General features: G+C 41.8%; 55 protein-coding genes and 1 riboswitch (2 of these 56 only partly in view). Of the genes, 17 read left to right on the plus strand and 38 right to left on the minus strand.

Annotation, left to right across the window (positions count from 1 at the left end):
* The 12 genes from DCO56_RS03645 to DCO56_RS03700 all read left to right on the plus strand — a co-directional run.
* Positions 1–439, plus strand: the 3' portion of a protein-coding gene (locus DCO56_RS03645; RefSeq protein ID WP_108632366.1) for a Crp/Fnr family transcriptional regulator. The gene continues 188 nt to the left of window position 1, outside the view; the window shows 439 of its 627 coding nt (coding positions 189–627); its start codon lies off the left edge, out of view; it ends in the stop codon at positions 437–439.
* A 152-nt stretch (positions 440–591) separates the two neighbouring features.
* Positions 592–1,440 carry an NAD(P)-dependent oxidoreductase gene (locus DCO56_RS03650; protein ID WP_108632367.1) on the plus strand — a complete coding sequence of 283 codons (849 nt, stop codon included), beginning with the start codon at positions 592–594 and terminating at the stop codon, positions 1,438–1,440.
* Positions 1,441–1,609: 169 nt separating this feature from the next.
* Positions 1,610–2,353: a dienelactone hydrolase family protein gene (locus DCO56_RS03655; protein WP_108632368.1), complete on the plus strand. Its 744-nt coding sequence runs from the start codon at positions 1,610–1,612 to the stop codon at positions 2,351–2,353.
* A gap of 30 nt (positions 2,354–2,383) precedes the next feature.
* Positions 2,384–3,649: a hypothetical protein gene (locus DCO56_RS03660; protein WP_108632369.1), complete on the plus strand. Its 1,266-nt coding sequence runs from the start codon at positions 2,384–2,386 to the stop codon at positions 3,647–3,649.
* A 53-nt stretch (positions 3,650–3,702) separates the two neighbouring features.
* Complete coding sequence (locus DCO56_RS03665; protein ID WP_108632370.1) at positions 3,703–4,545, plus strand: VanW family protein; 843 nt, start codon at positions 3,703–3,705, stop codon at positions 4,543–4,545.
* 229 nt (positions 4,546–4,774) lie between these two features.
* A riboswitch (TPP riboswitch) is annotated at positions 4,775–4,867 on the plus strand.
* A 78-nt stretch (positions 4,868–4,945) separates the two neighbouring features.
* Positions 4,946–5,749 carry a hydroxyethylthiazole kinase gene (thiM, locus tag DCO56_RS03670; RefSeq protein ID WP_108632371.1) on the plus strand — a complete coding sequence of 268 codons (804 nt, stop codon included), beginning with the start codon at positions 4,946–4,948 and terminating at the stop codon, positions 5,747–5,749.
* Positions 5,739–6,371: a thiamine phosphate synthase gene (gene thiE, locus DCO56_RS03675; RefSeq protein ID WP_108632372.1), complete on the plus strand. Its 633-nt coding sequence runs from the start codon at positions 5,739–5,741 to the stop codon at positions 6,369–6,371. The genes thiM and thiE overlap by 11 nt, the downstream gene beginning before the upstream one ends.
* Positions 6,368–7,210, plus strand: a complete 843-nt coding sequence (gene thiD / locus DCO56_RS03680) for a bifunctional hydroxymethylpyrimidine kinase/phosphomethylpyrimidine kinase (RefSeq protein ID WP_108632373.1) — start codon at positions 6,368–6,370, stop codon at positions 7,208–7,210. The genes thiE and thiD overlap by 4 nt, the downstream gene beginning before the upstream one ends.
* Complete coding sequence (tenA, locus tag DCO56_RS03685; RefSeq protein ID WP_108632374.1) at positions 7,194–7,847, plus strand: thiaminase II; 654 nt, start codon at positions 7,194–7,196, stop codon at positions 7,845–7,847. Before thiD ends, tenA begins: the two co-directional genes overlap by 17 nt.
* A gap of 225 nt (positions 7,848–8,072) precedes the next feature.
* Complete coding sequence (locus tag DCO56_RS03690; RefSeq protein WP_108632375.1) at positions 8,073–8,816, plus strand: GIN domain-containing protein; 744 nt, start codon at positions 8,073–8,075, stop codon at positions 8,814–8,816.
* Positions 8,817–9,042: 226 nt separating this feature from the next.
* Positions 9,043–9,573 (plus strand): DUF1572 family protein, encoded by a 531-nt coding sequence (locus DCO56_RS03695; RefSeq protein ID WP_108632376.1) that lies wholly within the window; start codon positions 9,043–9,045, stop codon positions 9,571–9,573.
* Positions 9,574–9,998: 425 nt separating this feature from the next.
* A complete protein-coding gene (locus DCO56_RS03700) occupies positions 9,999–10,886 on the plus strand; it encodes a helix-turn-helix domain-containing protein (protein WP_108632377.1) in 888 nt (295 codons plus the stop codon).
* Here the strand turns inward: DCO56_RS03700 and DCO56_RS03705 are convergent.
* The 20 genes from DCO56_RS03705 to DCO56_RS03800 form a co-directional block, all read right to left on the minus strand.
* A complete protein-coding gene (locus tag DCO56_RS03705) occupies positions 10,883–11,638 on the minus strand; it encodes a DUF2490 domain-containing protein (protein WP_206531913.1) in 756 nt (251 codons plus the stop codon). The genes DCO56_RS03700 and DCO56_RS03705 overlap by 4 nt on opposite strands.
* 78 nt (positions 11,639–11,716) lie before the next feature.
* Positions 11,717–12,598 carry an urea transporter gene (locus tag DCO56_RS03710; protein WP_108632379.1) on the minus strand — a complete coding sequence of 294 codons (882 nt, stop codon included), beginning with the start codon at positions 12,596–12,598 and terminating at the stop codon, positions 11,717–11,719.
* 42 nt (positions 12,599–12,640) lie between these two features.
* Positions 12,641–13,432: an urease accessory protein UreD gene (locus DCO56_RS03715; RefSeq protein ID WP_108632380.1), complete on the minus strand. Its 792-nt coding sequence runs from the start codon at positions 13,430–13,432 to the stop codon at positions 12,641–12,643.
* 2 nt (positions 13,433–13,434) lie between these two features.
* The gene (gene ureG, locus DCO56_RS03720) at positions 13,435–14,073 is read right to left on the minus strand and encodes an urease accessory protein UreG (RefSeq protein ID WP_108632381.1); all 639 of its coding nucleotides are present in this window, start codon (positions 14,071–14,073) and stop codon (positions 13,435–13,437) included.
* A gap of 11 nt (positions 14,074–14,084) precedes the next feature.
* Positions 14,085–14,774, minus strand: a complete 690-nt coding sequence (locus DCO56_RS03725; protein WP_108632382.1) for an urease accessory protein UreF — start codon at positions 14,772–14,774, stop codon at positions 14,085–14,087.
* 13 nt (positions 14,775–14,787) lie between these two features.
* On the minus strand, positions 14,788–15,333 hold the full coding sequence (locus tag DCO56_RS03730; RefSeq protein WP_108632383.1) for an urease accessory protein UreE: 546 nt from the start codon (positions 15,331–15,333) through the stop codon (positions 14,788–14,790).
* 9 nt (positions 15,334–15,342) lie between these two features.
* Positions 15,343–15,927, minus strand: coding sequence for a hypothetical protein (locus tag DCO56_RS03735; RefSeq protein WP_108632384.1), 585 nt, complete (start codon positions 15,925–15,927; stop codon positions 15,343–15,345).
* A gap of 156 nt (positions 15,928–16,083) precedes the next feature.
* Positions 16,084–17,805, minus strand: a complete 1,722-nt coding sequence (gene ureC / locus DCO56_RS03740; RefSeq protein ID WP_108632385.1) for an urease subunit alpha — start codon at positions 17,803–17,805, stop codon at positions 16,084–16,086.
* A complete protein-coding gene (gene ureB / locus DCO56_RS29690) occupies positions 17,802–18,176 on the minus strand; it encodes an urease subunit beta (RefSeq protein WP_077435610.1) in 375 nt (124 codons plus the stop codon). The genes ureC and ureB overlap by 4 nt, the downstream gene beginning before the upstream one ends.
* Before the next feature lie 18 nt (positions 18,177–18,194).
* Positions 18,195–18,497: an urease subunit gamma gene (ureA, locus tag DCO56_RS29695; RefSeq protein WP_077435612.1), complete on the minus strand. Its 303-nt coding sequence runs from the start codon at positions 18,495–18,497 to the stop codon at positions 18,195–18,197.
* 159 nt (positions 18,498–18,656) lie between these two features.
* Positions 18,657–19,067, minus strand: coding sequence for a hypothetical protein (locus DCO56_RS03755; RefSeq protein WP_146190969.1), 411 nt, complete (start codon positions 19,065–19,067; stop codon positions 18,657–18,659).
* A gap of 114 nt (positions 19,068–19,181) precedes the next feature.
* On the minus strand, positions 19,182–21,620 hold the full coding sequence (locus tag DCO56_RS03760; RefSeq protein WP_219929296.1) for a TonB-dependent receptor: 2,439 nt from the start codon (positions 21,618–21,620) through the stop codon (positions 19,182–19,184).
* 180 nt (positions 21,621–21,800) lie between these two features.
* Positions 21,801–22,382 (minus strand): GNAT family N-acetyltransferase, encoded by a 582-nt coding sequence (locus DCO56_RS03765; protein WP_245935768.1) that lies wholly within the window; start codon positions 22,380–22,382, stop codon positions 21,801–21,803.
* Positions 22,383–22,453: 71 nt separating this feature from the next.
* Positions 22,454–23,281 (minus strand): ABC transporter ATP-binding protein, encoded by an 828-nt coding sequence (locus tag DCO56_RS03770; RefSeq protein ID WP_108632387.1) that lies wholly within the window; start codon positions 23,279–23,281, stop codon positions 22,454–22,456.
* A complete protein-coding gene (locus tag DCO56_RS03775; protein WP_108632388.1) occupies positions 23,278–24,294 on the minus strand; it encodes a FecCD family ABC transporter permease in 1,017 nt (338 codons plus the stop codon). Before DCO56_RS03775 ends, DCO56_RS03770 begins: the two co-directional genes overlap by 4 nt.
* Complete coding sequence (locus DCO56_RS03780) at positions 24,291–25,292, minus strand: ABC transporter substrate-binding protein (RefSeq protein WP_108632389.1); 1,002 nt, start codon at positions 25,290–25,292, stop codon at positions 24,291–24,293. Before DCO56_RS03780 ends, DCO56_RS03775 begins: the two co-directional genes overlap by 4 nt.
* A complete protein-coding gene (locus tag DCO56_RS03785; protein ID WP_108632390.1) occupies positions 25,282–25,761 on the minus strand; it encodes an urease accessory protein UreE in 480 nt (159 codons plus the stop codon). The genes DCO56_RS03780 and DCO56_RS03785 overlap by 11 nt, the downstream gene beginning before the upstream one ends.
* An 82-nt stretch (positions 25,762–25,843) precedes the next feature.
* Positions 25,844–26,572 (minus strand): hydrogenase nickel incorporation protein HypB, encoded by a 729-nt coding sequence (gene hypB, locus DCO56_RS03790; protein WP_108632391.1) that lies wholly within the window; start codon positions 26,570–26,572, stop codon positions 25,844–25,846.
* A 13-nt stretch (positions 26,573–26,585) separates the two neighbouring features.
* Positions 26,586–26,930 carry a hydrogenase maturation nickel metallochaperone HypA/HybF gene (locus DCO56_RS03795; RefSeq protein WP_108632392.1) on the minus strand — a complete coding sequence of 115 codons (345 nt, stop codon included), beginning with the start codon at positions 26,928–26,930 and terminating at the stop codon, positions 26,586–26,588.
* Positions 26,931–27,021: 91 nt separating this feature from the next.
* Positions 27,022–27,420: a hypothetical protein gene (locus tag DCO56_RS03800; protein WP_108632393.1), complete on the minus strand. Its 399-nt coding sequence runs from the start codon at positions 27,418–27,420 to the stop codon at positions 27,022–27,024.
* Positions 27,421–27,624: 204 nt separating this feature from the next.
* Here DCO56_RS03800 and DCO56_RS03805 point away from each other — a divergent pair, with 204 nt between their 5' ends.
* Positions 27,625–28,365 carry a YqjF family protein gene (locus DCO56_RS03805; protein WP_219929297.1) on the plus strand — a complete coding sequence of 247 codons (741 nt, stop codon included), beginning with the start codon at positions 27,625–27,627 and terminating at the stop codon, positions 28,363–28,365.
* A gap of 15 nt (positions 28,366–28,380) precedes the next feature.
* Here the strand turns inward: DCO56_RS03805 and DCO56_RS03810 are convergent, their stop codons facing one another.
* Together DCO56_RS03810 and katG are read right to left on the minus strand one after the other, a co-directional pair.
* A complete protein-coding gene (locus DCO56_RS03810; RefSeq protein WP_108632394.1) occupies positions 28,381–28,938 on the minus strand; it encodes a hypothetical protein in 558 nt (185 codons plus the stop codon).
* A gap of 265 nt (positions 28,939–29,203) precedes the next feature.
* On the minus strand, positions 29,204–31,483 hold the full coding sequence (gene katG / locus DCO56_RS03815; protein ID WP_108632928.1) for a catalase/peroxidase HPI: 2,280 nt from the start codon (positions 31,481–31,483) through the stop codon (positions 29,204–29,206).
* Positions 31,484–31,749: 266 nt separating this feature from the next.
* Here katG and DCO56_RS03820 point away from each other — a divergent pair, with 266 nt between their 5' ends.
* Positions 31,750–32,331: a DUF4126 domain-containing protein gene (locus DCO56_RS03820; RefSeq protein ID WP_108632395.1), complete on the plus strand. Its 582-nt coding sequence runs from the start codon at positions 31,750–31,752 to the stop codon at positions 32,329–32,331.
* Positions 32,332–32,396: 65 nt separating this feature from the next.
* Here DCO56_RS03820 and DCO56_RS03825 read toward each other — a convergent pair whose 3' ends face one another.
* The 8 genes from DCO56_RS03825 to DCO56_RS03860 all read right to left on the minus strand — a co-directional run bounded on the left by DCO56_RS03825 (position 32,397) and on the right by DCO56_RS03860 (position 40,002).
* Positions 32,397–32,849: an Hsp20/alpha crystallin family protein gene (locus DCO56_RS03825; protein ID WP_108632396.1), complete on the minus strand. Its 453-nt coding sequence runs from the start codon at positions 32,847–32,849 to the stop codon at positions 32,397–32,399.
* 105 nt (positions 32,850–32,954) lie between these two features.
* A complete protein-coding gene (locus DCO56_RS03830; RefSeq protein WP_108632397.1) occupies positions 32,955–33,248 on the minus strand; it encodes a hypothetical protein in 294 nt (97 codons plus the stop codon).
* Between the two features lie 254 nt (positions 33,249–33,502).
* Positions 33,503–33,841, minus strand: coding sequence for a hypothetical protein (locus DCO56_RS03835; RefSeq protein ID WP_108632398.1), 339 nt, complete (start codon positions 33,839–33,841; stop codon positions 33,503–33,505).
* A gap of 10 nt (positions 33,842–33,851) precedes the next feature.
* Positions 33,852–34,409, minus strand: coding sequence for an RNA polymerase sigma factor (locus tag DCO56_RS03840; protein ID WP_219929298.1), 558 nt, complete (start codon positions 34,407–34,409; stop codon positions 33,852–33,854).
* 222 nt (positions 34,410–34,631) lie between these two features.
* Positions 34,632–35,618 (minus strand): FAD:protein FMN transferase, encoded by a 987-nt coding sequence (locus DCO56_RS03845; RefSeq protein ID WP_206531908.1) that lies wholly within the window; start codon positions 35,616–35,618, stop codon positions 34,632–34,634.
* A gap of 177 nt (positions 35,619–35,795) precedes the next feature.
* Positions 35,796–37,994 carry a PepSY domain-containing protein gene (locus DCO56_RS03850; protein WP_108632400.1) on the minus strand — a complete coding sequence of 733 codons (2,199 nt, stop codon included), beginning with the start codon at positions 37,992–37,994 and terminating at the stop codon, positions 35,796–35,798.
* Positions 37,995–38,000: 6 nt separating this feature from the next.
* Complete coding sequence (locus tag DCO56_RS03855; protein ID WP_108632401.1) at positions 38,001–38,486, minus strand: DUF2271 domain-containing protein; 486 nt, start codon at positions 38,484–38,486, stop codon at positions 38,001–38,003.
* A 4-nt stretch (positions 38,487–38,490) separates the two neighbouring features.
* Positions 38,491–40,002 carry an ankyrin repeat domain-containing protein gene (locus DCO56_RS03860; protein ID WP_108632402.1) on the minus strand — a complete coding sequence of 504 codons (1,512 nt, stop codon included), beginning with the start codon at positions 40,000–40,002 and terminating at the stop codon, positions 38,491–38,493.
* A 301-nt stretch (positions 40,003–40,303) separates the two neighbouring features.
* On the opposite strand from DCO56_RS03860, the gene DCO56_RS03865 reads away from it, so the two are divergent.
* Positions 40,304–41,251, plus strand: coding sequence for an alpha/beta fold hydrolase (locus tag DCO56_RS03865; RefSeq protein ID WP_108632403.1), 948 nt, complete (start codon positions 40,304–40,306; stop codon positions 41,249–41,251).
* 113 nt (positions 41,252–41,364) lie between these two features.
* On the opposite strand, the gene DCO56_RS03870 is transcribed toward DCO56_RS03865, so the two are convergent.
* From DCO56_RS03870 to DCO56_RS03885, 4 genes are all read right to left on the minus strand, one after another.
* Complete coding sequence (locus DCO56_RS03870; RefSeq protein WP_108632404.1) at positions 41,365–42,459, minus strand: family 43 glycosylhydrolase; 1,095 nt, start codon at positions 42,457–42,459, stop codon at positions 41,365–41,367.
* Positions 42,460–42,557: 98 nt separating this feature from the next.
* On the minus strand, positions 42,558–44,402 hold the full coding sequence (locus DCO56_RS03875; protein WP_241254962.1) for a glycoside hydrolase family 2 protein: 1,845 nt from the start codon (positions 44,400–44,402) through the stop codon (positions 42,558–42,560).
* A gap of 31 nt (positions 44,403–44,433) precedes the next feature.
* Positions 44,434–46,479 carry a beta-L-arabinofuranosidase domain-containing protein gene (locus DCO56_RS03880; RefSeq protein WP_108632406.1) on the minus strand — a complete coding sequence of 682 codons (2,046 nt, stop codon included), beginning with the start codon at positions 46,477–46,479 and terminating at the stop codon, positions 44,434–44,436.
* A 158-nt stretch (positions 46,480–46,637) separates the two neighbouring features.
* Positions 46,638–47,801 (minus strand): aldose epimerase family protein, encoded by a 1,164-nt coding sequence (locus DCO56_RS03885; RefSeq protein WP_245935769.1) that lies wholly within the window; start codon positions 47,799–47,801, stop codon positions 46,638–46,640.
* Positions 47,802–47,973: 172 nt separating this feature from the next.
* Between DCO56_RS03885 and DCO56_RS03890 the strand changes: the two genes are divergently transcribed.
* Positions 47,974–51,123 carry a ligand-binding sensor domain-containing protein gene (locus DCO56_RS03890; protein ID WP_181390440.1) on the plus strand — a complete coding sequence of 1,050 codons (3,150 nt, stop codon included), beginning with the start codon at positions 47,974–47,976 and terminating at the stop codon, positions 51,121–51,123.
* A gap of 2 nt (positions 51,124–51,125) precedes the next feature.
* Complete coding sequence (locus DCO56_RS03895; protein WP_245935770.1) at positions 51,126–51,893, plus strand: response regulator transcription factor; 768 nt, start codon at positions 51,126–51,128, stop codon at positions 51,891–51,893.
* A gap of 262 nt (positions 51,894–52,155) precedes the next feature.
* On the opposite strand, the gene DCO56_RS03900 is transcribed toward DCO56_RS03895, so the two are convergent.
* The 4 genes from DCO56_RS03900 to DCO56_RS03920 all read right to left on the minus strand — a co-directional run.
* Positions 52,156–54,333: a hypothetical protein gene (locus tag DCO56_RS03900; protein ID WP_181390441.1), complete on the minus strand. Its 2,178-nt coding sequence runs from the start codon at positions 54,331–54,333 to the stop codon at positions 52,156–52,158.
* 170 nt (positions 54,334–54,503) lie between these two features.
* Complete coding sequence (locus DCO56_RS03910) at positions 54,504–55,316, minus strand: DUF3823 domain-containing protein (RefSeq protein ID WP_108632409.1); 813 nt, start codon at positions 55,314–55,316, stop codon at positions 54,504–54,506.
* A gap of 91 nt (positions 55,317–55,407) precedes the next feature.
* The gene (locus DCO56_RS03915; RefSeq protein ID WP_108632410.1) at positions 55,408–57,468 is read right to left on the minus strand and encodes a RagB/SusD family nutrient uptake outer membrane protein; all 2,061 of its coding nucleotides are present in this window, start codon (positions 57,466–57,468) and stop codon (positions 55,408–55,410) included.
* A gap of 19 nt (positions 57,469–57,487) precedes the next feature.
* Positions 57,488–57,671, minus strand: the 3' end of a protein-coding gene (locus DCO56_RS03920; RefSeq protein WP_108632411.1) for a SusC/RagA family TonB-linked outer membrane protein. Its footprint extends 2,996 nt past the window's final position; 184 of the gene's 3,180 nt are visible here — the last part of the coding sequence; the start codon falls outside the window, past its right edge — the gene reads right to left on this strand; its stop codon occupies positions 57,488–57,490.

Here is a 57,671-nt window from a genome sequence, read left to right on the forward strand (position 1 = left end):
TGAACTCCTGCTATATTATCTCGAGCAAGGACAGACTTGCACCATGTCTATTGCCTGTTGTATGGGTAATAAAAAAAGTGAAATTCGTGCGTGGGCAGAAAAAGATACTACCGTAGCGATGATCCCTAATGAACAGGTTAATAACTGGATGGGAAAGTATTCTTCATGGCGCAATTTCATTATATCGAGTTATGCGAACCGTATGAATGAAATGCTTCAGGCGGTAGATAATCTTGCCTTTTCCAACATGGAAGAACGCATAGTCAATTACTTGCAAGCGAAAGTAAATCTCAGAAATGACCGGATTCTTACCCTTACTCATCAGGATATCGCATCAGATTTGAACACGTCACGTGTGGTGGTCTCGCGGATCTTGAAGAAATTGGAAAATGAAGATAAAATCGTACTGCTCAGAAATGAAATCAGGGTCTTACTTTAAATCCAAAATAAATTGGTAAGACACGAATATAGCAGCGACTCCTTCGAATCTCGAAATAGCGCGGTCTTAGTGTAGCTTTGCGACTCCCGGATACAAAAACATTTGTACCTTTATTGGTAAGAGAATACTCGATTCACACCATTTAATTTAATATGACAACAGAAAACGTAGGATTTATAGGATTAGGAAATATGGGCCATCCCATGGCAAAAAACCTAGAAAAAGCAGGATTTTCCCTTTCCGTTTATAATAGAAATATCGCTAAGACAGCGGGCTTTGGAGCACAGTCAACTGTTTATAGCGAAATAACGGATTTAATCAAGGACAATGACGTTGTTTTCACGATGCTGACAAATGACGACGCCGTCCAGGAAGTTTATGGAAAAATTCTTGGACTGCCTATCAGCGGAAAATTATTTGTGGACATGAGTACCATTGCACAGGATGTAAGTATTGATCTCGCCCGTAAGCTAAAAGAAAAAGGGGCCACTTTTCTGGATGCACCTGTGGCCGGAAGTACCAAGCCTGCCGCAGAGGGTACACTGATCATTATGGTGGGTGGAGAACAAACAGACCTTGACCGCGCTAGACCTTACCTTGAAAAAATGGGGAAATCCATTAAACATCTCGGTAAAAATGGAAAAGGTCTCGCCGCAAAGCTAGCCATAAATTATTTTCTATCTATTATTTACCAAGGTTTGGCTGAAACAATCTTATTTTCTGATCAATTGGGCATAGAACGTAGCGAAATGCTCGAAATTATTAATGATAGTGCCAGCGGTAGCGGAGCAACAAAAGTAAAGACACCGCTCCTCATCGAACAAAACTATACCGCTGCATTCGCGCTGGACCTGATGTTAAAAGATATCCGATTGGCCCAAAAGGCGGGCGCATCCTATCCATTGCTCGGAACTTTGCTCGATACCTACGAAACGGCACATGAAAAAGGTCTGGGACAATTGGATGTGATCGGAATTATTGAATCTATAAAACAATCCTGAGTTTATAAGGGTTAATAAAACATATTAAGGTCCCGCCCTTACACAAGGCAGTTACCTTAAAGGACGATCATAAACAAATGGTTTAACCAAATCGAATAGCAGATGAATCCGCGGAAGTTAAAACTTCATTTAATCGCGAACAACATCTGTCGGATAAAAAACAGAACAGATGAAAACAGCTTTGACATTATTTCTATTAACTATTGCCACGATGAGCATGAAAGCACAGGAGTTAAAAAAGGTATCCTATAAAGACGGAACACAGCAACTGAATGGACTAATCACATCCAATACGGATAAAAAAGGTCCAGCGGTACTTATTTTGCCCGCATGGAAAGGTATTGACAATGAAGCGACACAAGCAGCCTTGCAATTACAAAAAGAGGGCTACATCGCATTCATTGCCGACATCTATGGTGAAGGTAATATTCCAGCGGACAATACAGCGGCTTCAAAAATCGCAGGTCACTACAAAACTGACTACAAAGCCTATCAGCAACGAATCTCTGCTGCCCTCGACCAATTGAAAAAAGCCGGAGCTGATCCAAAGAAAATTGCAGTAATTGGTTATTGCTTCGGTGGAACGGGAGCTCTCGAAACAGCGCGCGCTGGTTTACCCGTTTCAGCCGTGATCAGTATCCATGGTGGACTCTCCAAATCGCCCGACAGACCCAATACTGCGATCAATGTGAAAGTATTGGTTGAACACCCTGCAGCGGACAAAAGTGTATCAAAGGAAGATTATGATGGATTAGTCAAGGAACTGAACGAAGGAAAGGCTGACTGGCAAATAATTACCTATGCGAATTCCGGGCACACCTTTACCAACCCCGAATCACCGGAATATAACCCTGTTATGGCGAAACGTGCCTGGTCCCATACCTTATTGTTTTTAAAAGAAGTCTTAAACTAAAAAGTCAGCGTAAGCGTCCTCCTTATCCAAATGAACGGTCATCCGAAATCCAGCGTACTGCGTTATGTGATTTTCCAGTTATCGGTATTGCTTTTCTGTGTGGGTGTAGCAAAGTCTCAGGTAAAAAAATCAATTGAAATCGGGGCTCCTAGCCAAGCCATTCTGTTTGTTACCAATGCTTCTGATAAATCAACGGATTTTATGATGCGTCTCCATGATCAAAAGGCAAAAGAAATTATTCGACAGGTTCCTTATAGCACGACTAAGCTCCTAGTGACAAAAACAGATGCCCAGCAACTTACTTTTATCGTCAACAAAAGCAAATGGACATTGGATGTAGCTACCCTCAAACAAAGAAATGCCATGATTCTGTTTGATGGTCAGAGCCGACCAAAAGTGATCTATGAAAGTCAAAGGTATCTCCAGGCCGCAAAGCCAATATTGACAAATAATAAGCAGTCAAGTACGCCTCAAAAAGCGCTTAAATACGATGGGAAACTATTCTTCGATTCCATAGCAGCTATCCCGTTTAAACCATCCAGACAATATGCTGAGGGCATCATTTCCCGATCCAGTCTTCCGATCTACTCCACTCAGAAAAAAGGCAAATATGACGGAACCTATATTTCGCAGACATTTACAGGGGAGAACCTCGAAAAACCCAGCGGTATGATCACAACTGTTTATCAGCAAGGCAAGGAACTCTCCGCAAACAATTTGTCTAATGGAATCAATTTTTACACCAAATATTTTTACAACAAATGGGGATTAATCGATTCGATACAACAGCTTCAAAACAGCAAATGGTCCTCTAGTACAATTTATCAATACTTACCGCATGCTATTCTCATTACCAATCCTGAGCGGCGGTCCGCCTCCATCCATCATTTAAATGATCAATATCAAGTGGTCCGGGAGGAGTCCATCCACTTCGTTTACCAACGGATGCATTGGGTCGACTACCGTTACAATGAAAATGGGCAGCTTATTGAGGAAGTTTCAGGGCTAAATGACGCCATCGAAAACCGTAGACTGTATTATTATGATAACCTAAAAGCAGACAATTTCTCTTCGTGGCAGGTATTTGACGCCACAGGGAAGCTCACTGCCGAATCCAAAATAGCTGTGCAAGGCAACGAAAGCACCTACCTGTTTTATCGTGATGGTACATTGGAATTGAAAATAGTCTCAAAAGAACAGGGCGATTATCAATATGAGAGCACTGTATTTGATAAGCAGAATAAAATCACCTCTAAAACAATACAAACAAAGAAAAGTTCCTCCAATTCTCAATAATTAAAACGCGCAAACTGAAATAGAAGGAAGCAATAAACCATCATTTGTTATTAGTGAAAAAACGGAAATTAATAAGTCAACGTCACCCTTTGCTGTATCTTCTTGCTGTCTGGGCAAGAAGAACACAAAGAAAAGCCATTTGGTTACTGGACAATAAAAAGTATACAAAAACCAAATCTACAACAGTGTTGCAATACCGCATCAAAAAACACCAGTCTGTTTTATTAAAGAAGCTGGGGGAAAACAATATGCAACTGCAGATCAACAAAGTGACGAATCTAAAGATTGCGGCAAAGCAAATCAATGGTATACTGATCCGCCCGGGTGAAACGTTTTCGTTTTGTAAACTGATCGGCCAGCCCACACAAAAGAAAGGCTATCTTCCGGGGATGGAATTGTCTTTCGGTGAAGCACGGGCCGGTATTGGTGGTGGAATCTGCCAGATCTCCAATCTGATCCATTGGCTTGTTATCCATAGTCCGCTGACAGTCACAGAACGTTATCACCATTCTTTTGACCCTTTTCCTGATGATGGGCGTGTGCTACCTTTCGGAAGCGGTGCAACGGTATTTTACAACTATCGGGACTATCAGTTTACCAACAATACAGCCTACACGTTTCAGATCAATCTCTGGTTTACCGAAAAATGTCTTGAAGGTGATCTGAGGATCGATCAGGAACTCGATTTTGCCTATCACGTCATTGAAAAAGAGCATCAATTCCTTAAAATCGGAGATCAATTCTACCGAAAAAATGAAATCTGGCGGGAAAAGTTCCTAAAATTTCAGGGTGGAAAGGTTGTTGATACGGAACTCCTGACAAAAAATTTTGCCCGTGTCACTTATACCCCACTGGACTATTTGGAACTGCCAGCTGAAGACAATATAACGTCTTAAGTGCACCGAATTCATCGTTGAGAGCAATACTGTTCTTGGCAAATAGACTTGCCTGCCATTGCTCATTACTTACCTATCGCTTCCCTCGTATATGCCCAGTCTATTTTCCTCGCTCGAATGCGGCTGAAAATATACGCGCACTCCGGTCTATTGATTAATGTCTAGTTTTACTATTCCGGGACTGAATAAAACACTGGTTATAAAAAGTCCTTTTTTTTGTCTAAGTTTGATATGGCTTTGGGGGTATTCTGTATAGAATTGAGATAGTCCCTTCGAACCTGATTCGGTTTATACCGGCGTAGGGAAAAGCAACCGCTTAGGTATATTGCAATATACCTGACAGCCCATCTGTCTCATTTCTTCCTGACAAAGCCACCTGCAAATATAGATAACAAAAGGAATGGAAGATTTAATTATCGATCTGTTAGCACAGGTCAGAAGACAAAAACCACTTGTACATAATATTACGAATTTGGTGGTGATGAATAGCACCGCCAATGCGCTCCTTGCTCTTGGAGCTTCCCCAGTCATGGTTCACAGTCCATCCGAAGTACGTGAGGTTGTTGATCTTGCACAGTCGTTGGTACTCAACATCGGCACATTGAGTGAACTTACCGCCGAGTCTATGCTTGTAGCAGCAGAACATGCCAATAACATTGGCCGCCCCTGGGTCTTGGATCCTGTTGGAGCGGGAATATCTGCTTTTCGCAATGACTTATTGGCAAATCTACTCGAGTTAAAGCCAACTGTTATCCGGGGAAATGCATCGGAGATCATGAGCCTTTACAATTTCAACCAGGTCAATACCAAAGGCGTGGACAGCACCGCAGACAGCAAGGACGCGATCGGCTTTGGCAAAGCATTACAAGAACAATTGGGTTCTACCATCTGCATCTCCGGAAAGGTAGACTATATCCTATCCGAACAGCATACCGCTGAGGTGCACAATGGGCACCCCTTGATGACCCAGGTTACCGGACTTGGCTGTAGCGCAACTGCACTCATTGGTGCATTTTTAGCGATCACAGACCATCCCTTTGAAGCAGCGACCGCTGGTGTCTCCCTTTTGAGCTTAGCAGGTGAACTGGCAACAGCGCGATCTTCGGGTCCGGGTTCCTTACAGGTGAATCTCTATGATGAGCTCTATCTGCTGAATGAAGAGCGTATCCGGATGCATCTCAACTTGAAACTTTATGGCAATTAATCCCCTATTTCCTTACCCCTTGTATCTGGTTATCTCTGAACAGGACTGCTACCCACAATCTTGGCTCCATGTTGCTGAAGAGGCCATACTCGGCGGTGTAGATATTATTCAGTTACGCGAAAAGAACGAAACCGATACGGGATTTCTGGAAAAGGCAAAGAAGCTAAAGCAGATTACCGATCGCTACGGGATCCCGTTAATCATCAATGATGCCGTGCATATTGCGATTGAAATCGAGGCATGGGGGGTGCATGTCGGACAAAACGACCGTCAACCTTTAGAAATAAGGGAAAAATACGGACAACGTCTTCAAATTGGCTGGTCGCTTGAAGATCGGGCACAACTTGACAGCAAACAGATGGCCGCTGTAGACCACCTTGGTGTCAGCCCAATTTTCCCAACAAAAACAAAAACAGACACCATTACAACCTGGGGAATCAATGGACTGTGCGAGATACGGAATTTAACCGAAAAACCCCTGATCGCCATTGGCGGTATGAACCTGGATACCAGCGCAAGTGCCTGGCTGTCTGGTGCAGATTCCATTGCGGTCGTATCGGCAATTTGCCGAAGTAAAAACCCAAGAGAGCGTAGCGCTCAATTAAAGGAATTATTAACATGAAAATAGTGAAACAATACACAGTGCCCACAGTACTGAGCATAGCGGGGTTTGATGGTAGCGGCGGAGCTGGCATCCAAGCCGATACGAAAACCATATCAGCCCTGGGATGTTATGCAATGAACGTCTTAACGGCATTACCAATACAAAACACACAAGGGGTGCGGAATATTTACGAGATACCGACCCAAGCAGTGCGTGAGCAGCTGGATGCGATCTTCGATGATATTTATCCCGATGCAATCAAAATCGGGATGGTTCATAACATTGAGCTTGTCGAACTGATCAGCAGTTATTTGAAAGATTACCGTGGATCAATCGTATTTGATCCTGTGATGGTATCGACAAGTGGTCACAAATTGATCCATGATGATACAATACAAGCATGCGTGGACTTACTATTCCCGCAAACGACGATTATTACCCCCAATCTGGATGAGGTTAGCGTATTGGTAGGAAGAACGATAGACAATGTCCAAGAGATGGAAAAAGCTGGTGTTACACTGCTTGAAAAAGGCTGTCAATCCGTACTGATTAAAGGTGGACACCTCCAGACAAGCGAACTCACCTCCCTCCTCTTTCAGCAACATGCATCACCATTGGTATTTAAATCACAAAAAATTGACAGCAAAAATACACATGGATCCGGCTGCTCTCTTTCTTCAGCAATAGCAAGCCAGTTGGCGCAGCAATCCCCTCTTGCTGAGGCTGTCGCTACTGCTTTAGATTATGTCCACGAGGCAATCAAAGGCAGCAAGAATCTCGTGATTGGCAAAGGAAATGGGCCACTTAATCATTTCCACAACCCTTCTAAACTTATTATTCATGAAATGGAGCGATAAAGCCTGGGATGCTATAAGACCAATTTATGCTGATATCTTAGCAATGCCCTTTATTTCTGAACTGAGCAATGGCAGTCTACCGCTGGAAAAATTTCAATTCTATATGCGTCAGGATGCGTTCTATCTGGAAGAATTTGGACGTGTATTAGCTTTTATCGGTGCAAAGAGTACTGACAATCAACAAGCCCTGGATTATTTTGAATTTGGACGCAATGCGCTTATCGTCGAAAAAGCGCTCCATGAAAACTATTTTAAAGAATTTGGTCTGGATCCGGAAGACGACAACAAAATAGAACCAGTTTGCCACCATTACGTGCATTTTTTAAAAAGTGTAGCTGCCTTTGAACCTATTGAAGTCGCTATGGCTGCGACTTTACCCTGCTTTTGGATTTATAAAGAAGTTGGCGACCACATCGTTTCGATCGCCAGTGGCGACCAAAACCCCTATTCCAAATGGATCGATACCTATAGTGGTGAGGACTTCGCCGAGGGTGTGAACAAAGCCAAAAACTACGTCGATCAAATTTCTGAACAAACGACTGCAACAAATCGGGAGAAAATGCGACAAGTATTTATAACAGCTTCCCGATTGGAATATCATTTCTGGCAGGCAGCTTACGAAAAGAGCATGTGGTAACCACAAAAACAACTGTTAAATTGTTCGATAGCGAACACCAGTTGTTCAAAAATGGGCAATAGGAGAAAACGTCTAAAAGTAAAAATAGCTATTTATCAGCGATTTACTTGGTTTTTTAAATTCTGGCACCACTATTATATCTGTAAGGGAGGAAATGAGGCTGTTTTTCGAAATTAAAATAAAATTATAATAGCATAAAATTAAAAACTAATAATAGACAAGAGCATGAAAAGAATTTTAACTATCGCCTTTATTTCTTTTTTATACGTTGCCCAGGCCCAAGAACGTGAAACCCGTAAGATTTCCGCTCCGGATGGCATTTCGGCAGCGACATCACTACGTGTTGACTACGTTCACTCCAATCGCAATGAAGTTGTTGTTGAAGCGGACAATGCGGAGCATCTGTCGTTGATAGAGACAAATGTTAAAAATGGCATATTACATGTGCAATATAAACGGAATTCACAGATCAGAAATGCAAGAAACAACCGTGTAACGGTATATTCAAGTAAAATTCCGACAAGTTTTTCCGCTTCTTCCAGTGGATCAATCTACAGCAACGAAACCATCAAGGCAAACAAAATATCCGTCAATGTTTCTTCATCGGCCAGAATTACACTTAAAAAATTAATTGCCGATGATATTTCACTTTCGACAAGTTCCTCGAGTAGGTTAACGGCTGATGTAAGTGCAAAAAATCTAACGGTGAATTCCACAAGTTCGTCAAGACAGGAAATTGCAGGAAGTGCGACGAATCTGGATTTAAATGCCAACTCCTCTACTTCAGTTGACATGGCCGCTTTTACAACTACCAATGCAGAGGTCAATGCCAGCACATCCTCGGGTGTAACCCTAAGTGTTAAGGACAATCTACACGGTAAAGTTTCAACCTCGGCAAAGATCTCCTTAAAAAATCAGCCACGAAATGTCCAAGTTGACAAATCGACAAGTGGCCGAGTCGTTATGTAATTTTAGTTTAGGTCTTTAAAAAAGACTGTTTATTTATGTTTAATGTTTAGTTAGCTAAAGGTGGCGCCTTCCCCAGTGCCACCTTTTTTCCGCCCTTCCCTCATCAGCCAGAAACTGGGCCAGGCTGTTCCTCCAACAACCATTTACTGGAGTCAATTCTCCGGATATCATCTGATATTTTTGTATCTTGTGCTAAGAAACACAAGCACACATAACACTCAATCCAATGGATAATTTTTTAGCAAGTAGCCTCAAGCAATTTCATGAATTCAAATCTTTGGGAGACAAGACCTTCGCTCAATTGAGTGATGAGCACTTGTTCTGGCAATTCAACCCATCCAGCAACAGTATTGCCCTCATTGTGAAACACCTCCATGGGAATATGCTTTCGCGTTGGACAGACTTTCTACATTCGGACGGTGAAAAAGAGGGAAGAGACCGCGATATGGAATTCGAAAATACCGAGATGAGCAGAGCGCAACTGATCACGTTGTGGAACGAAGGTTGGGATTGTTTATTTCAAGCACTTGAATCTTTAAATGAGCAAGACCTGACGAAAACAATCTTTATCCGCGGAGAAGGACATACCGTATTGGCGGCGATCCACCGCCAACTTGCCCACTACCCTTATCACGTCGGTCAGATCGTTTACATCGGAAAAATGTGCCAGGATGAGCAATGGTCCTCTTTATCCATTCCGAAAGGAAAATCTTCGGAATTTAATCAAGAAAAATTTGGTCAAAGCAAAAAAGTATAACTTGGAACTATTGGCTGTAGCTGCCCAATTGTTGATTGGGCACTCATCCGCCTAAATTTTTCAATTGCAATCGTATCCTACAAATCCGTTTAAAACGTTACATGGAAGGTGTTGTTTTGGGTATTCTTTAGCAAAGAATTGATTATATTTGTATGATCTACCATTACTAATTCCTTTACGAGTCAATCCAATGGAAATTAGCTTGTTTAGGGTTGTAAAACAAATAGCAAGCGCGGGGAGCTCATTGACCCACTTGAGCGTAGATAGGTAATTTATAATTATTTACAGATGAAACCATCATGATTTATTTAATCACATTGGGGATTGAATAACCGAGCAAAACGAGCTCATGAATACCGTTTAAAACATATACTCGATGAATAAATCTGATAGCTTCATCACAATTGAAAAACAAATTTATATCGATGAAAAATTCAATTAAGATCATCAACAATTACGAATATAAAAAGTTATTCTTACCTGATGTTTCTGAGCATAATCTATTTAACGAAAGTAAAATTCAGGTTTATCGAATTGAAAATTATCTCCGGAGCATTTTAATGCCCGTCATTCCTTATCGTACTACATTTAATTTTCTAATTTTCGTAACAAAAGGTTCCCTGACACAACACCTGGAATCAGCCTCCTATACACTGACTGAACACCAAGTCATCAATATCAAGCAAGGTAATATCACCGCAACGTTGGCGATCTCCGATGATGTGGAAGGTTTTTTTGTAGTTTACGAAAACGAAATTGTCACTGATATCGAACTTGGGATCAATGACATCAAATTTTTCAATTCACATCCCTTCACGACGTTAAAGCCACATGTCGCCAATTGGATTCAGCAAATGCTGATTCTTTTGGAGGAAGAGCTTTTTACCGAAGGTCGCGTGATGGAGGTATGTATCTCGATGATGCAGTGCATCTTATTGAAGGTCATCAAATCGGATATCGAAACCAAGGCACCGATGAGTAGACAACTAGATATTGCATTTCGCTTTCGTGAATATGTCCAAAAGTTCCATATCGACCATAAAAATGTATTGTTTTACGCCAATCTATTGCATATCTCGGAAAATTACCTAAACAAATGTGTGAAGGAGGCAACCAATAAACCGCCCAAGCAATGGATTACAGAAATCAGTATCCTGCATAGCCAGATCCTTTTGCAGGATGCCACGAGAGATATTGCGGGAATAGCTTTCGAGTTGAAGTTTCAATCGCCCTCCTATTTCACGAGGCTATTTAAAAAAATCACCGGGTATTCACCCAGTGATTATCGAAAACATAAGTTTATGGCAGACTAATGTTTATGGTAAGGCAGGTTCCAAATGAGGTCAACCGCCAGATAATGTACGCCAAAATCCACTTGATCATAGCCCTTGATCAAATCATTCATGTAACCTACATCCAGTCGTAGGGGCGTCTTTGGAATATCTGTCATGTAATAAAAGCCCAAACGTGTCTCCTTGTAACCAAAGCTCGACCAAGTATCCGGTTCATTTAGTTTACTGATCGCAAAAAGCCCCTCGGCACTCAGTGCCAGTTCCTGCTTATTTTTATCGGAGATTTTAAAATTCACCTGCGATTTCAGCCGGGTTCTAAACTGAAAATTCTCTTCAGCTTTGTGAAAGTCTGCTGTAAAAAATTTCCGAAACTCCTGCCGCAGCGTATTTTTCCATTTCCAGCGTTCATTCAATTTAACCGTATATGCATAACGTCCATACAACCTGAACTCTTGCTCAACTCCTTCATTGTGATAGGGTATCTTCTCGTCATATACATTTTGACGTCTATAGCTCAACGCATAACTATACTGCTGATTAGGGGCAAATTTGTGATAAACCTCATGGTTCAACACCCAGATCGCCTGTTTATGGAAAGGATTGGAATCATCGGGCGTACTTTTTGTTCCCAGACCGATATAAGTCAGCGCTTCCTTTGTTCCGGCACTGTCCAGCTTCCGTCTGAGTCCTAACACTGACCAAGAGGCCGTTTTGGCTTTCCCCAGCCCGGGTGGGCTTACCTGCCCATAAACGGTATTAATATGAATTCCCAAAAAAAGCACTATTGGGATTAGTTTTATGAAACGAAATTTCAACATAGATAAAGTTTAAGTAAAAAAAGACCATGCAGTCTAGGCCGTTGCCGAAAACTTGACCACCAGCCAATTGTCAAGCCGCTTAACAGGCTCTATTGCCCACATCGCAACCACAAAAGGAAAAGTTAAGGTAGCCCAACCGTTATGAATCAGGAAATGGTCGAAATAAGTAGCGATAACAACGGCGATCAATACATACACACCGTCTCTGACACGTTGGCCACTCAAAGCAATTCCACATAAAACTGCGTTAAAGCTAAAGATCCCATTATTGGTCATATCGGTTGATTCATGCCCATGATGCGAAATATAAACACTAATAATGACAGCTGCAGAGGCATATAACGCCGCGATTGGCTTACTGATAAAAACACCAATGAAAAAGATTAATCCCGCGACTAAGCTCCCCTGAAAAATAACCTGACCAAAGGCATGTCCCTCGATAAGGAAATCATCCATTTCCTCAATATCTACAAAATGTTCGGGAACCGTGCGTAAGGCCAATTCAGGAATACTCAGTACATATAACGCAATCCAAGTGATCATAATAAAAGGAAACGTAAATACAGGAATATTTTTCTTCAGTGCAAAGCCCATTAAAATCGTCGTCAATGCAGAACCGATGATCAAGGCAGCCCATACCCAGATATTGGCCTGAAAATAAAAGACCAGCGCAATCCCATATAATGTGGCATTAAATCCAAAGAGCCCATCATTGATATGGTCCTCATCAAATTTCATCAATTTCGCTGTTATTACCCCGATCAGATTTGCAAGGATCCCGGCAAATCCCATGAGTGCCGAGTCATAGATGATAGCCCCTATAAACAGTACACCAGTCCAGCTATTACCCTGTAACATAATCTGTCCAAATCCTTTAAAAAAAGCTTTAACAAAAGCTAGGATGTTATTTTTCATTCGAATAATTTGTTATTTAAAAATTGTATTCAGCCCCGTTATTTAATTCAGGAATAATTTTTCCCACAATGCACTTTGCATTTCTTTAAAAAGAAGATAAAGCTGCTCAGCACCATAGCCCAGTACCCGCACCATAAAACCATCATGCTGCAAGGCACTGATGCCAAAGGCAACATCCTTGGTTTCTCCATATTTCTCATAAAATGCTTCGATCCATTCATCCGGACTTAACCCGGCACTATTCAGATAGATCAGCGTTCCCTGATGTGTATATCCTTCCAGAATGCCCAGTCCCTGAATGGGCATACGGTCCGGTTGTAACAGCACATTATCTTTGACAACGAGTCGACCATTCACATAACATTCCGTCAGGTTCTGAAAATGATCGTACTGAAATTCCTCCCCCGACATTTTCCTTCCACAGGTCACGATTTCACTCAGTAGTAGATGGCAATTGGAAGCAAGATGGATAATGTTGTGACTCAAAAAATGAGAGGAATTTTGAGGTACTACGGGGTGAGGAACATAGGAAAACACGGAATCTTCGCCCAAAGTCACCTGCATTTTCTGCGAAGAATGCCCCTTCATGTGAAACAGACGCTGATAAGCCTGCGTCTGCAACTGTAATTTTGCTCCTGGCGCAATATCAATTTTGATCTGATGATCATCACCATCCAATAATCCCGGTGAGGAACTCATGATCATCAAATAAGCCGCATTGTCTTTTTGATATTGACCGACAGGGACAATGCGAAAAGGTTGAGTGACATAAGCATCCTTCATAAAGGATTTCCCTTCACGATGTGCTATTTTGACGGCTAAAGAACAAATCATAATTAACGAAGTAAATTAGGTTCTTCAATATCTTGAAGCAATGCATATTTCTTGATCCAGCCCACAATCTCTTCCAGACCGTCGCCAGTTTTCAAATTGGAGAACAAAAATGGAGCACCTTTGCGCATCATACGGGCATCATGTTCCATGACCTCCAAGCTCGCTCCCACATAAGGCGCCAAGTCTTTTTTATTGATCAATAACAGATCCGAACGTGTAATCGCCGGACCGCCTTTACGCGGCATTTTTTCACCTTCAGCGACATCAATGACGAAAATGGTGATATCTGCCAAATCAGGGCTATAGGTCGAAGTGAGATTGTCGCCCCCGCTTTCAATCAAAATAAGTTCCAGATCGGGAAACCGGCTGGCCAGTTCGTCTACCGCTTCCAGATTCATACTCGCATCTTCACGGATCGCGGTATGTGGGCAACCACCTGTTTCAACACCGATAATACGTTCGCGGGGTAATAAGCTATTTTTTGCCATATACTCTGCATCTTCTTTGGTGTAAATATCATTTGTAATAACCGCCAGATCTAACTCATCCCCCAGACGTCTGCTCAATCTTTCCAATAACGCTGTTTTGCCGGAACCCACAGGACCGCCTACACCGATCTTAACATATTTTCTATTTTCCATTTTATTTGATTTTAAGAGATATAAACCCTAGAATATAATCGTTCGTGTTGCATGCATCGGATATCAAATCCGATATTGCACAGCCCCACTAAATTTCTTTCAACGGCTAAAGTCTCGAGACAGAGCTCAAGTATATCATCGTGCAGCCCAAAAAGAACATCCTGGCCATCGAGTTGCCCGAGCGGCACGAGTTTCACGGCATTCGTCACCATGGTGATAGCTGCATTGTAGTAAAAGCCATGTAAGGCTTCTTCCAATGGAATTTCCAATAAAGAAGCCAGCATACCATACATCAAGCAATAGTGGCTATCGACTTCCTTTTTCTGAATCAATTTGCCCCAGGCAACAACAAAATCCTGTTGTTGATAACGGCTAAATATTTTGTAAATGCGTACGCCCAGTTTTTTACTGGCTTCCCGGATCTCTTTTGGACTCTTCAATGCAGTACACTCCTGATCCAAAGCGATCAATGCATTTAAATCCTCGGATGTGGTGGCCTCGTAAGCCAATTTCATCAGGGCAGCATCGTTATACTTTAGATTGTACCATAAATTATGGCGCACATAGTTGTCCGTAGTTGCTTTATCACAGACTAAACCCTGCTGCACATAGGTTTCCAGCCCATTTGAATGGGTAAATCCACCGATCGGTAGTGTTGGATCTGCAAGATGGAGCAACTTGCCCAGAAAAGTATTTTTCATTGACATAAATTATTTATTCATTATTTGTAGATGCGACCGTCGGCGCTGTCCCAGTATCCTCTTGTTCTTTAATGAACAGGGGAATATTTTTTGTCGAAAATTTCAACTTTTGGTGATGTTTCGGATCTACGTTTGCATGCAGTGGATTCAGCAGCTGATGCATACAGCATATAGGCTCAAATCCATTTTTGGCCAACCACTCATACATGGAGCGTTCGTAGGGCATCAGCAATTCATTTGCCTCTACGAATAGAGGCAAATGTTTGTTTCCGATTTCACTGCTGACAAAAGCAACCTCAAGGAAATCAATTGCCATAACTTTAATGACTTCACAAGGCCTGATGGTAACCACCACTATTTTTTCTTCATCTTCATACAAGATATCGCCGTCCTGCAAGCAGGAAGTATTGCCCAATAATTTTACAGCAATATCCATCCCCTCTGCTGTACGAAGACGTTGAATACGTTTGGTGGATTCATACCATTCAATCGACAGCAGATCATGACGCTTATAGGTCTGCTCGCGATTGATATTCCTTGTGATTTCTGTGATAATCATTTTCGTTCTTTAAAAAAATAGATTTTTTGACAATCCCAATCCCACAGTTGAGCCATTGATTCCTGTAATCACTTCGTGATCATTTGGAATAACAGCATCCTTGCCATGCTTCTTCTTGTAAGAGAGCTCCGCGACTTTTGCTTTCAAAGCCCAGCCTTTTCCCAGGTTAATACCCACCAACGGGTATACTCTGAAAAGGAAACCATTGTAGCTTCCATCCACCATGCCTCCGGATGCATTAACAACATGTTGGTCGCCCCAGATGTAATGTGCATCCACTTGACCGATCAACATAAAATGTTCCCCTAACGGCCAGGTGTTGCTGTAGAATGGACCAACTTCATGGGAATGATCTGTAAAGTCAAGCGCCTTCGTATAGGCGTTGTTGAATCCATAATTTATCCCCACATTCATGTTGTCATTAAAAAAATAGCCTACGCCCACTGGTGCCGCACTAAATTGGTGGCCAGCAGCGGTTTCATGGTAATTGAGCGAACCATATAGCATGATTCCGCCTTTTTGAGCAGAAGCTGATTGTATCGAAAAGCATGCTATTGCCAGACAACATCCCAAAAATGTTTTAAAATTTTTCATTGCTATATCGTTGTTTTTAAAGCCAATAAAACGATCATGAGCCTTACTTTACCCATTGATCATCAGCGCTATGTTTGGCTCATGACCGTTTTATTCATGTGTTTTTCATTTATAATGGCCTGATGCAAGATCAAGCCATCGTAGTCACCATTCAGCTTAAAACAAGAAATACAACTGTCCTAAAGAAACGGTATCAATCGGCTGTGAACGCAAAATTTCTCCATCCAGACTTACTTCATAGTTCTCCGGATTAACGATAATTTCGGGCGTAGCGTCGTTGTGGATCATATCTTTTTTGGAGATATTTCGACAGTTTTCTACAGGAAGTACCCCTTTTGCTAAGCCATATTCCTCTTTAATGCCGTTTTCGAATGAAATTTTGGAAACAAAGTTGAAACAGGTGTTATGAACAGCTTTTCCCAATCCGCCGAACATTGTACGTAAGATAATCGGTTGTGGTGTAGGAATGGATGCATTGGCATCCCCCATTTTGGATGCGATGATCATACCACCTTTGATAATCATTTCCGGTTTAGCACCAAACAAAGCTGGACGCCAGATAACCATATCCGCGATTTTACCCGGCTCGATAGAACCCACGTATTTCGAGATACCATGTGCAATCGCTGGGTTGATTGTATATTTTGCGACATAACGACGTGCGCGGAAGTTATCATTGTTTTTTCCTTCGTCTTCAGGTAGCGGCCCCACTTGTTTTCTCATTTTGTCCGCTGTCTGCCAAGTACGTGTGATAACCTCACCTACACGACCCATTGCCTGCGAATCTGAACTCATGATGCTGAATACACCACGATCTTGCAATACATCTTCAGCAGCGATTGTCTCCGGACGGATACGTGAATCGGCAAAAGCCACATCCTCAGGAATTTCCTTACTCAGGTGGTGACAAACCATCAACATATCCAAGTGCTCATCAATCGTATTTTTTGTAAATGGACGTGTCGGATTTGTGGAAGCTGGCAATACATTTGGATACATTGCCGATTTGATGATATCTGGAGCGTGACCACCACCGGCACCTTCCGTATGGAAGGTATGGATTACGCGACCGTTGATCGCCTGAATGGTATCTTCCAAGAAACCCGCTTCATTTAATGTATCGGTATGAATGGCAACCTGTACATCGTATTTATCAGCTACCGTTAATGCTCTATCAATTGTTGCGGGTGTTGCTCCCCAGTCTTCGTGAATTTTAACCCCCAAAGCTCCTGCTTCAATCTGTTCAACAATGGGTTGTTCAGTTCCCACATTTCCTTTTCCAAAGAAGCCAAAGTTCATCGGCAGATCTTCCACCGCTTGCATCATACGACGGATATTCCACTTTCCTGGTGTTACGGTGGTTGCATTTGTACCATCTGCTGGACCGGTACCACCGCCGATCATGGTGGTAATACCACTGTATAGGGCTGTTTCTACTTGCGTAGGGCTGATATAGTGAATATGGGTATCTATACCACCCGGTGTTAGGATATAGCCAGATCCGCCGTGCACTTCGGTAGATGCACCGATAATCATATTTGGCGTAATGTTATCCATGGTATCCGGATTTCCGGCACGGCCGACGCCGACAATCTTACCATCCTTGATACCGATATCACCTTTCACAATTCCCCAGTGGTCAATCACGATAGCGTCTGTGATCACCATGTCCAAGGTACCTTCATCACGTGTGTGAACCGAAGATTGACACATACCGTCACGGACGGTCTTACCACCGCCAAATTTTGCCTCATCGCCATAATAAGCATAATCCTTTTCGACTTCGATTATGATGTCTGTATCGCCTAAACGGATTTTATCGCCACTTGTCGGACCAAAGATGGCACTATAATTTACTTTGCTAACTTTTAAACTCATGATACTTTGTTTTTAAAGCCTTGTTCTTTCACTTTTTTCATTGCATTTTCTTTCGCGACTTCGGTTTCGGTATCACCGTTGACCAAGTCGTTGTGTCCGTAGATTCTTCTGGCACCTGCATAAGGAACCAATTCTACATCTTTGGATTCTCCCGGCTCAAAACGCACCGCTGTACTTGCAATAATATTCAATCGCTTGCCAAAAGCTTTTGCACGGTCAAATTCCATCATCTTGTTCACTTCAAAGAAGTGAAAATGTGAACCCACCTGAATTGGTCTATCTCCTGTGTTTGTTACGGTAATCGTCGTAACCTCTCTACCTTCATTACAGATGACATGGCCATCCGCTATAAAAAATTCTCCTGGAATCATAAATTCTATTTTTAACAATTATCGAATCGGATTATGAACGGTAACCAACTTGGTACCATCCGGAAAAGTCGCCTCAATCTGCACATCGTGAATCATTTCGGGTACACCTTCCATGACATCCTCTCGTGTCAATAATGTCGCGCCATACTGCATTAAATCAGCCACAGTACGGCCATCACGTGCAGCTTCCAGAAGCTCACTGCTGATCAATGCAATAGACTCCGGATAATTAAGTTTAAGTCCTCTAGCTCTACGTTTTTTCGCTAGTTCACCGGCAAGATGAAGCAATAGCTTCTCTGTCTCTCTAGGTAATAAATGCATATAAAATATTATTTAAATTGTTGTTATTTCAGTCGAAAACAAGTCAGTACAAGCCCTGACGATTTAAAAAAATCGTTCAAAAAAGCTGATAGACGAAGTCCATAGCAAATGTTTACGGCATAGCGTATCAGTTCTCAGCGTTGTAAGAAAAGGAAAGGATTATCCCTGAAATGGGATCTTTAAACTTTGGAAAAGAATGTATTTTGGTGGTAGGATCAATCGATCCATGTAAGGTGTTCTGTTATTCTGCATGTTGAGACATACAGGATAGCAAAATATAAAAAGACAAATGTACAATACGGTCCAACCGAGGAGCTTACTCCATTCATCTTTTAAGTCGACCTGTTCACTGACATCATAAAGGTCATGATCGTGTACAGCGGCAACTATATTCTCCCGTTCAGGTTGATCAGCACCTTTGTCAATTTGTTTATAGGTGCTGGACAAATCCAGATAGATACCCGAGGAATTATGAATTTTAAGCTGTTCAGAAATAGTCATTCCTTTCAGGAGCAGGACGCTCAAAAGAAAAACTATAAAAACTAAACTATGCCTAATCATTGTATTCACAATCCTATTATTTGTTGTCCAAATTTACAACCAAAGCAGGCCACTTCACTAGTACAAATCTTGAATTAAATAGTCTAAATTTGTCGAAAAACCTGCTTTGATTGCTTTTTTTAGCTAAAAGGAATAACCAATTGAAACCATAATGTTTCTTGGCGCCCCGGCGAAGGCACGTGTATAGTCAAATCCCCCTAAAAAATAGTATTTATCAAATACATTATTTAGGTTAAGCGCCATTTTCATGGCACCGATATGATAATAAGCGGCCGCATTAACTGTCGTATAAGAGGGCCATTGTCCCCAAAGGGCATTTCCTTCGCTATCCTTCCCAATGCTATTGTCCATGCGTTTGCTATCAACATAATAAACACCGGTACCAAAGCCAAGTCCTTTTAAGGAAGTATTGGAGAAGACATATTTTAACCAGGCACTGGCCATATTTTTAGGTGCTCCCGGTAGCGCCTGCCCGACTTCAGAAGCAACAGAAGAGGCCTTCACTTCGGTATGGTTAAACGTATAATTTGCCATCACCTGGAATTCTTTGGTCAGCTGTCCACGAACATCCAACTCAACTCCCCGCGACAATGCTTTGCCAGATTGTCTATACTCTGGTAATCCCGAGTCATTGATTGTCCCTGTCGCGATAAGCATATTTCTACGCTCGATCTGAAACAAGGAAAGATCCATTTGCAGCTGGTCCTTAAAAAAGCCCATTTTCAGCCCTGTTTCAATTTGAAAACTGCGTTCAGCCTCAAAAGCTTTGTCCGCACCATAGTCTTTATAGTTCTGGATAAAATTAGCGCCTACCGGTACAAAACCCCGCGAGTAGCTTGCGAAGTAATTAATCTGCTTGTTGATTCCATAAGTCAGACCAAAACGGGGCAACAAAGCATTTTGTGTAGCATGGAAGCGATTCTGTCCATCAATAGTTTCCGAAGAATAATGTTCATGCCTCAACCCCACAATTAATTTCAGACGATCCGCAATGCTGATCTGATCCTGTATGTATTTACCGGTCGTTTTATAGGGACTCAAAAAAGGATAAGCGACCTGTGTACGCCAGACATAGTTGGTCAGATCATGTGTGGTATAGGTCGGGTTGTTCATGTCAAAAGTCAATGGCACCACCTTGCCATCCACAGTTTGCTGTCTGGCTTCCCGTAACTGATTTTCTTTGTCACCACGATACTGTGCGAAGTCGATCCCCGCAACGATATGGTGGTCAATTTTATCCCCTAGCAGATCCCATTTAATATATCCAACGACGTTGTCGGTATAATCACGACCATGGCGGTCAAAGAAACGCATATTCATAATGGTATTATGGGGGGCATCCGCAAAAGTATTTAGCGTACGGTGCTCGTTGACATCTTCCTGATAGATGGATTTCATATAGCTCAAGTTCAGGCTCACATTTTCTGCCAGTCTTTGCGCCAATCGTCCACTAAATGAAAAAGTCTTCGAGTTATAGAAATCAGACGGCTGACTTAAAGTAAACGAACGTGGCAGGGCATAAAAGTTATTTTCCTTTATTCCCATTCCCCGATCCAGATAACCGTTGAATTGATTATAGACCATATCGATGTCTACGGTCGTCCCCGCAGCGGGCTTAAATGTAAATGAAGGCGCCAGCATCAACCGTTTTTGACGGTTCACATCACGAAAGGTTTTGGTATCTTCATAGCCTGCATTGAAACGATAGAGAATTCGTTTTGCACTATCCAAGGGACCGCCGAGATCTACTGTTGTGCGCATCGTTTCAAAACTTCCAGCAGCAAAACTGACATGACCTTTAAAATCTTCCAAAGGCTTTTTCGTCGTCATATTGATGGTACCACCGGGTACAATGTCGCCAAATAGCGAAGCTCCAGGGCCTTTCAGCACCTCAAGGTTTTCGAGATTGATGGTTAATGGGGAATTATAATAACTATTGCCGTAACCATAGCCCGAACGTAGACCGTTCACCAAACGGACTCCGGTTTCATAACCGCTTTTAAAACCACGGATCACCACATCATCATAAGATGAAGCCTCAGTGACACCCGCAAGGTCCTGCACCAGTGCTCCCGTTGTAAATGCTTGCTTATCTTCAATAAACTCCTTACTCAGTACAGCCACAGATTGTGGTAGATCTTTCAGCTTTCCAGCGAACTTACCACCCAACTCCATGTTGTTGGTCAAATAGGAATTATTACGACGGCCGGTAACCAATACTTCATCCAGGGTCCTCTTACCCTCTTCCATTATGAGTCGAATTCCTTTTTTCGGATTCCAGGTAGTCTCATCAATACGAAGAAGCTGTGATTTATAGCCGATCGCTTCGGCACGCAATTGTACCGGAAAGGTTGTCGCTGTAGCAAAAGCAAATTCGCCATTCGTGGCAGTACTTATCTTTTGTCCCTGGTTTTCAAGTGTCAAAGTCACTCCTGGAATTGGATTTCCGTTTTCATCCTGGATCTTCCCAAAAATCATAAAGCTCTGTTGGGCGTAAACAGCCACCGGTGTGACAGCACCTGCCAATAATGCGAAAGCGAGTGCTTTCATTGTGTTTTTCATCTGTATAAATTGTTCATTAGCTAGATGGCACATACCCTGTTTAAAACTCACCTACGATGATCTTATTGAAATAAGATGCTAAACAGGGACAGTTGCTCTGGAATTATTTTTTATCTTCTATTGCTGATTTATTTTATTTCTTGCATTCAGCGCGAATTCACTTCACAAAACTGAATAGCCTTATTTTGACAATTCCAGTTCCGCTGAACATATCAGTTTACTAGGCTGCCCCAGCAGTAGCTCCATGTGAATTGTCGGAAAGCCCGATTCATCGCAGAAATCTTTGAGATAGAATCCTTGTTTTAACCAGAATTCATGGGCTCCCGCTAAAAAAGGATGGGTGTGTAAGTACAATCTTTCGACCGCTTTTTCCTTGGCCACCTTTGTTAATTGGCGAAAAAGTGCTGTTCCAAGTCCGGAACGACGGTAATCGGGGTCGACAAAAAGCCGCGCGACCTCGACAGTCTTCCGGGCGTCCAAATCTAGATGCGGAAAACGATAGTCATAAGCGAGCATACCGATCACACCAACCAGTTTTCCGCTCTTGTCCCTTGCCTGTAGAAATGTTCCAGTTTGTCCATCCAGATACAGCTGTTTAAAGTCCTGCAAATCCCTGGGAATCTTTTGCGGGTCAAGCATGGGAAACAGCTGTTTCCGAAATTCAATAACATAAGGTAACACAGTTTCCATATCCTGAACAGTGACTGTACTTATCACGATATTTCTGTTTGAATCTGTCCTTTGCATGCCTATTTTATTCATACTATTTTCATTTTTAGCGTCTAAACTGTCAAATGGATCTGTAACCTTTTTGGCCGATTGCTTACAATAGGTTAGAGCTTATTATGTATTCCATCCAGTTCAAGGGATTTTAGCGAAGCCCAGTCATGTGTATAAAGCATGGGTGCAAACATCCATTTCCCTTGGTTTTCCAAACTGATCAATGGCAACTCATAGGTCTGTTCCAATACTTTCCGAACCTGCTCCCTGTCCATTCCTTGTAGATCCACCAGTGTATTGTCCTGCATCAAATAAAAGTGGTCGCCAAAAAGATAGGCCATATTGGGGTCGTGCATAACACAGAGCACCGTTGTTCCCTCCTTGACCAGTTCTTTAGCGGTCTGCAAAACGGCAACCTGATAGTTCAGGTCAAGATGGTTTGTCGGTTCATCCAAAAGCAACAGATCAGGCTGTTGCACCAATACCCGACAAAGCAAGACCAGCTGCCGCTCCCCTCCCGAAAGAGAGGTATAAGATTTATGTTTTAAATGTGCGAGATTAAATTTCTCCAGGATTGCATCTACAGCCTCAAAATCTTCGCGGTGCGGCGAAAATCGGGAGAACGATGCACGCCCTGTTAAAATAACATCTGCCACCTTAAAAGGGAAAGTTGTCTGATGAAACTGGTTTAAGAAACCCAGTTTAAGCGCATTTGATTTACCAACCTTCCAGTTTCTACGTTCCGTTTTACCGATTAATACCAATCCCTGATAGTGTTTCTCCAATCCGGCAATAACATTGAACAAGGTCGACTTACCGCTACCGTTCCGGCCCAGAATAACCGAAAGCTTTCCTTCTGGGAAGGACACATTGACGTCCCGCAAAATAGTATCCTTACCATAGGCAAAAGATAGGTTTTTGATATGGATGGATTTGCTCATGAGTTCCAGTTAATTTCGTTCCGGCGCATCAGGTAGATAAAGAGTGGAGCGCCAATAATCATTGTAAATACCCCTATCGGAATTTCGAAAGGCATGACTGCACGGGAAAAATCGTCAATCAATAACAGGAATGTCCCACCGATACTGATATTCGCCCATACGACAATATTATTGTTGGGGCCAAAAATCATGCGGCTGATATGTGGAACAATGAGTCCAAATAAGCTGATCACGCCTACCGCAGCAACAGCTGATGCGGTGATCATGGTCGCAACCCCGATCATTACCAATTTCAAGAGTTTTGGATTCACCCCCACAGCAATTGCTTCCTGATCTCCCAATGCTAACAAATTCAATTTCCAACGCAATAAGATCAATATGATCAATCCGATCACTATCGGTAAAAAGGCGTTCTGCACTTTTGACCAGGAGGCGGTATGGAGATTTCCCATCGTCCACTGCACAATAGCCTGCAATTTATAAGGATCACTGATATATTGTAATAGGGTAAGCATCGCTGTAAATACCCCTGAAATAACCATTCCTGCCAAAACCATCCCAATGATGGATGTTTTTAAACCGGCATTGGATACAAAGTAAGTCAAGGCCACAGCACAGACACCAAAAAGAAATGCCGAAACATTGACGGACAAAAGTGGAAACAGCATGGCTAAGGCGGCACCGAAAGCAGCACCGGAAGATATTCCCAACGTAAATGGGTCTACTATAGGGTTTCGAAAAATAGCTTGTAAGGTCCCTCCAGATGAGGCAAGAGCGGCACCGACCATAAAGGTCAATAAAATCCGTGGCAAACGTACTTGCCACAAAATGGTATCCATGCTGCCCATCAATACCGTCGTATCATTTCCTTTATAAAGCCCTAATTCCAACCCTATACGTTGGCAGAGTTCAATAAAACCAATATGCTGACTTGAGCCGATCAATAATGAAAGCAGGAGCAGCACTAATGGCAATATCACCAACAATAAAAGCTTTTTTAATTGAAGTATCATTGCAGAAGCCCCGCTTTACCGTATAATTTGTCAAAAGCCATTGTCATATCCTGATCGAGTTGTTCCTTGGTATAACTCGGGAAACACCAATGCCGCACCTGTTTGGCAAAGAGCATAAATTTCACTGTATGTGGATCAAAAGGAAAGGACGGTGACATCACAAATACCTGTTTATTTTTTACGGCAGGCAGTGCGGCTAATTCTTTCAAATTGTAAACATCAGAACTTTTGGAATTCCATAGAATCATGAGATCGGGATTCCACTTGTAGATCGTTTCAGCCCCTACATTTGGTGCTTCCATTTCCAAGGGACAGGCATTTGCCGCCCCCGATAGACGAATAGCCATATCGATGAGGCTACCCTTCCCCGAGGTCGAAAGTACCCGTCCTTTTGACCAGGCGTAATACACTTTCTTTTGCGGCTGATCTAACGGAGTTGCCATTTTTTCAACCTCATCCCTGACAAATTTGACAATTTCCTCAGCCCGTGCTTTCTTGTCCAAAAGCGTTCCCATTCCGATTAATTCGTTAAAGATACTGGTTTCATCTTTCGATGAAAAAGTGAAGACGGGAATACCCAAATTTTCGAGTTGCGCAATATTATCCTGATCGGTATTAAATGTCAGGACAAGATCGGGATTCAGGCTTACGATGCTTTCCACATTGTTGGCCTGGCCTCCAAATGTTGGTGTAGCGATACTTTTCTGAACGATACGTGGGTCTAATTTCGATAAAAAAGCATAGGTATCTTCCATTTGATAGACTTGTTCTGGAATACCGACCAGCCGGTCACTGGCCTGTAGCATATACACCTCATCCACAAGGGAGGGATACAGGACAACAACACGTTTTGCAGGTTGCGCTAACGTAATTTCCTTGCCGCGGCTATCTAGGGCCTTCACTCCATTTTTATTTGCTTTGGACTGTTGGTTTTGGCAGCCTTGTAAACAGACCAACAAAACCAGGGACAATAGCAATGTATAGATACTAATTTTCATTGTTTCTCCTGTTCTTTAGCTGTTGGTGAATCCGATTTTCAGACAGCAATATCGCTTCTTCCAATTGGACAGACGCACCATATTTCGCCGCAATTTGTTCATAGAGTCGACCATCGTAGGGCAAACGGAGAGATTTGAGCTGACCGACCTGGAATATCGGTAGATGTCGATTACCGACAAAATAACCGAAATCTGCCAGCTGGACAAAATCCGAGGGGTTAAACCTGATCGCCAGAGTCGGTTTGACCGTAACGATTGCCTGCAGTTCCCCATTGTGATACAGCGCATCTCCATGATGCCACTCCTGTCCCCGCTCCAGTTCCATCAGGATCGTATTGCCAGACAAGGTATTTCTGGTCAAACGGCGTTTATTAATTTCAAACCATTCGATGTATACCCGATCTACCTGATCAGTGATGGTTTGATACTGGGGCATAATGGTATCTATCGTTACAGGCAATCTATTCATTGTTATATTGGGTATGTCATTCGTGCTTTGCGCTGTGATCAACTATCGTGCTATCTGAGTGTTAATCACTTTCGCGCATTTACTATTTCGCCGCAGCTACTTTCTGTTGTTCTTTTTTCAGTTGGACTTTCTCTTTCAACCAGTCACACCAGTTATCTAGGCCATCTCCATTCAAGGTACTGATCGTGATCACTTCCAGGTTTGGATTCACTTCACGTGCATCTTTTGTCACGGCTTCTACGGAGAAAGGTACATACGGTAACAAGTCTGCTTTTGAAACAAGCATTAATTCACTGGTCAGAAACATACGTGGGTATTTTTTGGGCTTATCATCACCTTCGGTTGTCGCCAATAAGGTGACCCGATAGTCTTCCCCTAAATCAAAAGCCGAAGGGCAAAGTAAGTTTCCGACATTTTCGATAAATAACAAATCGATGCCTTCGATATCGATGTGATCGAGTGCCTGCAAAATCATTTGCGCCTCGATATGGCACATACCGCCGGTAACAATCTGCAAAGCATTGATGCCAACATCACGCATGCGGATGGCATCACGTTCCGTTTCAGGGTCTCCCACTAACACGGCAATGTTTAGATCTTTGGAAAGACGCTTTCCAGTCTCTTGCATCAAGGTTGTTTTACCAGAACCCGGAGAAGAACATACATTAACCACACATACATCTTTCAGTCTTTCGCGGATACTTTTGGCGACAAAATCATTTGCTTTTAATAAATGTAGGGTTGTATTTTCACATTGAACCGAACCGACGCGGTTACCTAAGCTCTTAGGATTTTGAGTATTGTCTGACATGATAATTGATTTTTTAATCGTGTTTAAAAATTACTTTGGAAATATAGAGTTCATCTCCTTGAACAATTGTACTCGAAGGCTGCCCACAATCGCAGACAAATCGGTGAAAATGAACAGGAAAATTCTTCTGGCAGTGTTCACAATAGGCAATGATATCATTTACCACAACCTCCATTTCCATATTCCGGTAATGGGTGTTTTCAGTGATAAAAGCGTCAAAAGCATTTTGGATCAGCACAGGCTGCACATTGGACAATAGTCCTGCTGTCACCTGAATTTTCTGGATATCATCCACCCTACTCTCGTAATGCGAGGTCAGGGTATCGAAGATATCCTTTACTATACTTAGCTCGTGCATGGGTATATTTTAAGAAATCAATAAAATAAATTTAGAAAAGAAATTACTACTTTTTCGTTCAGCTTCCGTCAAAACCGAAAGCCCAAAATTGTTAAAATGGGATTTTTATTTGCTCAAAAAGCAGGAACCGTGCGATGGGAATCGGTTCAATATCCAAAACATGTAGATAACGGTAGTCGTTTTGCAGCGTCGAAGGCAGTAATTCATGCCATAGTAAATCGACCATAGCCACCCAGCGATCCGTTAACCAATCCTGATTATTCTCAACATCCAGTTCTGCGATAGATTGCAGCGATGGATATAAAGGATCTAAATCTGGATTGTCTATTTTTTGAGGGGTCGAGGGTAGAAAGTTATCCTTATTCGATTCAGTTTTTAGGGAAGAAATGTTATGGTGAGAACTATCACTTTTCAGTACAACACTGTTTGCATTTAAACTTTTAAATGAAACAAACAGAACTGTAATTAGAAAAATAAAGTGCTTCCACATAGCTGTAAACTAACAAAGTAACAAGTTTCCCTTTGAAAACAACACAAAGTTACTACCGATCAAACAACAAAAAGTAGCACAAATCTTGAATTTTATTTCACAAAATAGGAAAAGTCCAAAGAAAATTCCATAATTCTTCATATATTAAATTAAAATTTGGTTAAAGCGAGATTAAAATGATCTTAGAGGCATAAATTGACGATTTTGGCACAAAAAATTAAAACAGTTTTAAGCGATTATAACCATCGTCCCTGGCCTATACCAACTAGCCCCTGGCGTTACTATCAGGAATGGCTTGATTTACTTTTTTTACATTTTCAAGTCGATTATGAGCTACTCCGGCCATTAGTTCCTGCCGAATTGCAAATCGATCAGCACGAAAGTCTATGTTATGTATCTTTGGTTGCTTTCAAAATGAAAAATATCCGTCCCAGAAATTTGCCTGCATTCCCACCCATTTCGGATTTTTATGAGATCAATTTACGTACCTATATCGATCAGGATGGTAAAAAGGGTGTTTATTTTATCAATATTGAAGCAAGCAAATACTTATCCGCATTGGTCGCAAAAAAGTTATCCGGTCTGCCTTACGAAAAGTCCACTATGTTGCGGGATACGCAAGGGTATCATAATCTTAACCAAGAAAGGGGCTTTAGGTTAAAAACGATCTTTGCCGTGACCGATAAGATTAAAATAAAATCCAGCCTTGATACCTGGCTTACCGAACGCTATTGCCTTTACCTGGACAAACCCGATGGAATATATTGTTTCGACATCCATCATTTGGAGTGGCCGTTGTTTTCAGTGCAATTGCAAGAATGTCAGTTGGACTATAAAACAGGAGGTATTCATCTCCATAATGAAAATATTGGACTTATACACTACTCCCCTGGCGTACAAGTACTGGCCTGGGACGCTGTAACGATCAAGCCCCACCAACCATAACAATAATACCTACATTCACGTTTTCTCGGCAAATTCATCTGCCAAAATGCAAAACCCCAGGAGAAAACTATACTTTCCCTTGGGAGAATCTTCCGCCCTCCGAGGAGAATTTGTTTTTTCCTTAAGGGAATCTTCCGTCCTCCGGGGGTGATTTGTTTTTTTCTTAAGGGAATCTTCCGTCCCCCGAGGGGAATTTGTTTTTTCCTTAAGGGAATCTTCCGTCCCCCGAGGGGAATTTGTTTTTTCCTTAGGGGAATCTTCCGTCCCCCGAGGGGAATTTGTCTTTTCCTTAAGGGAATCTTCTGTCCCCCGAGGGGAATTTGTCTTTTCCTTAAGGGAATCTTCCGTCCCCGGAGGGGAATTTGTCTTTTCCTTAAGGGAATCTTCCGTCCCCCGAGGGGAATTTGTCTTTTCCTTAAGGGAATCTTCCGTTCCCCGAGGGGAATTTGTTTTTTCCTTAAGGGAATCTTCCGTCCCCGGAGGGGAATTTGTTTTTTCCTTAAGGGAATCTTCCGTCCCCCGAGGGGAATTTGTTTTTACCCGAAATCTAGGACAGAGAAATCTGAGTAACAAACTATGGGATTAAAGACGATAGATCAAGTTTTTAGCAAAAAACAAATTGAAATTCAATAAAAAAATAGGGTAAAATTCCGCCAAAAAGTTTTTCGTGCCTCCTGAATTTTGGCGGAATTTTACCCCTACTATTATCCTTTAATTTTGTATACAACGCAAAAAAGGCCTGTACGACTGATCATGTACAGGCCTTCATATTATTAATCGCTTGTCAGGCGTCGCTACTGTGCTTTGAGATTACATTAGCAAGCAGTGCTTCGTCCAGTTATCTGTGTAAATCAAAACGATCCAACTCCATCACTTTATTCCAGGCAGCGACAAAATCCTTAGCGAATTTTTCTTTCGCATCAGCACTACCATAGATTTCAGCAACAGCTCTTAATTCAGCGTTAGAACCAAATACCAGGTCCGCGCGTCCAGCAATCCATTTCTTTGCGCCCGTTTTACGGTCTGTTCCTTCAAAGAGTTCCCTATCCTGCGAAACGGCTGTCCAGGCTGTTCCCATATCCAATAGATTCACAAAAAAATCATTGGTCAACTGTCCGGGGCGCTCGGTCATAACACCTGTTTGAGAACCATCAAAATTAGCCTGCAATACACGCATTCCACCGATTAAAACGGTTAATTCTGGAACGGATAAGGTCAGTAATTGCGCTTTATCAATCAATAATGACTCTGTCGAAACCGTGTAGGCACCCTTTCGATAGTTTCTAAATCCGTCAGCAATAGGCTCTAGATAACCCATCGATTCTACATCAGTCTGCTCTTGGGAAGCATCCATGCGTCCAGGATTAAACGGAACTTTGAGGTCATGGCCGCCAGCTCTGGCTGCCTGTTCGATCGCTGCCACACCGGCAAGAACAATTAAATCAGCCAACGATACTTTTTTCCCTCCTTGTTGTTTACCATTAAAATCCTGTTGGACCTGCTCCAGCACTGTAAGTACCTTTTGCAATTGCGTCGGGTTATTAACCTGCCAGTATCGTTGTGGCGCCAAACGAATTCGAGCTCCATTTGCGCCACCGCGCATATCCGAACCGCGGAATGTAGATGCCGAAGCCCATGCTGTGGTCACGAGCTCCGCTGTGCTAAGACCTGACGCCAAAATAGCTGCTTTTAAATCCTCAATATCATTTGCGTCAACCAAGACATGGTCTACGGCAGGAATAGGGTCTTGCCATAGCAATTCTTCACTCGGCACTTCCGCCCCCAAATAACGTTCTCGTGGGCCTAAATCACGGTGCGTTAATTTAAACCATGCACGCGAGAAAGCATCCGCAAAAGCATCCTGATCTTCATAGAATTTACGGGAAATCTTTTCGTAAACGGGATCAAAGCGCAAAGACAAATCCGTTGTCAACATCGTCGGCCTACGTTTTTGATTCGGATCAAAAGGATCAGGAACATTAGCTTCCACTCCCTTGGCTACCCATTGATGAGCGCCTGCAGGACTTTTTGTAAGCTCCCATTCATTTTCAAAAAGGTTTTTAAAAAAGAGGTTTGTCCATTCTGTGGGTTTTTGGGTCCAGATCACTTCCAGGCCACTGGTAATCGCATCAGTACCTACTCCGGTACCATAGCTGCTTTTCCATCCGAGCCCCTGTTGTTCGATACCAGCAGCCTCTGGTTCCTTGCCGACATTGTCTGCAGGTCCGGCACCATGCGTCTTCCCAAAAGTATGCCCTCCGGCAATTAGGGCAACAGTTTCCTCATCATTCATTGCCATACGCCCGAAAGTATCTCTGATATCCTTTGCAGCTGCAATTGGGTCTGGATTTCCATCCGGCCCTTCCGGATTGACATAAATCAGCCCCATCTGTACCGCTGCCAAAGGTTTCTCAAGATTGCGGGAATGTTGTTTGCCATCTGCATCGTCGTCCGCTGATAAAACACCATGCGACTCAACCACACCTTCAGAGCCATGCGCATAACGGACATCACCACCTAACCAGGTCTTTTCAGATCCCCAGTACACATCCTGTTCCGGTTCAAAAGCATCCACACGACCTCCTGAAAAGCCAAAGGTTTTAAATCCCATTGATTCCAACGCAACATTTCCCGTTAAGATCAATAAATCTGCCCACGAAATATGCTTACCATATTTTTGTTTGATCGGCCACAACAGTCGACGGGCCTTATCCAAGCTAACATTGTCCGGCCAACTATTTAAAGGAGCAAAGCGCTGCTGTCCGGATCCTGCACCGCCGCGGCCATCACTTACACGATAGGTTCCTGCACTATGCCAGGCCATCCGAATAAATAAGGGACCATAATGTCCAAAATCTGCTGGCCACCAATCCTGTGAATCTGTCATTAATGCATGTAAATCTCTTTTAACGGCCTCCAGATCCAACTGTTTGAAAGCTTCAGCATAATCATAGCCTTCGTCCATAGGATTTGATTTTGTCGCATGCTGTCTCAAGAGATCAACACGAAGTCTATTTGGCCACCAATCTTGATTCTGAGTTCCCCCTCCCGCAACGGCGTTGCGCATCGTTCCATTGTGAAATGGGCATTTGCTAATGTCTTTTTCGTTGTTGTCCATATTAAAAGAAAGTTTAATTATATAATATCCTAAATGATCAAATTGTTTGACTTTTACTTTCATAAAATTAAACATATATGCGATCCCGAGCTCATCGAATGATTCGATATAATATAATCAAAATCTATAAATAGGACTACACACTATAAACAATCCCCAGTACAACTACCTTGATGTAATATTTACCTCCATCGTTCGCAACAATTAAAAAACAAAAAACACTCTTTTTTTATTCTATGAATAGAAAGAACTAATATTCATTTGTCATGGGGGAGTTATCCACATACCTAATCAGTGCATTTATCGGTATAAGTCTGGCCGCAGCAACCGGCTTCCGAATTTTTATGCCACTATTTTTATTAAGTTTAGGCTGTCGTCTCGAATTGTTTCAGGTGGGCAATGAATGGGCTTGGGCGGGTTCTAATTTGGTCCTGATTACGACAAGTATAGCAATGATTGTTGAAATTGCTGCTTACTACATCCCAGGTGTGGACAATATCCTGGACACAATTTCTATTCCCTTGGCAACGATTGCGGGAACATTACTATTTGCGGTCCAGTTTACCGATATTTCTCCGTTTTTCCGCTGGTCAACGGCCATTATTGCTGGCGGGGGAACTGCTGCAACAATTAGTACAGTACTGGCTGGTACTAGAGCCGCATCTTCCATCGGTACCGCGGGTCTTGGCAATTTTATTATTTCGACCATGGAGACCATTGGTTCCTCCGTCTTGACCATTCTGGCCATATTCGTTCCTTTTATGGCTATTTTGGTCGTTCTAGCACTATTTTATTTCTTCGGAAAATTTGGAAAAAAACAGCTACAAAAAAAACTCAAAAAAACATAAAAGAGGTCAATGCGCCCGCATCGACCTCTTTTGGAGTTGCTGTTTAGCTACTTGTTGCCGATTATTTAGTCAATAATGACTTCTTGTGGTCTTTTCACCTTGTCAAGATCCTTAGGGAGAATGACTGTTAGTACACCATCTTCAAAACTGGCATGTACATTATCTGTAAGCACCTGTTCATTTAATTGAAATTCACGTTCAAACGCAGTGCCCAAATGCTCTTTATAGATATAAGCTACCGCATCGTTGGCATTTTCTGTACAAGAAATCGTTAAGATCCCTTCATTTATACTGACCTGAAATTGCTCTTTCTTTCGGCCGGCGGCAAACACCTGCACTTCGTAGAACTCGGAATTTTCGGAAATATTCACAGGAACAAATTGCTGTCCTTCTCCGCGCTGCCCTGCTTCGCCTTCAAAAAAATGCTGTTGAAATTTTTCAAAACGGTCTTTGAAATGCTGACCGCAAAATCTATTTTGATTTGAATATCCGCTGGAATAATGATCTCTTTTAAACATGTCTTTATTTTTTTAGTAATGAATATTGTGTATTGAGTAATGAGCAGCCCAAAGGACTTCGCTATTGCCGCTATTTATGTTATTTGGTTTTCTACCAGGTCCTGATTAATACACCGGGACGATTGTCGCATTCTTATTCCGTTGTTGTTTGTATAAAGGAACGATTACACTATTCGTCCTCGACGCACTGTACATTCCGGGGTGGATCGGAGCCTTGTCCATTTTAAATGAACGCATTTCTCTCCTACGCATTTTGGCCATTGCAAAGCTTCCTATTCCGAATAAAATCGTTGCAACCAACAACAGCTTAAAGATCGCTCCCATAATCAAGCTGGCTAAACCCACTATTACCGTCAATGCAATCAAGCGGGGTAATATAAATCGAATTTTATTTTTCATTTTTTCTTTAATTTAATTGTTCTTTAAACCCGAAATCTGTCAATCCACTTCTTGGTAATCCTATTCGTTATCCGATATACTTCTTACGTTGTCAATTTCTCAACCTGTATCATTGCTTTATATCGTTAGTAACAGATCATCGCGTTCTGCCATTACCTTTAAAGTGTTTCTTCAGCTTTTGGCATAAAAAAAGGCGCCTTTATAGAAGAAGACGCCTGTACCAGGTTTTTACTTTAAAAAATTCTATTTTTTTTTCAGAATCCACATCGTCCATTGAAACGACGTTTCCATTCCTCCCGCAAGCGCTCCCTTTCCTCTTCTGAAAGATCTCCATGGAGGCCCATATCAGGGGGGAAATTTTTACGGAACCCGCCCCTTCCCGGCTTACCAAATCCACGTCCAAATAGAATACGTGATAGCACAAACAGACCAAATGCCTGCCAATAACTAATAGCTTTCAAATTGAAAATATCACACATCAATGTATTCCACAAATATTGTAATAAGGCTACCAGCAAGAAAACTCCAATGATAATGGCAACAAATACAAAAGCAAATTTGCCTTTTCCCTGTCTTCTCATTCTTCTATTCATAGCTATATTGTTAAAATTTTAATTCTTCGTATAAGTTCCGCAAACGTAAACGCAGATGTTTTACAGCATAACCCTTTCTGCTTATTATCGTTTTTAGATTTTCATTCTCCATCTCGGCAATCTCCTGCAATGTTTTATCTTCAATTTCATTGAGCATAAAAACCCGACGTTGCTTTTCTGGCAATTCTTCCAGCGCTTTCATCAATTCATCCCAGAAAATATCTTTGAATAATTTGAGCTCCGGGTTGTTCGAATCATCGGCCAGCAGAAACTGACGTATCGGAAAGGCCGTATCCACTTCCTCTCCATCCCCCACTAAATCATCAAGTGACTCATCTTTCTTCTTTCGATAACTATCTGTAATCTTGTTTCGCGTTACAGCGTACAACCATGCCCCAGCATTTTCCAGTTCGTCTATATTGGTCAAACGACTGAATTGATACCAGACCTCCTGCAAGATATCCTCGGCATCTTCCGTTTTTTTGACCTTTCCTTTTACAAAACGCAGCAATTGACTCCCATAAGTCTTGACGATGTCTGTAAATGATCTGGAGTTTTTTTCTGCCATATGATTTTGGTATGCAATGTCCATAGCCACATAGACGAACCAACAACGCTTTTACTCTAAATTATTTGCATCTGTATATTTTTTTTTCTGTGATGCAGCTATCAGATTTATTAATCGAGTGGATGTTTTAAGCGGCATTCATAAACTAGCTTCGCTCGGTTATTCACTCTCTCTGTGATTATTCATTCACAATTTGTTTTTTAGCGGTGTTCATGAACTCATTTACTCATGCTTCCGCTTATCCCGGACAACCTTTCCTTTGTCTGTAATAAAGATAAAACGATAATTTGGAAAATTTTGGATTAATTTTTTTCCTTCTTTTTCACCAAGTACCATAATGGAAGTGCTCAGCGCATTGGCTATTTCTGCCGACGGGCCATAGATTGTCACCGAAGTCAGTCCCGTAGCTGGGTATCCGCTGATGGGATTAATAATATGGGAATAACGTTTTCCATTGATTTCGGCATATTTTTCATAGCTGCCTGAGGTAGCGACTGCCATTTCATTTAGACGAAGAACCTGGACCATCTGATGCGATTTGAAGGGGTTGTTCACCCCAATCTTCCAGGGCTCACCATTTGGTTGGCTACCCCAGGTAGATAGATCCCCGGAAGCATTGACGATTCCGGCAGTGATTCCACGGGCTTTCATGATCTCCCGTCCCCGATCGGCGGCATAGCCCTTCCCGATCGAGCCAAAGCCAATCTTCATGCCCGGAAGTGCCAAGAAAATAGTCGAAGCAGCACTATCCAAAACAATATGTTTATAGCCAACTTTGGCAACCGAATTTCTGATCGCATCCTCAGAAGGCATTGTATCCATGCTGCCATCAAACTTCCATATTTTATCTAAAGCGACAATGCTAATATCAAAGGCTCCTTGTGAATTCCAGCTGTATTGAATTGCCCTTTTAGTCAGGTCAAATACTTCCCGATCAACTTTAACAGGTTTAATCCCGGCATTGCGGTTGACCTCCGAAATCTGCGTATATGGACGCCACTCCGAAATCAGGTTTTCGATACGTTCAATCTCTGCGATGACTTCGACAATATGCTGGTTGGCCTTTACGCTATCCTGATCAACTAGGGTGATCTCAAAAACAGAGCCCATAAGGGTCACCTGTTTTTTGAGCAATACCTGTGAAAAACCGTTAACGGCGGCTATCAACCAAAATACTGAAATCAGTAGATACTGCTTATAATAATCCATTACAAATTGTTATAACAAATAAAAATATAAGATTGTGAACCTTTTCAGGCAAAGTTCAAAATCAAAACCAAATAACGACTATGCTCTTCCAAGTGTCCAACAACATAACGGTTACAGGCGATTCTGCAGCTTATCCTCATGCGATTACACACCATATAATTTGTTCCATACCCGAATCTAGTAACAATCTGTCAGGACCTGACCATTTTCTTTGTAGATGTTGATCGATTTGCCTGTACTTACCAGCAGTATCTCGTTTAAAGTTGCTTCGACATCCTGTTGCATACGAAGTGAACCACACAATAGGATACAGCCCTGCTGTTCGAGCAATTCGATAAAGTACTTACCGTCCTGACGGATCAGATCCATCACATACTGCCCCTGCTGTTCCCGTGAAAAAGCCAGCTGTACATCGTTCAGCTGTCCCAGTTTTTTTTGTACGTCGGTAAATTCCAGATATTGTGCTGTGATCTCATTGTTCTTGCGGAAGCCTGCATAGAGTTTGACGGGTATTTTATGCTGATTTTCCGCAATCATACCCAAAAACGGTGCAATACCGGTTCCATTTGCAATCAACGCCACAGCAGGTGCTGTCTTGGGAAAATGAAAACTTGGATTGGCCATGACACGCGCTTCCAGAACCTGATCAGCTTTTAGTTGGTATAGAAAACCCGAACCAAAGCCATCAGGAAATAGCTTGACGACCAATTGAACCATTCCATCCTTGCATCCAATGGAATAGAAACGTTCCCGTTGATCCTGTGCTGGATAGATGGCCAACAAATCTCCGGACTGTACTTTCATTTTTCCAAGTGGCTTTAATAAAAGTGTAAAGGTACTGTTGCTCTCCGAAACAGTTGATCGGGCAATCACTTTAAATTTCTTCAATCCAACCACTTTGGAGCTGTATATCGCTGGAGCAGAAGCTAAGGCAATATTGCTTTGTTCACTCCAATGATGTACCCATGAAATCAGTTCATCAACACTTTTGTCATTGACCGTATGTAGGTCTATCAGTCGGGAGGCCCATACTTGCTGACTGAGCAACTTGTCTATCGCATACGCATAGGCACAAAAATCAGGGTACGCTTTCGATCCAAAACCGAGAACAGAGAAATTAATCGACTGCTGCTGTGGATAGGCCAATAGCTTTTTCTCAAACTGAGTCGCATTGGAAGGCGCTGTTCCTAGACCGTAGGTGGACGTAAACAGCAAAAGATGTTTTGCTTTTGGAAAATACTGATAGTGGTTCATCCCGAGCAAAAGTGATTTTTTACCATCAGCCAATAGCTGTTTGTGAATCTGATTGGCAAAAAACAAAGTACTCCCATTTTCAGTACCTACCAGAATAACAATTTCGGCGTCAGCTGCCTTATACTTATTCTTAATCTTTGTTCGCGTACGTTTGAAGGTAATGACAAAACCCGTATAAATAAAAAACACAATATTCAGTGATGCAAGCCCCAAAATGATGGCCCATATCATATTGGTTTTACCGGTGTGAAGATCGAGCGAAAATTGTTCTGCAAGTGCAGTAAAGGGATACTTGACTTCTTTATGTACGGCACCATTCAATTGATTTACTGTCAACTCCCGGTCTTTCAGTTTGAGGACATAATATTCGTCAGGATCTCCTTCCATAAAAGGGAACTCCACCTTCACGACATCGTTAAGTTTCGTTTTTTTAAAGATCGAAAAATCTGCTATCGCCAGCTCCTCGGTCTCATTTTCCTTCACCGGATATTCAACCGTTTGATTTGTCTTCTTTAACAGTTCGATTCGGACCATAAATAAATAGGTCCCTGTCAAAGCCAAAATTAAAATGGGTATCAGAAACAACCGCCCTGAAACAACATGAAAATACTGTGCGAAGAAATCCCGATTGATCTTAGCAAAGAAATGTCGAACGCCCTGTTGACGTTTGATAATCAACACCAAACCTGAGATAGTAATCAAAAATAGTAGAAAAGAAGCGATGCCGATAATGATTCGGCCTGTTACCTTTAAGAATAAGGAACGATGCAGTGCTGTAGTCCATTGAACAAACTGTGTTTTGTTCTTTTGTGCACCCAGATATTTGCCGGTTTGCGGGTCAATATACCCTTTTACAGTATTTCCCTCAGCATCTATGGCGTCAATGCTCACAAATTGATTGTGGTCGACCGAAATTTCAATAATTTCAGGATAAACCTTTCGCAGACCGGTAATGGTCTGCGAAAGATCCAAAGAACCTATATTTTCTATTCGATAGGGTGGCATTTTTTCATTGACGGCGTCAATAGCCAAAATTACTCCCGTGACCGATAATAATAGTAAAAAAACAGAAGAAACAAGAGCTAAGGCTAAATGTGCATACCTCCAGACAGATACCAACATTTTTTCTTATTGTACTTTATTTAATTTGACAAGCTTAATGTATCCCTTACCATTTGCTTTTTCAGTAATAGCCTCTTTTGTTAATGGGATCTCTACATCTGAAGTATGATATTTTTGCTCTTCGACAGCGGATTCAAAGCGAAGTTTATACCCTTTGTTGAATTTAGACTCATCAATTTCCAAAGTACGCATCGCACGGTCACCGCCACCAACAGAAGCACCGGTCACTGCGCTCAGTTTTTCTTTGGTTTTAGCCTGAAATTTATACCACTCTTTCAATGTATTATACCATTGTTTATCTGGCCCCAATACAGCAAGTGTTTTTTCGTATGCTCCCTTCGGGTTTATGAGTGAAATAACGACATAAGCTCCTTCTCCTTGATAGGCGTTCATTTGGATCATACATTTATACTTACCCGTTTGGGCAAATGTGCTGACAGAAACTGCAGAAAACAAAAGTGTGATTAGCGCGATTTTAATTATAGTATTCATCTTATTATTTTAAAAAGTCCAACTGTACATTTCCTTTTGACAAAAAGTCATTTTCTTTAGCCAAATCGTATGCGGTTTCATCAAATTCGGTTTTCAGTTCTTTATTTGCTCCTAAAGCGACCAATCTCTTCAATAATGAATCGTCTTTCGCAATCAAAGCAGCTTTATGTAGTGCGGTGGTTCCGTCTTTATCCTGTGCATTGATATCTACCCCCAATTCGCTTGCTTTCTGAATGAGGTTTGTGCTTTCCTTAGCGACAGCAAGATGATAAAGTGTACTACCATTTTTCTGGGGTGCGACAACATCCAATCCACCAGCTTTAAGCACAGCTAATTTTTCTTTAAAATCATCTATGTACGAGCTATTGGATTGCGCTCCTTGTTGCGGACGTCCATCTTGTGGGGCTTCCTTAAAAGAATTAAACCAGTAAACGGCTAAGTTATTACCGTCTTTATCCAACAATTTGGTATCAGCACCGTTTTTAATTAAGAGTGCTGCGACCTCAGCTGTACCATTACCCACTGCCTTGGTCAATGCGGATTCACCTTTCTCATTCACCGCATTCACATTTTTCGCTTTGGAGAGTAGCAGTTCCACTAATTTTGCGTCCTTGCCATTTGCCGCAACCATAAGGGCTGTATTGCCCTCGTTATCTGCTTTTGCAACATCAACCCCTTTTTCTAAAAAGTAATTGATCACCGCCATATCCGGGCGACGCACCAAGGCATGCAATAAAGTCGCACCGTCTTTATTAATGGCTTTAGGATCCAATTTTAGTTTCTCTACCAAATAGGTATACGTGTCCAAGCCATTTGAAACCTGTCTTGATCCTTGAGTAGCAAAAAATAATGCATTGTTTGTCGGTTTTACACCACGGGCAATAAACTTTTCGACCAAGGCCATGTTACCCAATTTTGCCGCATAATCTGTTACGGTACGCCCGTACTCATCTTTGTCTTGTATAGAAAGCCCCTTCTTGATAAAGTAATCTGTCAATGCAAGATCTTTATCAGCAGAAGCCGCCAACATCATTAACGTAGCTCCACCTTCATATTTTTGTTTAGGATCTACTCCAGCTTTAAATAAAGCCTCATAAACAGCGGTATTGGTATTTCCTGTCGACGCTGCATAGGCTACGATCGGGTAGCCATGGCTATCCTGATAGTTCACATCGGAACCTTTTGCAATGAGATAGTCCACCAATTCAGCATTACCACTTGAAGCCGCCCAATGCAGATAACTCCGGCTATGGTGTGTTTTCTTAGTGACACTATTTCCTTCTTGTTCGATCATGAATTTGACAACATCAGTCGGGGCTCCATTTAGGATTGCCATCGTTACAGGATCGAAAGATGCCGCATTTGGTTGTGAAGGACTATTTCCTTTTGTAATCTCTTCCTTAACGGTAGCCAAAGTAGGTTTACCTTTCCAAAACTCACCATTCATCAATGAATTTGTCTGTGCCTGGGCATAAGATGCCGCTAAAAGTAAAGCTGCTAAAAGTGTCTTTTTCATTAGAACGTATTTTTATTAATAATGAAGTCATCATGAACAATCGCTATCCCCTACCTTTTTGTGAATATCGTATGGCTCTTGCCAACCTCAGCTGGATTTAAATATTAAACCGAAGAACTAATATCTTATTTAAATTAATTCTAAATTACTGCAAATCTAAAAAATATTCTGATACTAAAAAATTAATACGGGCGAAATTTGCTTGGTATGCGTCACTTTGCTTTTTTATCCAAACGATAAACTCCACTTGCAAATCCAACAAAATTGTCTTAGTTTACGCTAACACTAAGGAAGCAACATCATGAATATGGTATCGTCCAATCTTTTTTCAATACGTTCTTTTGAAGGTAAACCAGCCCATAAACTCTTCTATACTATATTTAAACCTGAGAACCAAAAGGTACTAGGAACAATATTGATTGTTCATGGCATGCAGGAACATAGTGGGCGCTATCAAATGCTTACCGATCATCTGGCTAACCGTGGTTTTGCTGTACTCCTTTATGATCAGTTGGGGCATGGGAAAACGGCCGTGAATGCGGAAGGGTTGGGGTATTTTCAACAATCTGATCCAGCGGAACAACTTGTGCAGGACGCGTTAACAATGAGTACTGTATTACAGCAAAGCTACCCCAATCAACCGCATTTTATCTTGGGCCATTCCATGGGATCTTTTGTGACCCGATGTGCCTTACAACAAGCGGGAGATCGTTTTAAAGGGGCCATAATCGTGGGGACGGGCGGAAGACAAAAGGGATCCACAGCTTTTCGTACGCTATTGGCTGTACTGAATTCCCTTGCCCCCAAAAAACGCAGTAAATTAATCAACGGTATATTTGACAGGCGTAATAATTCCGGATTTAAGAATGAACCCAACCAAAACAATAGCAATTGGCTAAGTGTCAACAAAGCGAATCGCATGGCTTTTATTGAAGATCCACTATGCGGTGGTTTGTTTACCAACAATGGTTTTTATACGGTATTGAGTCTATCGCTACGAGCGACAGACAAAGAGCTGACAAAACGCATCCCAAAGGGTTTACCCCTATTGTTTATTAGCGGACAAGATGACCCTATTGGTGATTTCGGGAAGGGAGTGGAAGATACTGTCGCCCAATTGCGTACGCAGGGTCAGGCCGATATTACTTTAAAACTATATAAAGGCATGCGTCACGAAATACTCAACGAAGACTGCAGGGAAGATGTCTTTCAATTCATTGATCAATGGCTAGAGCAGCATCTAAGCTAATTGTAGCCAAGTAGTTGGGCTAAACAATTGCTGTGACTCTAGCATCTCATCTAGTAGAGATAAAATAGCCCTTAGCAGTAGTAATCCAATTTCCGTCAAAATGTTAATCAAAACTATTTAAAGACAGGTGCGACCTTTTCCACAACGCTACTTGTCTCCCACTCAATCGTAGGCCAATCTTCTTTCCAGATTACCCTATCCAGCAATAGCATGCGGCGATTTCCCCCGGTAGAAACACGTGGCCTTTTGGGGTCTATGGCATGATAAAGCAACCAATCGTTGCCTTGATCATCGGTTATAATCCGGGAAGTATGCCCTGTGCCCACAAATTTATCATTTCCTTTCAGTAATAATGTTCCGCTTCCTCTTTGTGTCAAATCACGGCCTTCCTGATCCAGATAAGGGCCCTGCAATTTTTTTGATCGGCCAACGAGGACATGATAAGTACTTTTTTCGCCTTCGCAACACGATCCTTTTGAACCGATAAAGTAATAATAGCCTTTTCTCTTATGGATGACCACAGCTTCAAAATCACCAGCTGCAACCTTAAATTTCTTTTTAAGATCGGGGATTTGCGTTCCATCATTATTTAAAGGAATACCAAAAGTCCCCTGCGTAGTGGCATCGCTAAAACTTCCCCAGAAGAGGTAGTTCCGGTTATTTTCCCTGAAAAAATAGGGGTCTATCGAATTGGGTACATCGATCGATTTACTATCGAACAGTTTGCCCTGATCCACGAATGGCCCCTCAGGTTTGTCCGCTAGGGCCACCCCAATACCGGGATTAGGATCGCCCCAAGTGGAGTAAGCATAGTACATTATATATTTCCCATTCAATAACACCACATCTGGCGCCCAAATCCCACCTTCCGGCTTCCAGTTGGGCTTGGCTGAAAATGCCGTTCCGATCCAGGTCCAATGTACTAGATCTTTTGACTGCAAAATAGAAACTAAACGCTGTCCCTTGCCATCGCCCCAATTATCAGCTGTTCCATAAGCATAAAATAATTTATTCTTTGGATTACGTACCACTGTAGGGTCTGCGAGTATCGGTTCAAAGACAGGATTTATATACGTTGTGTTTTTTACGGAAGACCGCGTGGTCTGAACAGGTTGTGTAACTGAACCTGAAGAACTTCTACAGGAGTTCAACAGGCTCAGGATTACCACTACGCCACTCCAATATTTTAACGAGTTCGACTGCAGCATTTTATCAATTTTATGTTATCCAGATGCTTTCCTATCCTTGTATCCGAAAAAATTATATGAAAGCCGTCACAATTTCCATTCATGATGTTCCTTTAAGACTATTTCGTTGGCGCATGATAGAGGGCCTGGTGGGCAGCGTTTAATTCTGTTTCAGGCATTTTAATGACTTTACGATCATACGTCATCAAACCATTGGTTTCCACCTCCACATCTGTCGTCTGTGTATAAACGCCTGCCGACAGCCCCATAGGAATCAGTCTTGTCAAATCACGGATCAATTGTTTATACCGTTCGAGCAGTTCGGTTTTATTTTTGAAACTCTGGTAGCCCCAGTTGTCTTTTTGTTGCCAGGAATGACCATCTACGGGAAGTCCCAAGCCTCCAAATTCACCTAATGCCAATACCTGATTTGCGCCAAACAATTTTGGATCCGGCATTGCCGCATCTGGGTAGTTGTGTATATCCAGTATATGGCCGGTTTCCATAAAATTACCGCCGCTGGCACTGTTTACCAAACGGGATGGATCATTGGCCATCGTCCATTCGGTGATTTCTTTTGTCTTAAATTGTCCCCAGGCTTCATTAAAAGGCACCCAAATCACAATGCTCGGGTAATTATGCAAAACCTCCATGATGGTTTTCCATTCCTTTCTATAATATCCTTCAGACTCTGCTGAACGCACCTTATCCCGATTTCCGCCAGATATTTTCCCAGGTTGCATGTCCCAATGATTTCCCCCGAGATCGCCGCTTGGCATATCTTGCCAGACAAGCATACCAATGCTATCACAGTAGCGATACCACCGTGCGGGTTCAACTTTAATGTGCTTACGGATCATATTGAAACCCATTTCCTTTGTCTTGATTACATCAAACTTTAGGGCTTCATCCGTAGGTGCTGTATGCAAGCCATCGGGCCACCAGCCTTGATCAAGTGGTCCATACTGAAATGTAAACTTATTGTTCAATAGGAGTCTTTGTATCCCGTTTTCATCTTTTCCCATTGAAATTTTACGCATCGCGAAATAGCTTTTTGCTTGGTCAATGACCTTCCCTTTGCGGACTAACTGAATTTCCAAATCGTAAAGCTTCGGATTATTGGGCGACCAGGCTTCCAAATTCGGAACGGAAAGCTCGAAAGCTGCATTTGGTTGTCCCACCTGTTCTTTAATGACTTGAGTTCCGTTTAGTGCCCGCACTTTAATTTCATCACCGGCCTGACTACCTGCCACTGTCGCCTGGAAGGCAAGTATCCCTTCATCCAAACGCGGTGTCTGTTTTGTTGTCACGATATAAGATGATGGCACACTTTCCAGCCACACCGTTTGCCATATGCCGGTAACCGGCGTATACCAAATGCCATTCGGACGATTGACCTGCTTACCTCTTGGTTGTGGCCCCTCATCTGTCGGATCCCATACACGTATCGCGATTTCCTGTTTAGTTCCTTTTCTGAGAAAACGGGTCACGTCCATCGAAAAAGGGTCAAAACCGCCTTCATGTCTACCGACCAATTGATTATTTACATATACATCGCATTGCCAGTCCACAGCGCCAAAATGGAGCAAAACATTATTTTTGTTGACCGACTTATCCAAGGTAATCGTGTTGGTATACCATAATGCTTTATCTTTACCAACTTCCTTACCAACCCCTGAAAGTGCAGATTCTACCGCAAAAGGCACTAGGATATTTCCGTCCCACTGTTGGGGAATTTCTTTTGCATTTACTGGAGTAATGGCATATTTCCATAAGCCGTTTAAATTTTGCCAGTTATTTGTCCGCACCAGTTGTGGTCTCGGATATTCTGGATGTGGTTTCTGTGCAGTCACTTTTTCACCCCAGGAGGTCAATATGTGATCGCCTACCGGCTTCCATTCCTGCGCAAGATTCAATTGTGCAGCCATCATCAGACTGGCAAAAAATAAGGTTTTCTTCATCATAAAAAAATCGTTATATCATTTATATCTTTAATTACTTTACTGTCGGAAATGCTGCTATACGCAAACGGGCAGCCCCCATTGGAATCAATTCGACTTGTTGAACTGCTGCCTGACTTTCCACTGGGCTCAATGGCAATACACCGGTCAATCCATTTTCATCTATTTTCCAGCCATCAATTCGTTTCGCTTTTACCAAAATGGAAATAGGTACCGCATCCGCTTCAAATGGAAAGGCATCTTTTGGCCACGCCCGTTTGACAACTTTCAATTGATCTGGAGCAAGCAATTCATTTTGGACAAGGCCATAATTCCAATCACTTGCCGGGAGGATCTCATACGAAGGCCATTTGGTCGGGTCAGCGGTTTCCTGCCATTTTGAATCACCAATAGCCGAAGCTTTACTATCCTTTTTCACGTAATTCTCCTTAATCTTCAAGGCATAAGTCAATGGCCCCCGTTGGATGCTAACCGCATTTTTATTTGCCGTCCAGGTATTCAACTCAATGGACATCGGCAACAATAGTTCCACCTGATCTCCATCTTTCCATTTTCGGTCAATCCGGATGTACTTTGCACCTGGCTCAACGGTCTGTGCCTTTCCATTAATTTTGACCTGTGCCTGTTTTGCCCAGGCAGGAATCCGCAAGTAGAACGGAAAATCAGCTGCCTTTCCATTCGTTCCTATTGTAAAGCGAATAGATTCTTCGAATGGATAATTGGAGGCTTGTTTAATCTGAATCTTTTGATTGTCCCCGACCTTGATATCTGCATGGGATGCAGCATAAAGTACTGCGGCAACGCCATTATCGTTTGTTGCCATATACAGATGCTCTGCATAATATGGCCATCCTTGACTATGATTATGTTGGCAACAGCGTGAACTAAAAGGGTTCATCATCAAAAATGGACCGTTGTTATCAATGCCCGGAGCATGATTATGACTATCGCTAATGCTCATATTTGGGCTAGTGATATAACGTAGCGCTTTGAAATCAGCTGTTACCGCTGCCGGATACGTATTGAAGGCCACCTCTTCCGCGTGATCTGCCCAAAATGGATCTCCGGTTATTCCAAGGAGAATTTCATTTGAGGCCATCTGTTCGACCATGCCACAAGTTTCGACTCCTTGCCGCGGGTCGGTATACCCCGGACGGGCATTTTCATCGGCGCCGAACATTCCGCCCGGCACTTGACCAAATACTTGTCTGACAAAATGAAAATTATTGTAAGTCGCCTTCAGATCTTCAGCAGACTGACTTTTGAGATAATAAGTCGCCGGCTCCCTGAAACATTGTGCAACATTGACATTGTGCCAGTTGGGCAAGTCATCTTTTTGCCGCCAGTTGGCTGTGTTACGATGGATTTTATCTGCAAGGCCCATCAACCATTCGTTCCCTTGGGTCCGATTATAAAGCCAATAGACTGATAATAAATTATCCCCACCACGACTATTCTCCCAATAGTCTTTTAGAAAAAAGCTATCCGGTAAATTTGACTGCCATTTAAAGTAGTTGGTCATTAGGGTTAGCACACGTTGATCAGAGCTATATTCATAATAGGATTGTAAGCACCATAACATAATCATATTACCCCATAGGTCAGGTTTATTGTTGCGCAAGATCAGGGGACCAAAGTAGCCATCAGGCCGTTGGCTCTTGATTGCTGCTTCCAACCATATTTTTGATTCGGCTATTATTTTAGGGTCTTTCAGAATATACCCCAGATTTGCATAACCTTTCAGCCAATAGGGGACTTCCTCCCAACCGTAATCACCTTTCCCATTGGAGCTCAACCATGCATTATTTTTCTTTGATAACCAGGCACTAATTTCACCAAGATGCCCCGTAAGACCATCTTTCTGCAGCTCCAGGTATTTGCCTAACCAGCCTTCCGGAACAATACTTCCTACAGGTAGCTTCAGCAGGGCGTTCTGTTTTAACGGCAGGCGGTTGTTAATATAGTTTAGATTTTTACCCTCAACCGGTAGTTGATCAACGGCGACTACTGCATTGCTCTGCGCAGAACTTAAAAAACAAATTCCAATGAAATAAGATAATAGACCTATTTTTTTTGTCATTATTGGCTTGATTAGTTTTATAACTGATTATCCAAAAATAAGATTTAATCAATGAGTTGGACGATTGATTTTTCTCAAAAGACTGCCTATTTGTATCAAAAGAAGAAAGCACATCCCCATAGGGATGTACTTCCAAAACCAATCATTATTAATCTATACTATTTTATTGAAAAACGATACAGGGATTTCGTTTGATAGACCTGCCCAGGACTTACAATTGTTGTTGGAAAGTTGGGTTGATTTGGCGCATCCGGAAAATGCTGTGGTTCTAAACAGAACGCTGTCCGAAAAGAATCTTTTTTTCCATTTTTTAACTGCACTTGCTCATTCATAAAGTTGCCGCTGTAGAATTGAATCCCCGGTTCGGTGGTCAAAATATCCATGATAATACCAGACTTATCTCCCACGACCTGTGCGGCTTTATACCACTCGCCTTCTTTCTCCTTGCTCAACACAAAATTATGGTCATATCCTTTTCCATAGGTAAGCTGCCTATCTGTGGCATTGATATCTTTTCCAATAGTCTTGGGAGAGGTAAAGTCAAACGCTGTTCCTTTTACTTCGGCCAATTGTCCTGTAGGTATCAAGGTACTGTCGACGGGGGTATATTGATTGGCAAACAATTGAAGCTGGTGGTCCAGAATCGTTCCGCTGCCCTCGCCATTCAAGTTAAAATAAGCATGATTTGTTAAATTAATCACTGTCTTTTTATCAGTTTCAGCTCGGTAAGCGATCATCAATTCATTCTTGTCATTGAGCGTATAAGTAACTTCCATCTGAATGTTGCCCGGAAATCCTTCCTGTCCATCCGGCAAGGTATACGCAAAAGTAAGGGACGACCGATCAGCTTTCTTTAAGGTCCAATGCGCAAAATGTACGCCTTTGAAACCACCGTGTAATGTATTCGGTCCATTATTGACAGCCAGCGTATAGTTCTTGTCATCCAGCTTAAATTGCCCTTTTGCAATACGATTGCCGAAAGGTCCCACGATTGTTCCAAAAAATGGTTCTTTGGGATTATTATAATCACTGGCCTTAGAAAATCCCAAGACAACATCACACAATTTACCTTCCTTATCCGGTACCCATAAACCAACAACGCGGGCTCCAAAATTAGTAAAATAGGCCTGTACACCGTTTTTGTTAGTCAATTCATATAGATGGACTTTTTTTGTATCGATTGTCGCGCTGAATGATGAAGTGTCCATTAAGGCTGCTACCGTGTCTTTTGAAGCCGTTTTTGAACTATTCATTTGTTGACAGGACAGACAACAATAGGTAAGTAAACCGGAAATACCCAGCACCATCAATTTTCCTTTCATTTCTTATGATTTAAACAGTTTATAATCTTTGTTGAATAACAAATGCGTTGTTATCCATATTTTTTATAATTTTATTGGTTGCAATACAGATACTAAAATCTTATTTTTTTTTATTCTTTTGGGATTAAATTGTTTCAATTTTAAGCTATTTTGTATCAATAACCAAATGATCATGATCAACCTTAAGCCGCTACATTTTTTATTTTTCTTGCTGCTGTCTCCTTTGCTTATCCACGCACAACCCTATTATTTTAACCATTATCAAATAAATGAGGGGCTTTCAAACAATGCGGTGATCTGCAGCATGCAAGATAGCTACGGATTTCTCTGGTTCGGCACTAAAGATGGTCTCAACCGATTCGACGGAAATAGCTTCAAACATTTTGATGCTTCCGACAAAAACAGCTTAGGGGGCAATAATATTATCTCCCTGAAAGAAGATTTCAAGAGAAGGATATGGATTGGTACGGATCAGGGAATCTACTGTTACAATCCCATCGATGAACAGTTTAGATTATTAAGTAAACAGTTTGAAAATTCGGATGTCCCAGTTATCATTACAGATCAAAAAAAAAGGATCTGGTTTATATCGAATGGTATGCTCTATTACCATCATTTGATCAACAACGAAATTAAGCAAATCACCAAATCGGATCTTTATATTACGGCAGTCGGTTGCACGAAAAATGGAACTATTTTCTTTGGCACTCCGGAAGGAAAAATTTTCCAGATCAATAATGTCGACAAAGCCGTTCTCTTGCTGGACTTTCAACTAAAATATGGTACAAAAGACTGGTTCAGTATCGAAAAAATAACGGAGAACCGCAAGGGGGAATTATTGATCGGCACCTCCAAATCTGGCGTCTATGTTTACAATTTACAAGCCAAGACTCTGAAATCCATCTTAGGGCCAGATCGCCTAAAGCAATTTCTCTATGTTCGAGACATCTTACAGCCCAATGATACCGAATATTGGTTTGCGACCGAGTCAGGGCTCTTTATTTATCAAATTGCAGATCAAAGCTTTATCAATATTCAAAAAGAACAGGAAAATCCATGGGGCATTTCTGATAATGCCGTTTATAATATCTTACAGGATAAGGATCAAGGAATTTGGATAGGTACCTATTTTGGTGGCATCAATTATTATCATAAAAACAACAGCATTATCGAAAAATTTTTACCAAAAGATAAACCTGGTAGCCTAAAAGGTTCTGTTGTACGGATCATTACCAAAGATCCAACAGGCAATGTATGGATCGGCACTGAAAATGGCGGTCTATCCAAACTAGATCCTATATCAGGCAAAATCAAAAATTTCTCTGAAAAACAAGGAAATCTGGCGAACAATAATATTCATGGAATTCTTCCATTTGACAATAAAATATTGGTCGGTACTTTTGTCAACGGGCTGGATATTTTTGATCCCAAACAAGAAAAGGTTGTTTACCATATTGATAGAAATAGTTATTCCAACCCAGATCTACAGAGTAATTTCCTGTTTTATCTCTATAAAACAAAGAAAGGAAACATCTTAGCAGCTTCCACCCGCGGTTTGTATCGTTTTGATTTCGCCAATAAATCTTTTCATATACTGCGAAACGTTCCCGAGTATATGTTTTATACGACTGTGCTTGAAGATAAACAGGGAAATATCTGGCTGGGCACCTGGAGGGATGGCTTATTCTGCTATACGCCTGCTACCGGAGCACTCAAACATTATACTCACCAAAAGGACGACCCAACATCGCTACCAAACAACCGTATCAATAGCCTATTTGAAGACTCAAAAAAACAGATTTGGGTGGCCACGGAAGGTGGTATGGCAAAGAAACTGCCTACTGGAAATGGTTTTGACAAAATTGGCATCAAAGAAGGTATGCCCAGCAATGTGATCCTGGCCATTCTTGAAGACGCGCAAAATAATCTTTGGGTGAGCACCTCCAAAGGACTGGTTCGTTACCATCTATCGAACGGGAAAAAACGCGTTTTTAACCTGGAATCAGGCTTGCCATCCATTCAGTTCAATTACAATTCCTCATTTAATGACGGTCAGGGAAATTTTTATTTTGGCACGATCAACGGCTTAATCCGTTTTGATCCAAAAAAACTCAATCAGATCAATTACAATACCCGAATTCCGATCTATATCACCAATCTCTATATCAATAACAAAGCGATCAACCAGTATACAGATGGCAATATACTTTCCAAATCCATCCTATTTACGGATAAGATTCAATTGAAACACGATGAATCATCCTTTAGTCTTGATTTTGCTGCACTTCATTACCAAGCCCCCCACTCCATCCATTACAGTTACAAGATGGAGGGCCTAGATAATAACTGGGTAGATATCACCAGCAATCAACGGGTTTATTTCACTAAGCTTGCACCGGGAAACTATATTTTTACAGTCAAAGCGGAAGATCCCAACGGAAATGTCATTCCTACTGCTGCAAGTCTTAGAATTGTCATCCTTCCCCCCATCTGGGCAAGTACGCCAGCATATATCTGTTACGCCCTTATCCTTATTGCGCTAATTATATTTATTATTTATCATTTTAATGAAAAGGCAAAACAACGAAACCGCCAACATTTACTGACTGTTCAAAATCTTCGCGAACAAGAGCTTTATCGCTCAAAAATCAATTTTTATACAGATGTGGTCCATGAAATTCGTACGCCTTTAACATTGATTATGGCACCATTGGAAAAACTCATGGACAAAGTCGAACACAATCCAGTAACGAATAAACTATTGACGACCATGCAGAACAATACCGAAAAATTGATTGCGCTCAGTAATCAGTTGCTGGATTTTCGGCAAGTCGAAACAGAAGGGTTTAAATTACACTTTGAGCTGGAAAACATTAGTCAGGCAGCACAAAAAATCAGCAATGATTTCAGTGTCACTGTTCAGGCCATGGGCAGGAACATGACAGTGACCATAGCTCCCGATATCATGGGGTACATTGACATAGATGCTTTTGATAAAATCTGTTATAACTTATTCAATAATGCCTTAAAATACTCATCACAGGATATTGAAGTGAATTTAGCGGCGGATAAACAGAAAAATATTGCTATATTGACCGTGAAAAACGACGGTGCTTTAATTCCTTCAGAAGAAAGGGAAAGAATTTTTGAACCATTCAATCGCTTAAAACAAAATAAGAACATTCCTGGAAGTGGTCTAGGCTTAGCATTGACAAGATCCTTGGCATTAAAACATCAGGGCAGTCTAGTATATGAAGTCGAAAATTCACGCTGGAATGTATTCCGTTTGACGTTACCGCTAAATCACAGTTCAAACCAATGATTATGAATGCAAAAGCCAATTTATTAATAGTAGATGATCATGCTGAATTACTTGAATTTATTGCAGACGACCTCAATGAAGATTACCATATCACCACCAGCACCAATGGAAATGAGGCCTTAAATTTACTCGCGTCCGAATATTTCGACTTAATCATCAGTGACGTGATGATGCCCGAAATGGATGGCTACGAGCTTTGCCAAAAAATTAAGGAAGATATCGCTTATGCACATATTCCCGTCATCTTATTGACTGCAAAAAATAGCATAGAATCGAAGATCCAAGGTTTGGAATATGGTGCCGATGCGTATATTGAAAAACCTTTTTCGCCCGCATTTTTAAAAGCTCAAATTGTGAGTCTGTTAAAAAACAGGACTAAAGTCAAGGAATTTTTTATCAAAAATCCGATGTACCAGATACAACAAATCGGTCAGAATCAAAGTGATCAGGATTTCTTGCTCAAGATCGACGAAATCATAATGGAACATTTGGATGACCCTCAATTTAATGTGGACCGAATGGCAGACATACTCTGCATGAGTAGACCCACATTGTATCGAAAAATAAATCTGGTATCGAGCCTGTCACCAAATGAACTGATTAACCTGACCAGGCTTCGAAAAGCAGCTGAATTGCTTAGTTTAAGACAATACAAAGTATATGAAATTTCAAATTTATTAGGTTATAGTTCGGCCACACATTTCTCCCGAAATTTCCAAAAACAGTTTGGACTCAGTCCGACGGAATTCCAGGATGCCCAATCGAAATAATTGAACAGCGACTTTTCATTAGAGACAGATCAAATTTGTGCTCGGAAATTTAAATCAAATCATTGGCCGAATAATAACTACGGTCACAAACTTAGCCCGGATTCAATTGAGATTGCTATTAATGCAGCTATAAAAAAGAACCATATTTCATGGAAAATATGGTTCTTTTTTGGGATATGGCAACTAACGTATAATTAGTCTCAAGTTCACAAAATCAGAATTGCTATATCTCCTTTATCTGAAAATCGAGAGGTCTCACCTATTACCATTTGATAGCTACATGTACACCGTCGGGGCTATTTTCAAATCCTAACAGATACGTTTTTGTTTTTGTATCCCAATTTTCCTCCGAAAAGACTTCTTTTTTATCCACCAGCACGCTCTTTGGTTTATTAGGTAATAATATCCGCGAAATATTTGTGGTATTAATCGGGCTTTTTGCCGTAAATGAATAGTGATGATTAGCCGATGTTTCGTTGTAGATACGGCTTGCTGAAGCTAACACTTGCGGTTGTTGTTTGTTTTTTATATGATCTAAATTCACAAACAAACATTGCTCATTCGGTTGGATATTTTTGGAAGTAACAATGGGCAAAGCCGGATCATAAAGATCAATTAGATTTCCTTTAACATGATATGGCTGATTACTCACATTCTCATCCAATACGGCGATCAGATCGTAATTACCGCGCGTCAACGTAAAATAGTTTTTAAATTGTAGCTTTTCAGATTTGCCGTTGTTTTCATAAAGATTTTTCGTCACGTCCAGCAGTTTCTGACTGTTATCCGGTTTGACCACAAATTCTTTGGGATCTGATCTTAACACATAAAAAGTACCTTTCCCATACGTATATTTCCCCTCCTTTGTCATACCGTCCTTCAGCCCCATTTTCTCAAATAGATGATCCGATGGCCGTTGGTAATTTTTACCGTTCGTGTTCCACCATTCCTGTACCGATTGAAAGGGATCGAGATCTGTACCACAATAAATTAGGATGCCGCCATTCTTTACCCAATCTGCAAGGTACTGATGCGCCTCAGCTGACAGGGGCTTCATATTGGAATAGGACATGAGGAGTACCTTCGTCTCCGCCAGGGCGTCCTTAACCGCCAAATTCTCCAGGTGAACTGTTTTTATGGGCACCCCACGTTTTAGGAAAGGAAGAGCGAGACCGTAAAAGTTCGCCAGTTGTGGATCGTCATATCCGGCATGCGTCGGAAAACGTTGAAACATCAAGGAATTTGCCAACAGGACACTGATCCCTGTCGATCCAGAAACTTTACTGGCCGTTTTTGGCATACTATTCAGGCTATTGATCATCACCTGCATCTGCGTCGAATAATGCCGTGGTATTTTTTCCTTTTGGTCACTATTGGGGCTTGTCTTATACAGTCCCTCATAGATCCGTTCAGGCCAGGGCATCACCTCATAGTCAGCAATATTGGGATACAAAAGTTGTGCGGTGAAAGTAGCCTGATAATTTTTCTTATAGTCTGCCCAATCCCGTGGCCAATCTTCGATCGGATCCGTCAGGAAAAACATCTTTCGTCCAGTAGGTGCGGTCATGGATTCCATTGCCCCATACTCCAAAAATGCGGTTTCGAAAACACGTTCTTTCGCTACACCATTAAAATAGTTAGGTTCACGCGAAGTCCCCGTCCATACCTGCGCGATATAACCATCCACACAGGGAAGCGAAGCTAAACTCGCTTCAGGACTCACGATCATCCACTGCGAATAGTTGATCAAGGAATGCGTGGGCACATAACATTTCACATCCATCCCTTTGGTTTTTCCATAAGATTTCGCGTACGTAAAGACCTCATTCAGTGCATTGAGGTATAAAGCGTACTTTAATTTATTGGATAAGTATGTGTTCTCAGGCGATTCATGCTGTGGTCGCCAATCAAAACCATAGTATTTTTTCCATTCTTTCTTAAATGATTCACTGTAACCTGCACGTGCCCAGAATTCGGGTTCCTCCATAAATATGGCGTCAATCCCGGCATCAATAACCCGCTTGACATGCATCTCTTTGATGTATTTTAAATAATTTTCAGTAGGAACAATATAGGGAACCATATGACCATGCCAGATGGTATCCCCTTTTACGTCAACCTGTCCCTCATCCAAATGCATCTTTCCATCCCATTTTCCTGTAAAGTAATCCTGGTACTCGCCCCAGGCAATCCCGGTCATAAAATGGGTAATATATCCTTTATCACGCCAGGATTTCACGCGCTCTTCAAATGGAATCTTTCGAGACTTGTCGGATGGATTCCCTCCTGTTCCATAGATCATCACCGCATCCGCCCGGTTGTCAATTGTCGGGCGCCATTCTCTGGAACTCTGAAATGTCGTCTTTACAGGATCTTTTTTTTGAGCGATCGCGGTAAGCGTCGGCAGCATCAATAAAGCGAGTATGTTCGTTTTTATCATAATCTGTTGTCTATTTCCATTGCTATTACCTATGGTTTACTTCTGCATTTTTCATACTATGAAATATGATTAGCTTGTTTATTGGTCAACAAGCTGAACCAGTCTTATTCAAAATCCAACTGCAACATTGATATTTTAAACTGACCGGTTCAGCCCGGTAGCGAATTTCCTTATGGAATATTTACTCTTTTGGCTTCATTGTAATTCCACCGCAGAATTCCTGTACCGCGGGGGGTATCATAGTTAATTCTGGACGCCGCCCGAACAAAAACGGTACGACCAGCCGGAATTTCATTTGCGGACTCGATCTCAATAACCTGTCCCAACTTTGTATCAAAACTATTTCCACTATAGTCTATTTTGGTTGACCATCGCTCATCCCGTGCCCTATAACCTACCGTGGAGGAATAGCTAACAAATAACTGAATATCCTTAACATTTAGAAAATCTGGACTAAAATTTCCCATCGGTTCTATTTTTTCGCGAAAAAACTGTTCGCTTACCGCACGGGTGACCTTTACCTTAGCTTTTATCTTGCCGTTTTCGACAGTAGGGTCGCCAACCCATTCCACTTTAAGAAAAGGGTGCACCTCCATTTTTATTTCGTGCGAACCATTCAGCTCCATCGTTTTACTATCGTCTGACAATACTTTACCATCAACATCTGTACGCACCAATGGGATAAAAGGCCCGTCTACCGTGATATGATAATTACCTTTAAATAATTTGGTATGCTGAAAAGTTCCATCTGGCATGCAATAAAAGTCAGGGTTGTGCTCCACATTATCTCCCCAACTAAGCTCTGTCAATCGGACACGGATACCTTCACTCCCCTGATCGGTCAATACCGGTTCACCCGTCTGTGCATCAACGACAACTCCTTTTAATGCCACAGAAGGGGCTTCATAATTATCTGCCTCAAAGAGGCTACACGAACTCAGCATACATAATATGCCAATCGCGCCAAAAATGCTATTTTTCATCTCTTGTAATTCATTATACGTTAATAGTAGAAATTCACTCCTCCAATTAAAACTGCCCTGTTCAATTACGTTCGCAGCACAGCATACTTATCTATCGGTTGGGTTGCTGGTCGATCACTGGGCTTTTCGCCACCTCTCCACCGGGAATTTCAAAATAATAGTCTACAGGTGTGTACCGGAATGTTTTGGTACTTACCCATTGAAATCGTGCATCAAAGAAGTATTTACCTGTTGCGGTGGAAAAAAACGGATACAATCCTCTGAACCTGAAGTTCTCGTTATTGCTGTATAAATTTTTATCCTTTTGTGTCCCCCAGAAACCATCCCGACCTTCAAAATGCAATACCCGCCAGCGACGTAAGTCCCATTTTGCCTTATGTTCAAATGCTAGTTCTTTACGACGCTCTCTTCGAACAATGTCTCTTCCGGTATTATCACCGGTTATTGTACCTGTAAGTAGATCTGCTCCTGCCCGCGAGCGAATCTCATTGACGGCGGTAGTTGCTGTCTGTAGCAGGTCGCTTCCATCGGTGGGGTTCGCTCCCAGCATTTTCAGCTCAACAGCTGCTTCGGCAGCATTCAACAAGACTTCCGCATAGCGCATCAAAATAAAGGGCTGATCGGATTTCCCTTCGCCAACTTCTTTTGCTGGATTTGTATTGAGCCATTTACGTACATAAAACCCTGTTAGTGTCGCTTCACCATTATCAAAGAATGGTCCTTCGTTTCCAGCGGCATTCATTTTTTGCCCATTGTAATCCACCGTTTGCTGTCCATTCCCATCTCTTGGACTCAGATATAAAGTCTTTGGTGAGCCCGAATAAGCACCCAGCTGTTGATAACGCGTATCCGCTGTAGCATAAGAATAATCTGAGAACAACGGTTTTATAGGAGTCTGACCGGTATAAACCCCTGCCCGTATATCCATTTTTCTTTCCTTGAAGATATCATCAGGAAAAATAACATAAGCACGCAAGCGAGGTTCCGCGTTTTTAAAGAAGTCCATCGGTTTGTCGTACAGTTTATACTCACCCTCCTTGTTGCTTTGTCCGGTAGTCACTTTGACTGTTCCGTCAGGGTACTTGTCAAATCCATCAAACAACTCCATAAAATCCACCGTAGGACAGGTGCCGGCAGAAAGTGGTGACCGAAAGGTGAAAGGCGAACTAAATGCATCAAAACTATGTGTCAACGTCGGATAAACATATTCTTTGACGTAGATATTTTCCGGGCTACTGAGGTCACTAAACATATCCACCATATTTTGATATTGCGCATCTTTATCGTTCGCTGCCCATTTCTTTTTATACAGAGAATAGCCTCCCGCCGTTATTACTTGTCGGGCAGCAGCATAGGCTTCTGCAAAGTACTTTTGTGAAGCGGTTTTTGCTGTAGTGGGGTCAAAACCGATAACCCGTACACCAGTTTTCCTTCCGAGTCCTGTCAAGCGACCGGAAACAGTTTCATTGTATTTGGCCACACTTCCCGCATAGAGCATGGCTTCGGATTTAAAAGAAAGGGCGACAAATTTATTAGAATAACCAGTTTTAGGACCTTTTGGAAGCATTAATTTGATTGCTTCATCATAATCCTTCAGGATCTGGTTCCAGGTATCTTCTTCCGATGCACGGGGGACTTCTAAGTTTTCCGAAGTGTTTGGATACTGCAAAACCTTCGTCACTAATGGAATCCCTCCAAACCGTCGGGCCATAGCGTAAAATACCGTTGCCCGAACATAATATCCTTCACCTAAATAATGGTTGTAAAGATCTTCAGAAAACTTGTCCTTGTAATTGGGTAAATTCTCGATCAAATGGTTTGCATCCCGAAGTAATTCGAATGCTCTCTCCCAATAGGCTGTCCTTTCACCGGTAAAGGAAGTACTAATGCCATCCCTGGTCACAGCTTCCCCAGTTCCTTCAATGCCGATGGCAGCCAACCAGCCATTGAATTCTATTCCCCATTGTGCCATATATTTGAAATCTTCAAAAGGCATTAGGCTATACATCCTGGCCATGTAAATATCCATGCCAGCGGGACTGTTCAACAGATCTTGATCTGTCACCACATTTTTGGGCGTAATATCGAGATCGGCGCAACCGGTAAATCCGATTGAGCCAGCTAATGATAATATAATGAGTAGTTTTTTCATTGGAATATTTTTTTGCGTGCTAAAAAGTAAGCGATAAGCCTAATGAGTAGGTCTTATTCAATGGATACATCCGACCTAAGTCATTATCCGGATGTTCGGGATCCACAAATCGTACGCCTGTTATTGTAAATAAATTATAGGCATTCGCATACACGCGTAAACGCATCGTCGACGAAGGCTTTAGATTTGAGAAAGTATATCCT

This window comes from Sphingobacterium athyrii, from assembly GCF_003071065.1.
In the GTDB taxonomy this organism is placed as follows: domain Bacteria; phylum Bacteroidota; class Bacteroidia; order Sphingobacteriales; family Sphingobacteriaceae; genus Sphingobacterium; species Sphingobacterium athyrii.

Coding starts and splice junctions, on each gene's coding strand:
- DCO56_RS03650 (WP_108632367.1), top strand. CDS start 592: ATGACAACAGAAAACGTAGGATTTATAGGATTAGGAAATATGGGCCAT.
- DCO56_RS03655 (WP_108632368.1), top strand. CDS start 1,610: ATGAAAACAGCTTTGACATTATTTCTATTAACTATTGCCACGATGAGC.
- DCO56_RS03660 (WP_108632369.1), top strand. CDS start 2,384: ATGAACGGTCATCCGAAATCCAGCGTACTGCGTTATGTGATTTTCCAG.
- thiM (WP_108632371.1), top strand. CDS start 4,946: ATGGAAGATTTAATTATCGATCTGTTAGCACAGGTCAGAAGACAAAAA.
- thiE (WP_108632372.1), top strand. CDS start 5,739: ATGGCAATTAATCCCCTATTTCCTTACCCCTTGTATCTGGTTATCTCT.
- thiD (WP_108632373.1), top strand. CDS start 6,368: ATGAAAATAGTGAAACAATACACAGTGCCCACAGTACTGAGCATAGCG.
- tenA (WP_108632374.1), top strand. CDS start 7,194: ATGAAATGGAGCGATAAAGCCTGGGATGCTATAAGACCAATTTATGCT.
- DCO56_RS03690 (WP_108632375.1), top strand. CDS start 8,073: ATGAAAAGAATTTTAACTATCGCCTTTATTTCTTTTTTATACGTTGCC.
- DCO56_RS03695 (WP_108632376.1), top strand. CDS start 9,043: ATGGATAATTTTTTAGCAAGTAGCCTCAAGCAATTTCATGAATTCAAA.
- DCO56_RS03700 (WP_108632377.1), top strand. CDS start 9,999: ATGAAAAATTCAATTAAGATCATCAACAATTACGAATATAAAAAGTTA.
- DCO56_RS03710 (WP_108632379.1), bottom strand. CDS start 12,598: ATGAAAAATAACATCCTAGCTTTTGTTAAAGCTTTTTTTAAAGGATTT.
- DCO56_RS03715 (WP_108632380.1), bottom strand. CDS start 13,432: ATGATTTGTTCTTTAGCCGTCAAAATAGCACATCGTGAAGGGAAATCC.
- ureG (WP_108632381.1), bottom strand. CDS start 14,073: ATGGAAAATAGAAAATATGTTAAGATCGGTGTAGGCGGTCCTGTGGGT.
- DCO56_RS03725 (WP_108632382.1), bottom strand. CDS start 14,774: ATGAAAAATACTTTTCTGGGCAAGTTGCTCCATCTTGCAGATCCAACA.
- DCO56_RS03730 (WP_108632383.1), bottom strand. CDS start 15,333: ATGATTATCACAGAAATCACAAGGAATATCAATCGCGAGCAGACCTAT.
- DCO56_RS03735 (WP_108632384.1), bottom strand. CDS start 15,927: ATGAAAAATTTTAAAACATTTTTGGGATGTTGTCTGGCAATAGCATGC.
- ureC (WP_108632385.1), bottom strand. CDS start 17,805: ATGAGTTTAAAAGTTAGCAAAGTAAATTATAGTGCCATCTTTGGTCCG.
- ureB (WP_077435610.1), bottom strand. CDS start 18,176: ATGATTCCAGGAGAATTTTTTATAGCGGATGGCCATGTCATCTGTAAT.
- ureA (WP_077435612.1), bottom strand. CDS start 18,497: ATGCATTTATTACCTAGAGAGACAGAGAAGCTATTGCTTCATCTTGCC.
- DCO56_RS03760 (WP_219929296.1), bottom strand. CDS start 21,620: ATGAAAAACACAATGAAAGCACTCGCTTTCGCATTATTGGCAGGTGCT.
- DCO56_RS03765 (WP_245935768.1), bottom strand. CDS start 22,382: ATGAATAAAATAGGCATGCAAAGGACAGATTCAAACAGAAATATCGTG.
- DCO56_RS03770 (WP_108632387.1), bottom strand. CDS start 23,281: ATGAGCAAATCCATCCATATCAAAAACCTATCTTTTGCCTATGGTAAG.
- DCO56_RS03775 (WP_108632388.1), bottom strand. CDS start 24,294: ATGATACTTCAATTAAAAAAGCTTTTATTGTTGGTGATATTGCCATTA.
- DCO56_RS03780 (WP_108632389.1), bottom strand. CDS start 25,292: ATGAAAATTAGTATCTATACATTGCTATTGTCCCTGGTTTTGTTGGTC.
- DCO56_RS03785 (WP_108632390.1), bottom strand. CDS start 25,761: ATGAATAGATTGCCTGTAACGATAGATACCATTATGCCCCAGTATCAA.
- hypB (WP_108632391.1), bottom strand. CDS start 26,572: ATGTCAGACAATACTCAAAATCCTAAGAGCTTAGGTAACCGCGTCGGT.
- DCO56_RS03795 (WP_108632392.1), bottom strand. CDS start 26,930: ATGCACGAGCTAAGTATAGTAAAGGATATCTTCGATACCCTGACCTCG.
- DCO56_RS03800 (WP_108632393.1), bottom strand. CDS start 27,420: ATGTGGAAGCACTTTATTTTTCTAATTACAGTTCTGTTTGTTTCATTT.
- katG (WP_108632928.1), bottom strand. CDS start 31,483: ATGGACAACAACGAAAAAGACATTAGCAAATGCCCATTTCACAATGGA.
- DCO56_RS03820 (WP_108632395.1), top strand. CDS start 31,750: ATGGGGGAGTTATCCACATACCTAATCAGTGCATTTATCGGTATAAGT.
- DCO56_RS03825 (WP_108632396.1), bottom strand. CDS start 32,849: ATGTTTAAAAGAGATCATTATTCCAGCGGATATTCAAATCAAAATAGA.
- DCO56_RS03830 (WP_108632397.1), bottom strand. CDS start 33,248: ATGAAAAATAAAATTCGATTTATATTACCCCGCTTGATTGCATTGACG.
- DCO56_RS03835 (WP_108632398.1), bottom strand. CDS start 33,841: ATGAATAGAAGAATGAGAAGACAGGGAAAAGGCAAATTTGCTTTTGTA.
- DCO56_RS03840 (WP_219929298.1), bottom strand. CDS start 34,409: ATGGCAGAAAAAAACTCCAGATCATTTACAGACATCGTCAAGACTTAT.
- DCO56_RS03845 (WP_206531908.1), bottom strand. CDS start 35,618: ATGGATTATTATAAGCAGTATCTACTGATTTCAGTATTTTGGTTGATA.
- DCO56_RS03850 (WP_108632400.1), bottom strand. CDS start 37,994: ATGTTGGTATCTGTCTGGAGGTATGCACATTTAGCCTTAGCTCTTGTT.
- DCO56_RS03855 (WP_108632401.1), bottom strand. CDS start 38,486: ATGAATACTATAATTAAAATCGCGCTAATCACACTTTTGTTTTCTGCA.
- DCO56_RS03860 (WP_108632402.1), bottom strand. CDS start 40,002: ATGAAAAAGACACTTTTAGCAGCTTTACTTTTAGCGGCATCTTATGCC.
- DCO56_RS03865 (WP_108632403.1), top strand. CDS start 40,304: ATGAATATGGTATCGTCCAATCTTTTTTCAATACGTTCTTTTGAAGGT.
- DCO56_RS03870 (WP_108632404.1), bottom strand. CDS start 42,459: ATGCTGCAGTCGAACTCGTTAAAATATTGGAGTGGCGTAGTGGTAATC.
- DCO56_RS03875 (WP_241254962.1), bottom strand. CDS start 44,402: ATGATGAAGAAAACCTTATTTTTTGCCAGTCTGATGATGGCTGCACAA.
- DCO56_RS03880 (WP_108632406.1), bottom strand. CDS start 46,479: ATGACAAAAAAAATAGGTCTATTATCTTATTTCATTGGAATTTGTTTT.
- DCO56_RS03885 (WP_245935769.1), bottom strand. CDS start 47,801: ATGAAAGGAAAATTGATGGTGCTGGGTATTTCCGGTTTACTTACCTAT.
- DCO56_RS03890 (WP_181390440.1), top strand. CDS start 47,974: ATGATCAACCTTAAGCCGCTACATTTTTTATTTTTCTTGCTGCTGTCT.
- DCO56_RS03895 (WP_245935770.1), top strand. CDS start 51,126: ATGAATGCAAAAGCCAATTTATTAATAGTAGATGATCATGCTGAATTA.
- DCO56_RS03900 (WP_181390441.1), bottom strand. CDS start 54,333: ATGATAAAAACGAACATACTCGCTTTATTGATGCTGCCGACGCTTACC.
- DCO56_RS03910 (WP_108632409.1), bottom strand. CDS start 55,316: ATGAAAAATAGCATTTTTGGCGCGATTGGCATATTATGTATGCTGAGT.
- DCO56_RS03915 (WP_108632410.1), bottom strand. CDS start 57,468: ATGAAAAAACTACTCATTATATTATCATTAGCTGGCTCAATCGGATTT.